The sequence below is a fragment of the Paenibacillus vandeheii genome (assembly GCF_030433635.1).
Lineage (GTDB): Bacteria > Bacillota > Bacilli > Paenibacillales > Paenibacillaceae > Paenibacillus > Paenibacillus vandeheii.
Map to the genome: position 1 here is coordinate 1 of NZ_JAROCD010000022.1, position 57,671 is coordinate 57,671.

Annotated in this window: 58 protein-coding genes, 1 rRNA gene and 1 riboswitch (1 of these 60 running past the window's edge); of the genes, 56 read left to right on the forward strand and 3 right to left on the reverse strand. The window is 47.7% G+C overall.

Annotated elements, in window-relative coordinates:
• The 3 genes from rrf to P5G61_RS29575 all read left to right on the forward strand — a co-directional run.
• A 5S ribosomal RNA gene (gene rrf / locus P5G61_RS32115) occupies positions 1-77 on the forward strand; the annotation flags it as partial.
• Between the two features lie 298 nt (positions 78-375).
• Entirely contained in the window at positions 376-813 is a 438-nt protein-coding gene (locus tag P5G61_RS29570) for a hypothetical protein (protein ID WP_301249759.1), read from the forward strand.
• 329 nt (positions 814-1,142) lie between these two features.
• The gene (locus tag P5G61_RS29575) at positions 1,143-1,286 is read left to right on the forward strand and encodes a hypothetical protein (RefSeq protein ID WP_301249760.1); all 144 of its coding nucleotides are present in this window, start codon (positions 1,143-1,145) and stop codon (positions 1,284-1,286) included.
• Between the two features lie 274 nt (positions 1,287-1,560).
• On the opposite strand, the gene P5G61_RS29580 is transcribed toward P5G61_RS29575, so the two are convergent.
• The gene (locus P5G61_RS29580; RefSeq protein ID WP_024633687.1) at positions 1,561-2,085 is read right to left on the reverse strand and encodes a hypothetical protein; all 525 of its coding nucleotides are present in this window, start codon (positions 2,083-2,085) and stop codon (positions 1,561-1,563) included.
• Between the two features lie 594 nt (positions 2,086-2,679).
• Between P5G61_RS29580 and P5G61_RS29585 the strand changes: the two genes are divergently transcribed.
• From P5G61_RS29585 to rsmI, 12 genes are all read left to right on the forward strand, one after another.
• Positions 2,680-2,865, forward strand: coding sequence for a sigma factor G inhibitor Gin (locus P5G61_RS29585; protein WP_024633689.1), 186 nt, complete (start codon positions 2,680-2,682; stop codon positions 2,863-2,865).
• A 353-nt stretch (positions 2,866-3,218) separates the two neighbouring features.
• Positions 3,219-5,048, forward strand: a complete 1,830-nt coding sequence (locus P5G61_RS29590; protein ID WP_301249761.1) for an aminotransferase class I/II-fold pyridoxal phosphate-dependent enzyme — start codon at positions 3,219-3,221, stop codon at positions 5,046-5,048.
• A gap of 244 nt (positions 5,049-5,292) precedes the next feature.
• A complete protein-coding gene (locus P5G61_RS29595; protein WP_301249762.1) occupies positions 5,293-5,697 on the forward strand; it encodes a CidA/LrgA family protein in 405 nt (134 codons plus the stop codon).
• Entirely contained in the window at positions 5,667-6,359 is a 693-nt protein-coding gene (locus P5G61_RS29600) for an LrgB family protein (RefSeq protein ID WP_301249763.1), read from the forward strand. Before P5G61_RS29595 ends, P5G61_RS29600 begins: the two co-directional genes overlap by 31 nt.
• 226 nt (positions 6,360-6,585) lie before the next feature.
• Complete coding sequence (tmk, locus tag P5G61_RS29605; protein WP_301249764.1) at positions 6,586-7,233, forward strand: dTMP kinase; 648 nt, start codon at positions 6,586-6,588, stop codon at positions 7,231-7,233.
• Between the two features lie 61 nt (positions 7,234-7,294).
• Entirely contained in the window at positions 7,295-7,624 is a 330-nt protein-coding gene (locus P5G61_RS29610; protein WP_017691391.1) for a cyclic-di-AMP receptor, read from the forward strand.
• A gap of 264 nt (positions 7,625-7,888) precedes the next feature.
• Positions 7,889-8,332 (forward strand): YaaR family protein, encoded by a 444-nt coding sequence (locus P5G61_RS29615; protein WP_024633694.1) that lies wholly within the window; start codon positions 7,889-7,891, stop codon positions 8,330-8,332.
• Between the two features lie 9 nt (positions 8,333-8,341).
• Entirely contained in the window at positions 8,342-9,313 is a 972-nt protein-coding gene (holB, locus tag P5G61_RS29620; RefSeq protein ID WP_301249768.1) for a DNA polymerase III subunit delta', read from the forward strand.
• A 117-nt stretch (positions 9,314-9,430) separates the two neighbouring features.
• Positions 9,431-10,231: a PSP1 domain-containing protein gene (locus tag P5G61_RS29625; protein WP_053778939.1), complete on the forward strand. Its 801-nt coding sequence runs from the start codon at positions 9,431-9,433 to the stop codon at positions 10,229-10,231.
• 28 nt (positions 10,232-10,259) lie between these two features.
• Positions 10,260-10,628 carry a DNA replication initiation control protein YabA gene (gene yabA, locus P5G61_RS29630; protein WP_024633697.1) on the forward strand — a complete coding sequence of 123 codons (369 nt, stop codon included), beginning with the start codon at positions 10,260-10,262 and terminating at the stop codon, positions 10,626-10,628.
• Between the two features lie 85 nt (positions 10,629-10,713).
• Entirely contained in the window at positions 10,714-11,493 is a 780-nt protein-coding gene (locus P5G61_RS29635; protein WP_024633698.1) for a tRNA1(Val) (adenine(37)-N6)-methyltransferase, read from the forward strand.
• Positions 11,494-12,375, forward strand: coding sequence for a 16S rRNA (cytidine(1402)-2'-O)-methyltransferase (gene rsmI / locus P5G61_RS29640; protein WP_301249771.1), 882 nt, complete (start codon positions 11,494-11,496; stop codon positions 12,373-12,375).
• A gap of 288 nt (positions 12,376-12,663) precedes the next feature.
• Here rsmI and P5G61_RS29645 read toward each other — a convergent pair whose 3' ends face one another.
• Entirely contained in the window at positions 12,664-12,918 is a 255-nt protein-coding gene (locus P5G61_RS29645; protein ID WP_024633700.1) for an AbrB/MazE/SpoVT family DNA-binding domain-containing protein, read from the reverse strand.
• Positions 12,919-13,236: 318 nt separating this feature from the next.
• On the opposite strand from P5G61_RS29645, the gene P5G61_RS29650 reads away from it, so the two are divergent.
• The 13 genes from P5G61_RS29650 (at position 13,237) to P5G61_RS29710 (ending at position 26,224) form a co-directional block, all read left to right on the forward strand.
• Positions 13,237-14,517, forward strand: a complete 1,281-nt coding sequence (locus P5G61_RS29650; protein WP_301249772.1) for an HD domain-containing protein — start codon at positions 13,237-13,239, stop codon at positions 14,515-14,517.
• 329 nt (positions 14,518-14,846) lie between these two features.
• Positions 14,847-15,617 carry a TatD family hydrolase gene (locus P5G61_RS29655; protein ID WP_301249773.1) on the forward strand — a complete coding sequence of 257 codons (771 nt, stop codon included), beginning with the start codon at positions 14,847-14,849 and terminating at the stop codon, positions 15,615-15,617.
• A gap of 241 nt (positions 15,618-15,858) precedes the next feature.
• Positions 15,859-16,112, forward strand: a riboswitch (cyclic di-AMP (ydaO/yuaA leader).
• A gap of 274 nt (positions 16,113-16,386) precedes the next feature.
• The gene (locus P5G61_RS29660) at positions 16,387-17,571 is read left to right on the forward strand and encodes a resuscitation-promoting factor (protein WP_301249774.1); all 1,185 of its coding nucleotides are present in this window, start codon (positions 16,387-16,389) and stop codon (positions 17,569-17,571) included.
• 154 nt (positions 17,572-17,725) lie between these two features.
• Entirely contained in the window at positions 17,726-18,271 is a 546-nt protein-coding gene (gene rnmV / locus P5G61_RS29665; protein ID WP_024633704.1) for a ribonuclease M5, read from the forward strand.
• Between the two features lie 4 nt (positions 18,272-18,275).
• Positions 18,276-19,178 (forward strand): 16S rRNA (adenine(1518)-N(6)/adenine(1519)-N(6))-dimethyltransferase RsmA, encoded by a 903-nt coding sequence (gene rsmA, locus P5G61_RS29670; protein ID WP_285080618.1) that lies wholly within the window; start codon positions 18,276-18,278, stop codon positions 19,176-19,178.
• 60 nt (positions 19,179-19,238) lie between these two features.
• On the forward strand, positions 19,239-20,135 hold the full coding sequence (gene yabG / locus P5G61_RS29675) for a sporulation peptidase YabG (RefSeq protein WP_301249775.1): 897 nt from the start codon (positions 19,239-19,241) through the stop codon (positions 20,133-20,135).
• Positions 20,136-20,288: 153 nt separating this feature from the next.
• Positions 20,289-20,564, forward strand: a complete 276-nt coding sequence (gene veg / locus P5G61_RS29680) for a biofilm formation stimulator Veg (protein WP_024633707.1) — start codon at positions 20,289-20,291, stop codon at positions 20,562-20,564.
• Between the two features lie 246 nt (positions 20,565-20,810).
• Positions 20,811-20,984, forward strand: a complete 174-nt coding sequence (locus P5G61_RS29685; protein ID WP_301249776.1) for a small, acid-soluble spore protein, alpha/beta type — start codon at positions 20,811-20,813, stop codon at positions 20,982-20,984.
• Between the two features lie 149 nt (positions 20,985-21,133).
• Positions 21,134-21,988, forward strand: coding sequence for a 4-(cytidine 5'-diphospho)-2-C-methyl-D-erythritol kinase (ispE, locus tag P5G61_RS29690; protein ID WP_090905253.1), 855 nt, complete (start codon positions 21,134-21,136; stop codon positions 21,986-21,988).
• A gap of 98 nt (positions 21,989-22,086) precedes the next feature.
• Complete coding sequence (gene purR, locus P5G61_RS29695; RefSeq protein ID WP_024633710.1) at positions 22,087-22,914, forward strand: pur operon repressor; 828 nt, start codon at positions 22,087-22,089, stop codon at positions 22,912-22,914.
• 188 nt (positions 22,915-23,102) lie between these two features.
• Positions 23,103-23,387, forward strand: coding sequence for a septation regulator SpoVG (gene spoVG, locus P5G61_RS29700; RefSeq protein WP_017691372.1), 285 nt, complete (start codon positions 23,103-23,105; stop codon positions 23,385-23,387).
• A 390-nt stretch (positions 23,388-23,777) separates the two neighbouring features.
• A complete protein-coding gene (gene glmU, locus P5G61_RS29705) occupies positions 23,778-25,169 on the forward strand; it encodes a bifunctional UDP-N-acetylglucosamine diphosphorylase/glucosamine-1-phosphate N-acetyltransferase GlmU (RefSeq protein ID WP_435874306.1) in 1,392 nt (463 codons plus the stop codon).
• Positions 25,170-25,270: 101 nt separating this feature from the next.
• Positions 25,271-26,224, forward strand: coding sequence for a ribose-phosphate diphosphokinase (locus P5G61_RS29710; RefSeq protein WP_017691370.1), 954 nt, complete (start codon positions 25,271-25,273; stop codon positions 26,222-26,224).
• A gap of 109 nt (positions 26,225-26,333) precedes the next feature.
• On the opposite strand, the gene P5G61_RS29715 is transcribed toward P5G61_RS29710, so the two are convergent.
• Complete coding sequence (locus P5G61_RS29715; RefSeq protein ID WP_024633712.1) at positions 26,334-26,534, reverse strand: hypothetical protein; 201 nt, start codon at positions 26,532-26,534, stop codon at positions 26,334-26,336.
• 365 nt (positions 26,535-26,899) lie between these two features.
• Between P5G61_RS29715 and pth the strand changes: the two genes are divergently transcribed.
• The 28 genes from pth to P5G61_RS29855 form a co-directional block, all read left to right on the forward strand.
• Positions 26,900-27,460 (forward strand): aminoacyl-tRNA hydrolase, encoded by a 561-nt coding sequence (gene pth, locus P5G61_RS29720; RefSeq protein ID WP_301249778.1) that lies wholly within the window; start codon positions 26,900-26,902, stop codon positions 27,458-27,460.
• 99 nt (positions 27,461-27,559) lie between these two features.
• Positions 27,560-27,790 carry an anti-sigma-F factor Fin gene (gene fin / locus P5G61_RS29725; protein WP_024633714.1) on the forward strand — a complete coding sequence of 77 codons (231 nt, stop codon included), beginning with the start codon at positions 27,560-27,562 and terminating at the stop codon, positions 27,788-27,790.
• 277 nt (positions 27,791-28,067) lie between these two features.
• Positions 28,068-31,595, forward strand: a complete 3,528-nt coding sequence (mfd, locus tag P5G61_RS29730; RefSeq protein WP_301249779.1) for a transcription-repair coupling factor — start codon at positions 28,068-28,070, stop codon at positions 31,593-31,595.
• Positions 31,579-32,733 (forward strand): peptidylprolyl isomerase, encoded by a 1,155-nt coding sequence (locus P5G61_RS29735; protein ID WP_301249780.1) that lies wholly within the window; start codon positions 31,579-31,581, stop codon positions 32,731-32,733. The genes mfd and P5G61_RS29735 overlap by 17 nt, the downstream gene beginning before the upstream one ends.
• 319 nt (positions 32,734-33,052) lie before the next feature.
• Positions 33,053-33,595 carry a stage V sporulation protein T gene (gene spoVT, locus P5G61_RS29740; protein ID WP_024633717.1) on the forward strand — a complete coding sequence of 181 codons (543 nt, stop codon included), beginning with the start codon at positions 33,053-33,055 and terminating at the stop codon, positions 33,593-33,595.
• A 189-nt stretch (positions 33,596-33,784) separates the two neighbouring features.
• Positions 33,785-35,479: a putative polysaccharide biosynthesis protein gene (locus P5G61_RS29745; RefSeq protein ID WP_301249781.1), complete on the forward strand. Its 1,695-nt coding sequence runs from the start codon at positions 33,785-33,787 to the stop codon at positions 35,477-35,479.
• Between the two features lie 254 nt (positions 35,480-35,733).
• The gene (yabN, locus tag P5G61_RS29750; RefSeq protein WP_301249782.1) at positions 35,734-37,227 is read left to right on the forward strand and encodes a bifunctional methyltransferase/pyrophosphohydrolase YabN; all 1,494 of its coding nucleotides are present in this window, start codon (positions 35,734-35,736) and stop codon (positions 37,225-37,227) included.
• 320 nt (positions 37,228-37,547) lie between these two features.
• A complete protein-coding gene (locus P5G61_RS29755; protein ID WP_017691362.1) occupies positions 37,548-37,820 on the forward strand; it encodes an HU family DNA-binding protein in 273 nt (90 codons plus the stop codon).
• Entirely contained in the window at positions 37,820-38,098 is a 279-nt protein-coding gene (locus P5G61_RS29760) for an RNA-binding S4 domain-containing protein (RefSeq protein ID WP_024633720.1), read from the forward strand. The genes P5G61_RS29755 and P5G61_RS29760 overlap by 1 nt, the downstream gene beginning before the upstream one ends.
• Positions 38,099-38,277: 179 nt before the next feature.
• Positions 38,278-38,562 carry a sporulation protein YabP gene (yabP, locus tag P5G61_RS29765; protein WP_024633721.1) on the forward strand — a complete coding sequence of 95 codons (285 nt, stop codon included), beginning with the start codon at positions 38,278-38,280 and terminating at the stop codon, positions 38,560-38,562.
• Positions 38,559-39,128: a spore cortex biosynthesis protein YabQ gene (gene yabQ, locus P5G61_RS29770; protein WP_053778919.1), complete on the forward strand. Its 570-nt coding sequence runs from the start codon at positions 38,559-38,561 to the stop codon at positions 39,126-39,128. Before yabP ends, yabQ begins: the two co-directional genes overlap by 4 nt.
• 12 nt (positions 39,129-39,140) lie before the next feature.
• Complete coding sequence (locus tag P5G61_RS29775; protein ID WP_063567554.1) at positions 39,141-39,476, forward strand: FtsB family cell division protein; 336 nt, start codon at positions 39,141-39,143, stop codon at positions 39,474-39,476.
• 198 nt (positions 39,477-39,674) lie between these two features.
• The gene (locus tag P5G61_RS29780) at positions 39,675-40,205 is read left to right on the forward strand and encodes a S1 domain-containing RNA-binding protein (RefSeq protein WP_053778917.1); all 531 of its coding nucleotides are present in this window, start codon (positions 39,675-39,677) and stop codon (positions 40,203-40,205) included.
• Between the two features lie 502 nt (positions 40,206-40,707).
• A complete protein-coding gene (gene spoIIE, locus P5G61_RS29785) occupies positions 40,708-43,215 on the forward strand; it encodes a stage II sporulation protein E (RefSeq protein ID WP_301249809.1) in 2,508 nt (835 codons plus the stop codon).
• Between the two features lie 85 nt (positions 43,216-43,300).
• Entirely contained in the window at positions 43,301-44,053 is a 753-nt protein-coding gene (locus tag P5G61_RS29790) for a vWA domain-containing protein (RefSeq protein WP_301249783.1), read from the forward strand.
• Positions 44,037-44,984, forward strand: a complete 948-nt coding sequence (locus tag P5G61_RS29795) for a serine/threonine protein kinase (RefSeq protein WP_301249810.1) — start codon at positions 44,037-44,039, stop codon at positions 44,982-44,984. The genes P5G61_RS29790 and P5G61_RS29795 overlap by 17 nt, the downstream gene beginning before the upstream one ends.
• Positions 44,985-45,028: 44 nt before the next feature.
• Positions 45,029-46,468, forward strand: coding sequence for a tRNA lysidine(34) synthetase TilS (tilS, locus tag P5G61_RS29800; protein ID WP_301249784.1), 1,440 nt, complete (start codon positions 45,029-45,031; stop codon positions 46,466-46,468).
• 53 nt (positions 46,469-46,521) lie between these two features.
• Complete coding sequence (gene hpt / locus P5G61_RS29805) at positions 46,522-47,061, forward strand: hypoxanthine phosphoribosyltransferase (protein WP_024633729.1); 540 nt, start codon at positions 46,522-46,524, stop codon at positions 47,059-47,061.
• Positions 47,062-47,162: 101 nt separating this feature from the next.
• Positions 47,163-49,208: an ATP-dependent zinc metalloprotease FtsH gene (ftsH, locus tag P5G61_RS29810; RefSeq protein ID WP_301249785.1), complete on the forward strand. Its 2,046-nt coding sequence runs from the start codon at positions 47,163-47,165 to the stop codon at positions 49,206-49,208.
• Between the two features lie 296 nt (positions 49,209-49,504).
• A complete protein-coding gene (gene nadA / locus P5G61_RS29815; protein WP_024633731.1) occupies positions 49,505-50,443 on the forward strand; it encodes a quinolinate synthase NadA in 939 nt (312 codons plus the stop codon).
• A 36-nt stretch (positions 50,444-50,479) separates the two neighbouring features.
• A complete protein-coding gene (nadB, locus tag P5G61_RS29820; RefSeq protein ID WP_301249786.1) occupies positions 50,480-52,099 on the forward strand; it encodes an L-aspartate oxidase in 1,620 nt (539 codons plus the stop codon).
• Positions 52,096-52,962 carry a carboxylating nicotinate-nucleotide diphosphorylase gene (gene nadC, locus P5G61_RS29825; protein ID WP_301249787.1) on the forward strand — a complete coding sequence of 289 codons (867 nt, stop codon included), beginning with the start codon at positions 52,096-52,098 and terminating at the stop codon, positions 52,960-52,962. The genes nadB and nadC overlap by 4 nt, the downstream gene beginning before the upstream one ends.
• A 6-nt stretch (positions 52,963-52,968) precedes the next feature.
• Entirely contained in the window at positions 52,969-53,739 is a 771-nt protein-coding gene (locus P5G61_RS29830) for a type III pantothenate kinase (protein ID WP_024633734.1), read from the forward strand.
• Between the two features lie 95 nt (positions 53,740-53,834).
• On the forward strand, positions 53,835-54,725 hold the full coding sequence (gene hslO / locus P5G61_RS29835; RefSeq protein WP_301249788.1) for an Hsp33 family molecular chaperone HslO: 891 nt from the start codon (positions 53,835-53,837) through the stop codon (positions 54,723-54,725).
• A 24-nt stretch (positions 54,726-54,749) separates the two neighbouring features.
• On the forward strand, positions 54,750-55,700 hold the full coding sequence (locus P5G61_RS29840) for a peptidyl-prolyl cis-trans isomerase (protein ID WP_301249789.1): 951 nt from the start codon (positions 54,750-54,752) through the stop codon (positions 55,698-55,700).
• A 339-nt stretch (positions 55,701-56,039) separates the two neighbouring features.
• Complete coding sequence (gene cysK, locus P5G61_RS29845) at positions 56,040-56,978, forward strand: cysteine synthase A (RefSeq protein ID WP_301249791.1); 939 nt, start codon at positions 56,040-56,042, stop codon at positions 56,976-56,978.
• A 12-nt stretch (positions 56,979-56,990) separates the two neighbouring features.
• A complete protein-coding gene (locus P5G61_RS29850) occupies positions 56,991-57,122 on the forward strand; it encodes a hypothetical protein (protein ID WP_256984815.1) in 132 nt (43 codons plus the stop codon).
• Positions 57,119-57,671, forward strand: the 5' portion of a protein-coding gene (locus P5G61_RS29855; protein WP_301249792.1) for an anthranilate synthase component I family protein. 1,019 nt of this gene lie beyond the right edge of the window; 553 of the gene's 1,572 nt are visible here — the first part of the coding sequence; the start codon lies at positions 57,119-57,121; the stop codon falls past the right edge of the window. Before P5G61_RS29850 ends, P5G61_RS29855 begins: the two co-directional genes overlap by 4 nt.

The following is a 57,671-nucleotide window of genomic DNA, read 5'->3' on the forward strand; positions in this document are numbered from 1 at the left end:
CGAACACGACCGTTAAGCCCTCTAGCGCCGATGGTACTTGGACCGCAGGGTCCTGGGAGAGTAGGACGCCGCCAAGCAAAGAACCACTGCCGATGTTATTCGGTGGTGGTTTTTATTTGTTTATAAGGAAGATTGAATAATTAGCTAAGATAAAGATGCATTGATATCTGGTTTTGGTAACTGACCCAAATGGCTGAATGCAGACGATTTAACTCTCAAATGAGGGTAAGTGAGACCATATAAAAGTCTTGAAATGAAGGTAACATTTTTGTTACGGAAAACGCATTCGAAACCAGTATAATAGGACTATGTTAAATATGCTAAAAGTACCTGACCACAGAGCTGGAATGTGCAGCTGTGAAAAGGAGGGTGTGTGTGATAAGTTGGCGAAGACTAGTTCTTCATTCGTTTCTCTTGCTCGGCCTGATGGGCGTGCTTGTAGGATGCGGTGAAGCAGGATCTGCATGGACTTCTTATGAAGGAGCGGTAAACGAGAAGGGTTTCCCGGTTCCTAAAGTGGCGAATAAATCTGACCAGTCTGAAAACAATTCGGATATGGATTATGTTCGATATACGCTGTCTGGTATTAGTGAGAGCACTAGTTTACCTGAGGTGTATCTAGACGAGATTAAAAGCTGGGGCTGGACAGAAAAGCAAGCCAAGAGTACATCCAATGACTCAAGTTCCCTACGTGTATTTGCTAAAGAAGGGCATACTGTACAATTAGCTGTACATGATGGGTTCTTCACGGTGATGGTTCCGAAAAGTGAAGCTGCCCAGACGACAGTAAAATCACTTGATGATGATGATTGAATGCGTTGTGTTTTGATGTAATGGTTTAACAATTAACGGTGTAATGGTCCGTATTATAGTAAGGCTCCCGATTAGTGATCGGGAGCTTTTTTTGTATGTAGTTGAGCATGTCATGAACCATATTGGATGAGACTTGGAGCGTGTGACGTTGTCTTTTGGTGGTGACTTGACCAGGAGCGTTAGATCAACAGGGATATATCACTCACGTAGAAAGACATGAGGCATCAATAATATGTCCTTGTAAGAGGCCGTTTAGGCCGGTTTCAGTCGTCTGTAGAGTAACTCAGTAAGAGAGGGGAGTAAGCACCGGAAAGAAAGCAAAGCATGTTATGAGCCTCATATATGTATTCAAGGCCATCAATCGGTTTGCAATAGGTAAGCTGATTCCTGATGTCACACTCTATCTGGATATTGAACCGGAAGCAGGTCTCGCCCGTATTGATGAGAGGTGTTCAATGCGTCAGAGCGTGTAACGGAGCGGAGATAAATATACTGCATTGGGGATAACCATTTTAACTATACCCATGCTGTGGATAAGGGAAAAAAGGAGGGAACGTAAAAAAGGTTATCCACTGTGGATAACCTTTAAGGATAGGAAGTACAACGCAGTAAGTATGGAAGAGTGTCAAAGGTGAGGTTGCGTCGATTTGGGTAGAACATATGGACGAGCTTTAGCAATTATGTATTACCGGGTTCAATATACATTGCATGTGGCAAGGTTATAGTTGAAGGATAGAACGAGAACGATTATTGCAGGTAGTAGGAAACATCTTGTTCATTTAGTTTGATAAGTCCGTCCTTGCGTTCGCGTGAGAGCACAAGAACAACATATAGACGCGGTACAAGCAGCCACAGATGCCAGAAAATTAGCGATAGGGTAAAGGACAAGGGTGACCATATTAAGCAGACGGTAATGATACATAGCCCAATCCAGCTCATATTGAGGTGGACCCGGACGAACATGCGGTAGCTAAAATGCTGGTCTGGGATATAGCCGAACCAAGGCATTTTGAGGTTCCATCGCCAGCGCCGGGCATAAGAGGTACGGACCAACAGTAATATGGTTCTGGCAATGACATAATGAATCCAAAGCGTAATCGGGCCTGCCAGGATAAAGAAGAAGAGGCCGGTCCAGGAGAATGCCAATAGGTTAAACAGGAGCATAATCACAGGCAGACACAAATAGCTGAAGATCACGCTGCGGGCAATGGCCTTTTTTTTGAGAAGCCGGTATTGATAAAAAGTGACTTTATTCTCCGGTTCGGCGATCATACGATTACAAATCCTCCTTCTGGGATCACGTTCATTTGCAAAAGGTATTCGTTTTCATGAATAAGGAGACAGGTGATGCAGAGATGCGTATATGAACCTTGTGTGTGCTCCAGATTGATGTACAAGATATGAAAGTAGATTGTTCTTATACAAGTATACCGTCGAACGATCTGGCTGTCAGGTTCCGAATGGTGATGTATTATATATCGGCTGAAAATCCAAGTTTTTTTAAGATTATAGAATATAAGTTTTTGGAGCAGCAGGAGGAGTGGTAAATCACAGAGGAAAATGCAATGAAGTGCGGGTACGTTTCTTGTAATGGCCGTCCAGAAATGGTTTTCATATAATAGAAGAAGTTGCAGATCTGCGAGGCTGTTGCTGAATAATCGGGCGAGGAAAAGGGCTTCCAAATGCAGGCTGTCTCACGGAAGTATAGAACGAAAGGCATTTTCTTATGTTTGTTTTCGGTACAGACACCCATAGAGGGGTGGGCGAATATATATATTTTATAGAAAGAAAGCACTATGAAAAGGTTTAAAATAATAGAAACTGTGCAATACTGATAGTAATACGTAAAACAAGGTGGGATGGTTGATGGAAGGACACGCCGAACACACATGCATTATCTGCGAACAGACCAAAAGAGAAGGCATTTTTATTGTATCTGAATTTATATGTGACGCTTGTGAAGCAGAAATGGTTCATACGGATGCACAAGATGCCAAGTACAATTATTTTATTCATCAAATGAAGCAGATTTGGGTGCAAAAGAACGCGTAAAGCGCGTTAAATCATATTCGTGAAACATCACATTGATTTGTATCGATGTGCATAGAGGCCCTACCTAGGGGCCTTTTTCTGTTTTTATCGGGGGAAAGAAGAAGGGGAAGATGGACATGATAAGGCCCTGTGTGTGACAGGATATGAGGATGCTCCATTGGTGAAAACGCTGATTTGCACGGGTGCTGGACAATTCCTGATATAATGAGATGAGAAGTTCTTCACCTCCAAGATTTGAATGCAGCAGATGGTGGGAGAGGAACAAGAGTGAGAAGGTCGAAGGTCGCTTTTGTTATGGAAAGAGCATTGGTACGGCAGTATCAAAATTTATGAATGTACAGGATGATTATTCAATGGAGCATAAATCAAATACCGCACCTTTATATGAAGCGTTGCTTGCGTATCGTGATTCGGGGCAGCGTTCTTTTCATGTACCTGGACACAAGAATGGACAAGTCTATCGCAGGTTACTGGAGCAAGCGGAACAGCAGCAGTCAGATAGAGGAGTCGTTGACGATTACCGGAATGAGGGTGAGGCAAAGGGAAAACGAGGTATGGGACATTCAGTACATGATGAGGAAGAGTGCTTCAGACAAGCTGAGGAACAAAGGGAGGGCAATGAAATTGGCGGGCTGACGGCTCCCGACAGGTATGGAAGTGACGGATCTGCAGCAGCTGTGGTACCTGTGAGTGCGTTTCTGGAGATGATGCGGCTGGATGTAACGGAAATCTCGGGTACGGACGACTTGCATCATCCAGAAGGGGTTATATTGGAGGCGCAGCAGCTGGCCGCAGATTGTTTTGGGGCAGAGGAGAGCTTCTTCCTTGTCGGAGGCAGTACGGCTGGTAATTTGTCTTTGCTGCTGACCGTATGTAATGAACCGAACAGCCTTGTACTGGTGCAGCGTAATGTGCACAAGTCCGTCATTCACGGGTTGATGCTTGCAGGTGCAAGGGCTGTATTTTTGGAGCCATGGGTTGATCCAGCGAGTGGACTTGCGGTGATGCCGTCGCTTGAGACGGTGCGGGCTGCTGTCCAGTCATATCCTGAGGCAAAGGGAGTACTTGTGACGTTGCCCAATTATTACGGGATGGGTGCTGATTTGACGCCCATCGCTGAGGTTTGCCACGCGGCCGGCATGCCGCTGCTCGTGGATGAAGCGCATGGCGCGCATTATGGGCAGCATCCGGAGCTGCCAGCCTCTGCACTGTCCTGCGGAGCAGACGGTGTGGTGCAGTCGACCCACAAGATGCTGTCTGCTTTCACCATGGGAGCCATGCTGCACATTAAGGGACCACGGTTAAACCGGTCCCTGCTGCGTCAGCGTCTGGCCATGGTGCAAAGCTCGAGCCCATCGTACCCGGTGATGGCTTCGCTTGATCTGGCGCGCCGCTTACTGCATACGCAGGGCGCGAATGCCTTCACGGCGGGGCTTGCCGCCGTGGACGCCTTTAAGCGCGGCCTTGCGGAGCTGCCGCGCTTTCGGTTGCTGCAGCCGGCACAGCTGCTGCAGCAAGATCCGCCAGCCGGGGCGAAGCCGGCAGCTGGCGGGAAGTCCGAGGCCGCCGCTGCACTGGGGCGGCCTGAAGCAGTGCCCGCGGCGGCTTTGCCATCCGCAGCGGGGTATACCGCTCAGGACCCGTTCAAGGCCGTCATTTATGACGGCACAGGGGTGCTGAGCGGTTATGGGCTGCAGCAGCAGCTGGAAGCGCGCGGCTGCGTGCCCGAAATGAGCGACGAACGATACGTCGTCCTGCTCTTCAGTCTTGGCTCGTCGCTGCGCGATGCCGAGCATCTACTGCAGGCTTTACGGCAAATAAGCCTTGAGCAGGAGCAGAGCCAATTTCTTGATGAGCAATCTCAGCGTTATACAAAAGAGGCTGAAAATTATATTTCCACGTGGAACAATTTTCAAGAAGGTACTCCTTTTTCGGAGCCCATTCCGTTCACGTTGCAGCCCATTATGGAGGAGGATACGAAAGAAATCTCCATCGAAAATTGTGTAGGTCTTCGCTCTGCGGAGATGGTCATTCCGTATCCGCCCGGCATACCTCTTGTGTACGCTGGTGAGCGAATAAGCGCGTCCATGGCAGCACGTATTAAGCTGCTGAGAGATGAAGGAGCAAGGTTCCACGGCTTAACGGATACTTCGCTGCAAACATTGAAAATCATTAGAGAATAAGTGAGTTCAGCATAGGCAAAGAAATTGAGGAATCAACCGGCATTAAAACCGGCACTTTGCTTAATTCGATTCAATTCACTCATGGGTACCACGTATAGACGAATAGGAGCATTCGGATCTATAACTGGTTGATTGAAATACATTCTTTAATTTATGCAAAATGCTCAAACAAGTTAGGACATCATTGTTGTCTGGACATCAAGAAAGAAGGGAACAAACTTTGGATATTCCGCTAAAAAAATATATGGGAATCGTCCTGCAAGTCCTATTGATGTATGGATTTTATTGGATAGGAAACCTGCTTCAGGCCATACTGCATCTGCCTTTAACAGGTAGTATTGTGGGCATGGTGCTTTTATTCATCGTCATTCAACTGGGATGGATCAGAGTAAGCTGGGGAGAAGAGGGCTCATCCTGGCTTCAATCAAATTTGCAATTATTATTTATCCCTCCCACGGTGGGCATTATCAATCATTTTGATTTTTTTAGAGCCAATACCGTACTGCTTGTTCTAGGGTTGATCGTTAGTACATTAGTTACCTGTCTGTTGTCTGCAAAAATCAGTGAATGGCTTATGACGTGGAGATCGTCGCATCAAGGCAAGAAGGAGGCGATCCCATGCTCACATTCATCCTCGGAATCGGAATGATTGCCCTCACCGTGGCTATATATATTCCAGCGACTCGTCTATACAGAAGAATGAAATGGCCGATTCTTATGCCCGTATTAACGGCAACGGCCGTAATTGTACTGATCCTGCTGTTTTCCGGTATATCGCTAGATATGTATATGCTCGGCGGTAAATGGATACAGGAGCTATTGGGACCGGCTGTAGTTTCCCTGGCGTTTCCTTTGGCGAAGCACCTTGATGTTCTGAAACGGAATATCATTCCGATTTTGGGTGGAACCTTGGGTGGGAGCATCGTTGGCATGTCCACAGGGGCCGCCATATCGCTGCTGCTGGGTTTTCCGCAAGAAATTGTTATTGCCTTATTACCCAAATCCATTACCACACCCGTTGCTATACAACTTGCTGATCAGGTGGGAGGAAATTCATCCTTCACTTCGTTATTTGTGATGATAGCCGGATTTTCGGGGATATTATTGGGACCCCTAATTTTGAAATGGGCCAGAGTAAACAGCAGAAATGCCTATGGGATCGGACTTGGTTCGGCTTCCCATGCACTGGGGATGGCAAGATCCTTTGAGTATGGGGAGAATGCAGTCGCATTGAGCTCTGTATCCATGATCGTCAGCGCCATTGCAGGCTCTATCATGCTCCCGTTATGGGTATGGATTATTTACGGTTGATCAGGTCGACTTCTCGAAAATATTGGAGAATAGCTGACCGCTAACGCAGGATCATGTATGGTATTATAGAAAGAAGCTTGTACTATACTCAAACCAACCTAATCCGGAAGTCGTGAATATACACCTCTAGGCTGGCTATTTCATAGTCTGGAGTAGGAGAGGATCGAGGCTGTATTTATCGCAGCACAATAAGAAGCAATTATCGATATAGAAAGCAGGGAAGCATATGCAGGGCAGAGGTAAATTCATTACGTTGGAAGGGGGAGAGGGGTCCGGCAAAACAACGATGATTAGCCAATTAGGTTCTTACTTTGAAGAACAGGGTATACCTTACGTAGTTACTCGGGAACCTGGAGGGATCGAGATTGCTGAGAAAATACGTGCCATCATCCTGAATCCTCTCCATACGGAAATGGATGCACGAACCGAAGCGCTACTTTATGCAGCTGCACGCAGCCAGCATCTGGCGGAAAAGGTCGAGCCTGCATTGAAGGCAGGCAAGACAGTCATCTGTGACCGCTTTGTCGACAGCAGTCTGACCTATCAAGGATATGCTCGTGGACTTGGCATGGAGAACGTGTGGGCCATCAATCGGTTTGCGATAGGTGAGCTGATGCCAGACGTCACACTTTATCTGGATATTGAGCCGGAAGCAGGTCTTGCCCGAATTGATGCTCATGATGGACGTGAGGTTAATCGTCTCGATCTCGAAAGCCTGGAGTTCCACCGCAAAGTACGTGAGGGCTATATTCTACTGAAGGAACAGTTTCCGGAACGGATCAAGGTCATCGACGCTTCCCAAACGCCAGAAGAGGTTTTGGCAGCAATGATTTTGTCGCTGGAGACAGAGATTTTGAAGGATTTTGACGAGTAATTGTCTAATATATAGACAGGGGCATTTCACAAGATGCTTATTCTAAAGGAGGTTATGCAGGATGAAACTGATTGTTGCGATTATACAGGATAAAGACAGCAACCGATTATCCAGCGCATTGGTCAAAGCAAATTTTCGGGCTACGAAATTGGCCAGTACCGGTGGATTTTTGAAGGCAGGCAACACGACGTTTATGATCGGTGTCGATGATGGTCAAGTCGAGTCCGTGATGAACGTCATTCGCAGCAGCTGTAAGGTTCGTGAACAGCTCGTGACTCCGGTCACTCCGATGAGCGGAACAACCGACTCTTACCTGCCGCTGCCTGTCGAAGTTCAAGTAGGCGGAGCTACCGTGTTTGTTCTTCCAGTAGATCGATTCGAACACTTTTAATGATGCATTACGCATAAATCGAATGTAGCGTCCTTCTTGTTATTAAGAATCGCGTTCTCTGTCTGGAAGAAGGTTTTTCTATCAGGGAAAAATCTTATTTCGGACAGAGGCTGACTAACCAACGAACAGATCCATGTGGTGATATTTAACTACTATTATATATAGAGTATGATGTAGCACATATAAGGTCTCCTCCACGCACAGGCGCAGCGCGCACTGTGCTGATGGGCGATTGGCCTACTAAGATAGAAAGCAGGCGTTTCCATGAAAATCAACCCTGGATTCCGACCGATGCAGAGTGGACTCAGTTCTTCCGATTCCGGCTCCAAACCGGTTCAATCCAAAAATTTCTCTGATATGATGAATCACCAGGGTGAACGGGCATCACAGGCTGAACTTACCCGCCGATTAAGTGAGATCCAGATGCAGGGTGACCGTCTATCTCGTTCCATGACCATTCGTGAATTGAAAGCATACAAGCAGCTTGTAAAAAGATTTCTGGAGGAAACGGTCCGCCGTGGTGTGTCCATGAAAGAGACGCGAGGATGGGATCGTCGGGGAAGAGGGAAGCGTTACAAGCTAATTGATGAGATTGACTCTGCCTTATTATCTATGGCGGACGAGCTTTTGGAAACAGAAGAAGGCAAGATTACGTTATTACAGCAAGTGGGAGAAATTCGGGGAATGCTTATTAATTTAAGCTTCTGAGGAGGAAGTATGTCCTTTCAACAAATTATGGGTCAGCAGACAGCCAAGCAAATGTTACAGAGCAGCTTGAGACGTCATGCCATAAGTCACGCCTATTTGTTTAGCGGACCATCCGGCAGCGGACAATTGCAGGCGGCGATTACATTTGCCAAAGCAATATTCTGTACAGAGCTTGAAGATGATGCCTGCGGACAGTGTCTTGAATGTCGCAAGGTCGAACATGGCAATCATCCAGATCTAACGATGCTTGCACCAGATGGGAATAACATTAAAATTGATCAAATTCGGGATCTCCAACGCATCTTTTCGTACCGTTCAGAGGCTGGGCATCCCAAAGTATATATTATCGAACAGGCAGAGAAAATGACTGTCCAAGCGGCCAACAGCCTGCTGAAGTTTCTGGAAGAACCACAGGTGCCCGCGGTAGGCATTTTGATTACAGATAATGGACAGGCGATGCTGCCCACCATTCGTTCACGCTCTCAATTGGTTCCTTTCAGTGCACTGAATCCGGAAGAGATGCTGCAATCGCTGATTGCGGAGGGGCACCCTGCCAATTTGGCTCGCTCTGCCGTCCATTTAGCGTCAGGACTGGAAGCATGTAGAGAAATTCTCCAGCAGAATTGGTTTGCAGAAATTAGAAACGTAATGTTACAATTAGGGAAGGAGTCCCTGGGTAGAGGAAGTACATCATTGATCTCTGCACAGCAGAAGCTTTTTAAAACCGGACTCTCAGAACACCTGGATACGATGCTTAGCCTGTTCCATTTATGGTTCAGGGATATGCTGTATGTCCAGTATGGTAGGCATGAACATATCGTTTTTATAGATCAGTTGGACATGCTGTCTCAGTTGGCCCACACCCGCAGCACCGAGCAGTGGGTTTCCTACATGGATATGGCCGCAGCATGCAGAAAAAAATTGCGTTTCAATGTCAATGGCCAGCTTTGTCTGGAGCAATTTTTGATCGGTTTGGCATAAGACTGGGAGAGGACAGATTTTGTTCCATTCATATGCAAACGGTTATAACTTCGGCGGGTTCCCTAAGAAGACAGGGCTTCAGACGAAGTGGGATTGGCTTACGAGGGGGTTAATTTTTTGTACAGTGTAGTGGGTGTCCGTTTCAAAAAAGCGGGCAAAATTTATTACTTCGATCCCCTGGACCTTCCCATTGAAAAAGAAAACTGCGTTATCGTGGAGACAGCGCGGGGGGTAGAGTACGGTAAGGTTGTCGTTGGCAAGAAAGAAGTAGGCGAGTCTGATGTGGTGTTGCCGCTCAAAAAGGTCATCCGGGTGGCGGGCGAGACAGATGCCCGTGTCGTAGATGAGAACAAGCGTGCAGCAAAAGAAGCATTCGGTACTTGTTTAAATAAAATCAAAGACCATGGCCTCAAAATGAAGCTGGTCGATGTGGAATTTACGTTTGATCGCAATAAAATTATTTTTTATTTTACAGCTGAAGGAAGAGTGGATTTCCGGGAGTTGGTCAAGGATCTGGCAAGCATTTTCCGGACACGGATCGAACTGAGACAGATCGGTGTACGTGATGAAGCAAAGATGCTTGGAGGGATTGGACCTTGCGGCCGTGTATTATGTTGTTCTTCCTGGCTGGGAGACTTTGAGCCGGTATCAATCAAGATGGCTAAAGATCAGAGCCTGTCACTGAATCCGACGAAAATTTCCGGGTTGTGCGGAAGACTCATGTGTTGTCTGAAATTTGAGCATGATAACTATGAAAGTGTGAGAGAAGAACTACCGGCTGTAGGCAAGTTGGTCGTCACCTCATTGGGTGAAGGGAAAGTTGTCGGTATCAATGCGGGTAGTCGCACAGTCCATGTTCAACTGTTCGACATCAGTAAAGTCAAAGAACTTCCGCTGGATGACGTCGTTATCAAGTAAACCATAAAGGTTGCTTCGGGGTGGAAACTTGGAAAAGAAAAATCTGTTTACGCACATTCATGAAATGGAAACCCAATTGGGTCAGTTGCACAGTGATTTAGGAGAGTTAAAAATGATTGTTAAAGAGCTGCTTGAGGATAATCAGCGGCTTACCATCGAGAATGAGCAGTTACGCAAACTGCTGAAGCGTGAGGCCCCGGCAGATTTGCCCATCGCATCGGCGCTCGCTCCGGTAGCAAGGCCTGCTGGTCCGGCTACTGGTGAAGATGTTGTAGGTGAAGGGTATGATAATCTGGCTCGGTTGTATCACGAAGGATTCCATATCTGCAATGTCTATTATGGACATTTGCGGACGGAAGGCGATTGTCTGTTCTGCCTGTCTTTTTTGAATAAATGAAGTGACCGTAGGGATCCCCTACGGTTTTTTTTCAAGGTTAAGAACCTTGTCTGAGATATAGAGTACCGGAGGATGAGTGTATCATATGACAGAAAAATCAGTAAAATTGCAAGATTCGGAGCGGATCGACGATCTGCTCTCTCATGATTTGAAGATTATTCAAAGTGATGAAGTGTTTAGTTTTTCAATGGATGCTGTATTATTGGCCCGATTTGCTTCAGTACCCAAGCGTGGTCGTGTACTTGATTTGTGTACAGGTAATGGGGTTGTTCCCATCCTGTTGACCACAAGAACACAGGCGAGTCTGGAGGGCATCGAAATTCAGCCACGATTAGCGGATATGGCACGCCGCAGCGTACAGCTGAATGCATTGGAGGAATCAATTACGATTCATGAAGGTGATTTGCGTGAACTCGTGAAAGAAACGGGCCATGCGGTATATGATGCCATAACAGTTAATCCTCCGTATATGCCGCTGAATGGAAGTGATCTCAAGATGAACAACCATCAGGCAATGGCACGCCATGAAATCGGGTGTACGCTGGAGGAAGTCATTCAGGCCTGTAATCGGCTAGTTCGTAATGGCGGTAAAGTATCCATGGTTCATCGCCCGCAGCGTTTAGGCGAGATCATCTCTCTGATGCGTGAGTACAAACTTGAACCGAAGCGAATTCGGATGGTACATCCCCGTGCTCATTTGGAAGCCAATATGGTGTTGATTGAAGCACTCAAGGATGGAAAACCGGAGGTACGCATGCTTCCACCGCTGATTGTCTACAATGAAGAGGGGAAGTACTGCGAAGAAATTATGGACATATATTACGGGGCGCAGCATGTACAACATACAACGGAAGGAGGGTTATAGATGACATTGCATATTCAGAAGAGCTACGCGGAGCAGTCGGGTGACGCCGGGAAATTATATCTGGTAGGAACACCGATCGGTAATCTGGACGATATGACATTTCGTGCAATCAAGACATTGCAGAGCTGTGACATCATTGCAGCAGAAGACACACGCCAGACCCGAAAGCTGCTCACCCATTTTGAAATTACACCATCGATGTTGTTCAGTTACCATGAGCATAATAAGGGAGCCAGTGGGCCTGAACTAATACGCTATATAATAGAAGGAAAAAATTTGGCGCTCGTCAGCGATGCCGGTCTGCCGGCCATTTCGGACCCTGGATCCGATCTTGTAAAACTTGCACTTGAAGCCGGAATTACGGTCATTCCCATTCCTGGAGCCAATGCAGCGTTATCAGCTCTAATCGTATCCGGTTTACCGACGGAGCGTTTCACATTCGGCGGTTTTTTGCCGCGGGAGAAAAAAGACATGCGAAAAGTGATGGAAGCTTTTAATGAGTCCAACGGTACTTTGCTATTTTATGAATCCCCTCACCGTATTCGCAAAACTTTGGCCTATCTCGAAGAGATTCTGGGTGATCGGTCGATTGTACTGGCACGTGAGCTGACGAAACGTCATGAGGAGTTCGCAAGAGGAAGTATCCAAGAGTGCATTAACTGGCTTGAGGAACATCCACCACTTGGGGAATATTGTTTGCTTGTAGAAGGCATCAGGGAAGAGGAGCGAAAGGCCGAGCGGGAAGCCTGGTGGCAACTGTTGTCTTTGGAGGATCATGTAAGTCATTATGAGAATGAAGGACTTAGTCGGAAAGATGCGATGAAGAAAACGGCAACGGATCGTGGTTTGACAAAACGAGATGTGTATAATGCTTTAATCTAATAACGGATCAACAAATATATACTGGAATAGGGAACATAAACTTAAAGGAAGCTTAGACCCAACCTTAACGGATTATGAAAATAAGCAGAGCGGAGAAAATTTTATTTCAAACGTCACCGCTCTTCTTTTTGAAGCTAAACAGACTCGTAGCTTAATCTATTGGGTAATGAGAACCATAATAAAGCAAAAAAATACCTTCCAGCGGTGGGGTTCACACCGGGAAGGCGATCAAGGAATATAAAAAGGTTAGAAATAACAATTTAATAAGACCATTATACCTGATATTTCTTATTTTGTCACAGGTGCAGGGATTTCGGAAATACACTCGTTACAAACAATTTTACCTTTGAAATAAGTAACGTTCTCTGCATTGCCACAGAAGATACAAGCTGGCTCGTATTTTTTCAACATGATACGCTCGCCGTCAACATAGATCTCAAGAGCATCTTTTTCACCAATACCGAGCGTACGGCGCAATTCGATTGGAATAACTACCCGTCCCAGTTCATCCACTTTTCTTACAATACCTGTTGATTTCATCATTATAATCAGTGCTCCTCTCAGCTAACGATCATTGTCATTATTCGACATTATTTTATGTTTTATGATACTCATCATACCAACGATTCCCAAAACAGTCAACCTTAAAATTAGCTTAAAATAAAGGCTGTTTTTGATAAGATTACGAGTGGTAAGGGATTGGAAGCTATTTTTCGTATTTAAACATCCATGACAGCTTTGTCGATTTGGAAAACGACAAAACTACCTTATTCGACAAGATTCGTCAAAGCATGTCGAATCCTTGGTGGTATTATACTTAAAAGCGACAACTACAAACGATATTTAAAGGAGTGAATAGACATGGAACAGCGTTTAACGGAAGAAAAGGTGTTTAAAGATCCGGTACATAATTATATCCATGTGCAAGATCCGATTATATGGCAGTTGATCAACACGCCCGAGTTTCAACGTTTACGCCGAATCCGTCAATTAGGAACATCATTTCTTACTTTCCACGGTGCAGAGCACAGTCGCTTCTCACATTCCCTGGGTGTCTACGAAATTACGCGTAAGATTATTTCCCAGTTCGAAAGAAGTCACTATTCAGATTGGCCAAAGGAGGAAAAAACGGTAGCCCTTTGCGCAGCATTGCTCCATGATCTTGGACATGGGCCATTCTCTCACTCTATAGAAGAAGCTTTCGATATGAATCATGAGAATTGGACTTGTCGGATCATTACAGGTGACACCGAAGTAGGGGCGATCTTAAGACGGTATGCTCCCGATTTTCCCGAGAAAGTGGCTTCAGTTATTCAAAAAACGTATGAAAAGCCCATTGTTGTTAATTTGGTCACCAGTCCACTGGATGCGGACCGCATGGATTATTTGCTGCGGGATGCCTACTTCACAGGTGTAAATTATGGGACGATCGACCTTGACCGTATCCTGCGTATGCTGCGTCCATATCACGGACGAATCGTGGTTAAGGAGTCGGGCATGCACGCCGTGGAGGATTACTTGATGTCCAGGTACCAGATGTACTGGCAAATTTACTTTCATCCGGTTACCCGAAGTTCGGAAATTATACTGCGGCAAATATTTAAGCGGGCGAAAAGTCTCATACAGCAAGGTTTCCAATTCCGCTTCATGATCGATCCACTGCCCCAGTTATTCGAGGGAGATCTATCGGTGGACGAATATTTACAACTGGACGAAGCTTTGATTCAGACGGCATTTATGCAGTGGCGCAAAGAGGACGATGCTGTTCTAAGTGAGTTATGCGAACGTTTTATAGATCGCAAATTATATAAGTATGTAGAGATTGAACAGATCGACGTAAACATGATTGAAGAGATTCGGGAAGCCTTCACTGTAGCAGGTCTCAATCCCGAGTATGATCTGGAAATTGATTTTCCATCGGATAATCCGTATGATGTGTTTCGTCCGGATGAATCAACGGACAAGCAGATTCTGCTGCTTGATCGGCAAGACAAGTTACATGAGTTGTCAGAGGTGTCCGACATCGTCCGTTCAATCAGTGGTCTTCATCGGGGAAAACATCACTTGTATTATCCGCAAAATAAGGTGGATGCGATTGTTCATGAATTACCGTCCCATATACGCCCCTATTTCTCACATTAAATGGTGTGCAATGCTGTTGATGAGTCATGATGCAAAAGGCTTTCTAAAAGAGCTATTTTCATGATACAGTAATCTGCTTTAATGGAGAGTACATGTAGATCGACATAATTTTGTAATCAGAGCAATTAGAATACAACTCAGCCGGCTAAAATTAAGCAACATATAGATATGAAGGAACATGTTCGTTCTACATGTTGTGCTCAATGAACGAATGAAATGAAATATAGATAAAAGCACGATCTAATTTGTAATATTTATTTCTGGTTAAGATCTGCAGAGTGGATAAAGAAGAGATTGTCGTTGATTCGACACGAAGGGAGAAATACAAAATGATGTTGTTCGACACACATACCCATCTGGATGCCCCACAATTCGACGAGGACCGCGAGGAAATGATTCAGCGTGCTGTGGATGCAGGCGTTGGCCGCATGATTAACGTAGGCTTTAACCGGGAGACCATTCCAACCACGATGAAGCTGGCTGAAACCTATGATTTTATATATGCGGCAGTAGGTTGGCACCCTGTAGATGCGATCACGATGCAGGAGGGTGATCTGGAATGGATTGCATCTTTATGCAAGCATGAAAAAGTGGTAGCCATTGGTGAAATTGGTCTAGACTATTATTGGGACACTTCACCGAAAGAGGTTCAACATCGCGTATTACGACAACAGATTGGACTGGCCCGTGAGTTGAATATGCCGATTGTCATTCACAACCGGGATGCGCATGAGGATATTGTAAAGATTCTGCGTGAAGAAAAGGCTGGAGAAGTAGGCGGTGTCATGCATTCGTTCTCTGGCAGCTGGGAAACGGCAAAAATGTGCCTGGATTTGGGCTTCCATCTTTCCTTCGGAGGGCCAATCACGTTCAAAAATGCGAAGCAGCCGAAAGAGGTACTTGAGAAGGTTCCTATGGACCGATTTTTCATTGAAACCGACTCGCCTTATTTGACACCTCATCCTTATCGTGGGAAACGAAATGAGACAGCGCATGTACGTCTGGTTGCAGAAGCAGCTGCGGAAATTAAAGGCATTTCGGTAGAGGAAATTGCAGCAATAACGACCAGAAATGCCATGGAACGATTTGGGATTCGTTAAAATATCGAGCAAAACGGGTGAAAAAGTGAGTTAGGCGGAGTTAATTTGCTTTTTGATCCAAATAAATCAAGAATATTACAATATTTTAACCAAATATTTAGAAAAACGTACTTGAACAACGCTTTACAACATGCATAGAAACAGGATATCATCTTTTCAGTGAATTGTTGTGCGGAAAATTGGACAGATGTTCGGGGGATGAACAAAGGGACACTTTCCGATGAAACAACATTACTTTCATGAATCAGTCTCGCTGAGTCTCCGTTAACGGAGAGCGGGGGAACCAATAGGGCTTAAACATCGGTGATTGCAGCCGATGCGCAACATGCGCTGACCCAAAAGCAGCGTATAAATCTGCGAAGCCGTATTTGATTTCTTCTTTGGGTCTCGGGGTGAATTCAAGGGCGTCCGCCATGAGCGGGTGACCGGAGATAGGGCGGCTCTCTTTCGCCCGAACCCGACAGCTAACCTCGCAAGCGGAAAAAGAGAGGCAACCTCGTGCATGAATTTCCGATATTCAGAATCATTCGGAAGCCACGAAAGAGTTCCTCTTAAACTCTTTCTTTGGCTTTTTTGTTTTTGAATAAAAGAAATACTGTCATCATACGGTAAGTATTCAGGAGGATGACATCATGTTGCGAAGATTGGTTCATGGTGCAGAACCCGGATTATGTTGGTCCGATCTGTGTTCTGTAGAAAATTTGGTATAGTCGCGTCAAAGACATCATGCATTACTTTAGACGGCGAGGCTATGAAGGAGGACGGAGAAGTGGGCACATTCCAACCAGAAGAGACCCATGAGTCACGATCATCCAGTAAGTCTTTCGCGTTGCGGTGGAAGCATGAGAACTTGCGTCAAATGGCATTGATCGCGATTTTCTCAATTGCGCTTACAATCATGATCTTGTTAGTCGTTTACGGTCAGGCCGGGAAACAAATTTCACTGGTTATTGATGGCAAAGCTCAAGCGGTAGAGACTCGTACAGGAATGCTTCAGGAAATGCTGGAGGAGCAGTCAATCACAGTCAGCCCTCACGATCAGGTATCCATGCCCTTGAATGGGGCGATCACAGATGGAGACCGCATCGTTATTGAGCGGGCCGTTCCAGTTAAGATTACGGCAGACGGAGACACCAAGACTCTGTATACAACCGATTCATCGGTAAAAGATGCGATTAAAAAATCAGGTATTCAGATTGCAAGTGAAGATAAAGTGTATCCTGCGCTGGGAACCACTGTTGAAGCGGATATGAAAATTCGTGTAGTGCGTGTAACCAAGCGTACGGTGGAAGTGGAACAGCCGATCGCTTATAAAGTGATCAAAACAGCTGACCCTAGCTTGTACAAAGGCGACAATCGTGTCGTTGTGAGCGGTAAAGAAGGCACACTTGTACAGCATATTGAAAAAGTGTTCCAGGATGGAGAACTGGTCTCCAAAAAAATGGTGGGTAAATCGATCGCAACGAATCGCGTTGATAAAGTTATCGCCGTTGGCACCAAAGCAAAACCTGTTGTGAAAGAGCCAGTGATTCAGACGGTATCGGCGCAGACTTCCACGACAAAAACAGCAACAACCACGAACTCGAAGAAAACCGCTGCCTCGGGCAGCAAAGTGATTACCGTCTCAGGCAGTTCTTTTAAATATTCTAAAGTATTGAAAAATGTATCCATGACGGCATACTCTTCTGAAGAGCCCGGTATCGGCACAAAAACAGCCTCAGGCACTCGGGTCACCGAGGGACGTACCATTGCGGTTGATCCCAAAATCATTCCGATTGGCTGGTGGGTGTATATCGAGGGCCTTGGCTTCCGTCGTGCGGAAGACACCGGTGGTGCCATTAAAGGCAACAAAATTGATGTGTATTATGATAGTGTGAAGCATGCCCTGAACTTCGGACGGAAGAAAGGCAAGACGGTATATGTGATTGGTCCGGTGAAGCCGGAAGCAAACTAAAATCGTTTTACTTTGAAATGGGAATGCTATAAAATAGTTGCATGAATGATTCATGCGGAATATGCGGCGGAGGGGTCTGAATTCAGTCTCCCCCGCGTTTGGCAGAGAAGAGGATATTCCTCTTCTTTTTGCGTTAGAAAGGAAGAAATGGAACATGATAAAAGAAGTGATCGTGGTGGAAGGCCGTGATGACACCGTAGCCATTCGCCGTGCGGTTCAGGCAGATACAATCGAGACTGGTGGATCAGCCATCAACCAGCGCATTCTAAAGCGGATTGCACTTGCGCAAGAGAGACGTGGTGTCATCGTACTGACAGACCCGGATCACGCGGGTGAACGTATTCGTAAAATCATTGCCAATAAAGTACCTGGTTGCAAACATGCCTTCATTCCGGAGGCGGATGCTACGCGCAAAGGCGACATCGGAGTGGAGAACGCCTCACCGGAGGCGATTCGTCATGCACTGGCTCGTGTGCATACGTCATATGAAGGCGCACCAAGTCTGATCGATTGGGAGGATCTGATTGCTGCGGGACTGATTGTGCACCCACAGGCTGCTGCACGTCGCATGGAGATGGGCAATTTGTTGGGCATCGGTTATTGCAACGGCAAGCAGTTCCACAAGCGGTTGAGTGTATTCCAGATTACCCGGGAAGAGTTCTCCGAAGCATTATCGCAAATTGAACGTGAAGGATTGTGAGCGTATGAAGGGCATGGAAGAAACCGTAGAGATTGCAACACCCAAACGAACCAAAGAAATTATTCAAAGACACGGATTTTCATTCAAGAAGAGCCTGGGTCAGAACTTTCTGATCGATCAAAATATATTGAATAAAATTGTAAATGCAGCTGATTTGGACGAGTCCAAAGGCGCACTTGAGATCGGACCGGGTATTGGTGCACTCACAGAACGTCTCGCTCGGGTAGCTGGGCCTGTAACGGCTGTAGAGATTGATCAGCGACTGTTGCCAATTCTGGGGGAAGTGATGGAGCCTTATCCGAACGTTCGTGTGCATCACGGGGATGTGCTGAAGCTGGATCTGGCTGAGCTGTTCCGTACGGATTTTGGAACGGTAGATAAAGTGAGTGTTGTAGCCAATCTGCCTTATTATGTAACGACGCCAATCATGATGAAGCTGCTCGAAGAGAAGCTGCCTGTGGACAGCATTGTGGTCATGATCCAGAAGGAAGTGGCGGAACGTATGGCTGCTGCACCAGGATCAAAGGACTATGGCAGTCTGAGCATTGCGGTTCAGTACTACAGTATGCCGGAATTGGTCTGCATTGTGCCGCCTACAGTCTTTATTCCGCAGCCTAATGTGGAATCGGCGGTAATCAAGCTGAAGGTGCGTGAGCAGCCGCCGGTTGAAATTCCCGACGAGGCACATTACTTCGAAGTGGTACAGGCTTCTTTTGCTCAGCGTAGAAAAACGATCTCGAATAATCTTAAAGCTCGTTTCTTCACAAAGGAGAACAGAGAACAGGCTGATCAGCTGTTGGAGCAGGCTGGCATTCAGCCTTCGAGACGAGGAGAAACATTGAGTCTGCAGGAATACGCGACACTTAGTACCGTCATGTGGGAAGCCGGGGTACGCGCAGCTCTGTAAAAATTCGGATGAACCAATCCGGGTTTCTGCCCATACGATGGGGTAGAGGTGATTATGTTGATGAATATCGGAGACTTGGTCGTTCGAAAGTCATACGGTGGAGATGTGACTTTTCGGGTGGAAGGCCTCCAGTCGGACGGTGCCATCATTAAAGGGACCGAGTTCCGGCTGTTAGCCGATTCCCCTGTGGACGATTTGATACAGGTTCCTTATGAACCGCAGAGTGCCAAGACAAGGCAGGCCCATGTGAAGGCACATCAGACGCTTTCGCGCCTGCAGCAGAATCGGATGGAACAGGCCGAGCGCAATCTTGAAGGCTTGGTACAGGAATGGTCTGCTCAACAAGAACCTGCTTATTTCGAGATGCCTGGCAAAGTGCTGCACCTGGATGGCGATCCTAATTATCTAAAAAAAAGCATGAACCTTTATGAGCAGCTCCGTGTTCCCGCAGAGGGGCAATATGTGCATGAGGCTGCCATGGCGGACACTTTATATCGTCTGCTGCCCAAAGTACGTCCGGATATCGTCGTCATTACCGGCCATGACGGGGTACTCAAAACTCGTCAGCCCTATGACTTATATAGTCTGGGAAGCTACAAGAATTCTCAAAATTTCGTATCAGCCATTCAGGTGGCTAGGCAATATGAACGTCACCTGGATGCGCTCACGATTGTAGCTGGCGCGTGCCAGTCCCATTTTGAGGCCCTGCTGCGGGCTGGAGCGAACTTCGCCAGTTCACCGGGCAGAATTCTCATTCATGCCTTGGATCCAGTCTATGTGGCAGCCAAGGCGGCCTTCACGTCGGTGCGAGAAACGGTGAACATGAGCGATGTTCTGCATAACACGATCAGTGGTAGCCAGGGTGTGGGCGGCGTAGAGACACGGGGAAGTTATCGGGTAGGTCTGCCGGGATTGAACGATTTATCCACGTTAAAAGTGAATCCGTCAGCCGTCTAAAGATGGCAGAATAAAGTCCCTTTTTGGGGCTTTTTTTCTTTGCAAAAAAATTCATTGACAACAACTTTTTGATACTGATATAATAATTAGTTTTGATTTGACAATGACTGTAAAATCCGGTATAATGGACAAGAAAAGAGGTGGTCGTCGACAATGGCTAAAAATACGCTATTGGATATCAAACGCAATCTCGATGCACATATCGGTCAGAAAATTATGCTGCGGGCTAATGGTGGCCGCCGTAAGACCATTGAGCGTACGGGTGTATTGGAAGAAACGTACCCTTCTGTTTTTATTGTCAAGCTTGATGAGGAGCAAGAAACTTTCAAGCGAGTATCCTACAGTTATGCTGATATACTTACGGAATCGGTGGAAGTCATGGTATTTGATCCAGGCAGCCAGACGCATAGCCCCTACATGGAGACGTAAGTATCGATTTACGGCGATTCTGCCCTTCGGGCAGGTCGCTTTTTTTATTTTTTGGAAGTCGTGCTCGGTTCATCTGGAAGCCATATATGATCAGGAATGAGTCTGGGGAAGAAGCGGCATACTATTTGAACAGGTTTAAGGCATTTTCCTGGAGTAGCTCAAAGGAAAATGAGCTTGGCCTGGGGGCAAATAGTCCCGAATACGACTGGACTTATCATGAATAAACACTTTGGAGGAGGATGATCCATGAGCCGGAGAAGAAGTGTAATGTCGGATGAACTCAAGAATGAACTGGCGAAAGACCTAGGGTTCTATGATACCGTTCAGAAAGAAGGTTGGGGCGGAATCAAAGCCAAGGATGCGGGCAATATGGTGAAACGGGCCATTCAACTTGCGGAAGAAGCGGCACGCAAATCGTAATCCGGTTCAATCGGTTTGGAAAGCGGGGCAATCCGGCAGGAATGACCTCGCTTTTTCCCCATGGATGCGGAATAGAAATGACTTGACAGCCCCATTTTGATATAATATGTTAAGTTGTCTTAGGGAAAAGGTGAGGACGGGTGAACGCCTTGAAAATTTACGAAAAAGCGCCTGCTAAAATCAATTTGATGCTAGACGTTTTACATAAAAGAAGAGATGGATTTCACGAAGTTGAGATGATCATGACGATGGTGGATCTTGCCGATCGACTGGAGATGTCTGAGCTTCCTCGTGACACGATCTTTATCTCCAGTCAGGCGGGATATATCCCCCTGGATGAGAAGAACCTGGCTTTTCAGGCAGCCAGGCTTATTAAAGAGCGTTATGACGTGAGAACCGGAGTTCATATTCATCTGGACAAAAAAATCCCGGTGGCCGCTGGACTTGCTGGTGGCAGCAGTGATGCAGCAGCAACGCTCCGTGGATTAAATCGCCTCTGGCGTCTCAACATCCCGGATCAAGAGCTGCAGGAGCTTGGAGCTGAACTGGGCTCGGATGTGCCTTTCTGCATTACAGGTGGAACAGCGCTCGCCACAGGCCGTGGTGAGAAGCTCACACCGATGCCCAATCCCCCGCAATGCTGGGTGATCTTAGCCAAGCCGCCGATTAATGTATCGACTGCCGATGTCTATGGACGTTTCCGCAGCGACAAGATTGTTCGTCATCCGAGTGCTGCCAAAATGGAGCAGGCTATTCGCAATCAATCTTTTGCCGAAGTATGCGGGCAGATGGGGAATGTGCTTGAGGATGTAACCTTGAAGCTGTATCCGGAAGTTCAGCATCTGAAAGATGCCATGATTCGGCTCGGAGCAGACGGAGTATTAATGTCTGGTAGCGGCCCAACCGTGTTTGGGCTGGTCTCTAAGGAGTCCAAGGTTGCACGGATCTACAATGGACTTCGAGGCTTCTGTAAAGAAGTATATGCTGTACGTATGCTAACTTAAAATTCGCTTTTATAATGTACAAACACGTATAAAGGTGGTATATTTTTAAATAATTATTCGGATTTGGATGTTTTCCGTGATCGTGAGGATGGATCTCTGTGAAGAAATTAAAACGAAGCGCAAGGCTGGTTGAAATGACGCAGTACTTATTGTCTAGACCGCATACGGTTATTCCGTTGACTACATTTGCCGAACGCTATGGAGCTGCGAAGTCGTCGATCAGTGAAGATTTGGCGATTATCAAGGAAGTGTTCGAAGAAGGTGGTTCGGGAGAACTGCATACACTGGCTGGAGCAGCCGGGGGAGTGAAGTGGATTCCAAAGGTGTCCAGAGAACTGGCACTGGCTTTTGCGGAACGACTTTCTACCCAGCTTGCACAGCCAGATCGGATACTCCCTGGTGAATACCTGTACATGTCCGACCTGCTTGGAAAGCCCGCATTGATGAATGAAGCCGGCAAGATTTTTGCAACGGCCTTTGGCAATATGGATATTGATGTGGTGATGACGGTCGAGACTAAAGGGATTCCGCTTGCTTATGCGACCGGGGCCCAGCTCAACCTGCCTGTAGTGCTCGTGCGCAGGGACCATCAGGCTACGGAGGGATCGGCCGTAAGTATCAATTATGTATCCGGGTCCCATAAAAGCCTACATACCATGTCCCTATCTCGTAGGGCCATGCGTGAGCACTCCAGAGTACTCATTGTAGATGATTTTATGAAAGCCGGGGGAACTGTTCAAGGGATGATCGACCTATTGGCCGAGTTTAATGCAACCGTAGCCGGGGTAGGCGTATTAGTAGAATCTGGATCGGTTGATTCGGAAGAACGACTGCTGACGGATTACATATCTCTGGCAAAGCTGACGGCGGTTGATGCGAAGAGCAGACACATCTCCGTCAAGCCTGGCAACTATTTTGACCTGTAGAATTATGACGAATTACATGTCGGGAAAGGTTCTTTTCCATCGACCTGGCACTAACGTTGTCGAATTGTGTATTAAATAAAAAAATTCCTGAAATTAGGACATTTTTGTGGTTATAAAAAGAAGGAGTTCGTATAGGCTGTGTGGAATTATACACCAAGTTCTGATGGAAAAAGGTGGTGAACACACACATGCAAATTACGGATGTCAGACTCCGCCGTGTAAACTCTGAGGGGAGAATGAAGGCTATCGCATCCATTACCATCGATAACGAATTCGTCGTTCATGACATTCGCGTCATCGATGGCAATAACGGAATGTTTGTTGCTATGCCGAGCAAGCGGACTCCTGACGGAGAATTCCGTGATATCGCCCACCCGATTTCTTCCGGTACTCGCGAGAAGATTCAAGCAGCTGTTTTGACTGAGTATGATCGCGCAGCAACTGAGGAAGAAGTCATTGAAGAAGGTGCCTGAGAACATTATTGGGGTTCGAAGGAAAAGAGAGCCATGTCTTATGGCTCTCTTTTCTTTTTGATCGGAATAAGATATATTCAGTATTGAGTTTATTCACAGAAGAGCATTTTCGCAGCATGAATGCTGCAAAATGTTGAAAGAACAAAAAGCGCAGCGTGCGCTTGGTAACAGGGCGGCATCTTAGGAATCATGGGATTCGGTTAAGCTCGCAGGTACACGGCGTATACATATAGGTCACGATTTGTTGGTGTCCGCTGTTACGCGTGATTACAGAGACAGCAGGCGATGAACAAGACCGGCAAAAGCCGGCTGAACGTTACTCATCGGATATATACAGGTAAGGTCAAACGATGGGTTTTTCAGAACAGGAGGTCGTAAATTTTGAAAAGAATGGCAATCGTTCTTGCAGCAGGGCAAGGCAAACGGATGAAATCGAAATTGTACAAGGTACTGCATCCCGTATGCGGTAAACCGATGGTGGGTCACGTGCTGGATGCAGCTCTTCGCGCAGGCGTTGAACGCAGCGTCGTTGTGGTCGGCCACGGAGCCGAAGCGGTGCAGTCATTTTTGGGTTCCAAAGCAGAGTACGTGCTTCAGGCTGAACAATTGGGAACAGGGCATGCGGTGAAGCAGGTTAAATCTCTGCTCGGCAGTGAAGCAGGGTCTACCATTGTTGTCTGTGGAGATACACCACTTGTGACCAGCGAGACGCTGGAAGGACTGATGAAGCTCCATGAGAGTCGCGGAGCAGCAGCAACGGTACTTACAGCTAAACTGGACAATCCCAAAGGGTACGGCCGCGTCATTCGCGGAGAAGATGGTTCTGTACAGCGCATTGTGGAACAGAAGGATTGCACGGAGCAGGAAGATGCTGTGAACGAAATCAACACAGGTACGTACTGCTTCGATAATGCCAAATTGTTCGCTGCATTGGAGAAAGTGACGAACCAGAATGCGCAGGGAGAGTACTATCTCACTGATGTCGTTGGCATTTTCCGTAATGATGGAGAAGTGGTAGAAGCCTATATGTCAGATGACATCGCGGAGTCCATCGGGGTTAATGATCGGCTTGCTCTTTCACAAGCAGAAGCGTTCATGCGTGAACGTTTGGCGGTTAGACATATGTTGAACGGTGTTACGATCATCGATCCGGCATCGACATATATCGGGGCGGATGTTACCATTGGATCAGATACAGTATTGTATCCGGGTACCATACTCAAAGGTATGACTACTATTGGTGAAGCATGCCATATTGGTCCGCAGGCAGATATCGAAGACAGTACCATTCAGGATGGGGTAACAATTAAGCATTCTGTACTGTCTCAGGCCGAGGTTGGATCAGAAGCAACCGTAGGTCCATTTGCTTATTTGCGTCCAGGGACCAAACTGGGCCGCAACGTAAAAATTGGTGACTTTGTTGAAGTGAAAAATGCTACAATTGATGAAGGCTCCAAAGTATCTCATCTCAGTTATATTGGCGATGCTAAAGTTGGGAAAAACGTAAATGTTGGATGCGGGGCAATAACGGTGAATTATGATGGATATAATAAAGCTGTAACGACGATTGAAGATGATGCGTTCGTAGGCAGCAATGTCAATCTAATTGCACCTGTCACGGTAGGAAAAGGCGCATATGTTGTTGCGGGCTCTACCGTTACCCATTCTGTTCCCGACAACGATCTCGCGATTGCCCGCCCACGCCAGGAGAACAAACCAGGGTATGCGGAGAAAATTCGCGGTCGTGCCAAAGCCAAGAAACAAAATGCCAAACCCGAATAAGGGGTATTGATATTAAGAATTGCCTTCCGAACATCGGGGGGTGCCGACATGTCGCAGACGCTTATAGATTCCAATGAACCAGCACGGAGGGTTTTTATTTTATGACTTATTTTGATTCGAAATTAAAAATATTTACTTGCAATTCTAACCCCAAGCTTGCCCATCAAATTGCTGATTATATCGGAATTCCTATGGGTGAATCTCACACAACCAGCTTCAGTGATGGTGAGATCCAAGTGAAACTCTCTGAGAGTGTTCGGGGCTGTCACGTTTATATCGTGCAGTCAACTTGCTTGCCGGTTAATGACAACCTGATGGAAATGCTCGTTATGATTGATGCACTTAAACGGGCATCTGCCAAGACGATTAACGTCGTCATTCCGTACTATGGTTATGCCAGACAAGACCGCAAGGCACGTTCGCGTGACCCGATTACAGCCAAACTGGTTGCCAACCTGATCGAAAAAGCAGGTGCAACTCGTGTAATTGCGATGGACTTGCATGCCATGCAGATTCAAGGGTTCTTCGACATTCCGGTCGATCATCTGCTCGGCGTGCCGATCTTGGCTCAATATTTCCGCTCGAAACAGATCGAAAACCCGGTTGTTGTATCGCCTGACCACGGCGGCGTTGTACGCGCTCGGAAACTGGCGGACTTCCTGAATGCACCACTCGCAATTATCGACAAACGTCGTCCAGAGCCGAACGTCAGCGAAGTGATGAACATTATCGGTAACATCGAGGGTAAAACAGCAATTCTGATCGATGACATCATTGATACAGCGGGAACGATTGTACTGGGAGCGAACGCTCTGATGGAAGGCGGCGTGAAGGAAGTCTACGCTTGCTGTACTCACCCGGTATTGTCCGGACCTGCGATGGAACGCTTGGAGAATGCACCGCTGAAGGAAGTCATCGTAACGGATACTATTCCGATTACGCATGCTAACCCGACAAGCAAACTTAAAGTGTTGTCTGTAGCACCTTTGCTCGGAGAAGCCATTATCCGGGTTCATGAGGAATTGTCAATCAGCAAGCTGTTTGAAATTGAATAAGGATGTCTGCATAAAGTAGTAGAGGGGTTACGTTTTCCGGATCAACGGAAAATGTAACCCCTGTCGGCGTGCCGTTATATGGGAAGTGAAACAGATGCCTGCCGAATGTTTAATATCCGGGGCGGGAAATAAAACGGAACCGACGCCGATGAAAAAGAGTGTCGGCAATTTCGACAAATTGATTATCGAAGCGAGTGATTAGTCCGATCTCAATATGGGTGTCGCGGTCATATACCTGTACAGGTACGTGATATTCCAGATGATAGATAAAATCGCTATGTTGAGTCAGTTGTCCGTTGTCTTCGCGCAAAACCCGCTCACCTTCCTGGGTTGTGAAATATAAATGTAAGCACCATATAATATCAACTAAACATTTACACGAGAACGGAGCGGACAGAAATAACTTGAAGAAGCGAAGCGTTCGCCTGAAAGCTTTCAGCAAGAAAGCTACATCGGAAGCATATGCTATCCCCGGATTTTCACCTTTTCATAAAGAAATCAAAAAAATCTGGGGATAACAGCGATCGGAAAGTTGTTCTGTCATCGGAGTGCCAGTGTAAATACTCTTTAGTTCAAATTATATAACCAATTCGAATCTCACTTTGTTGATATTATATGAAATATAACAATCGAAGTCTATGCTTCACCTTAGGCTGATCCGAAGGAGGGAACAAGATGAAGTGGATTGTCGGCCTCGGGAATCCCGGCCCGAACTACGCTAAAACCCGTCATAATATCGGCTTTATGGCACTCGATCGACTTGCAGAGCGTCATCATATCTCCATAACGCAGAACAAATGCAAGGCGCTGATTGGAGAAGGTGTAATTGGTGGCGTCAAAACGGTGCTGATTAAACCAATGACGTTTATGAACCTTTCCGGTGAATCGGTAAGGGCCTATATGGATTTTTATAAAGTTAGCCTGGAAGACCTGATTGTCGTCTATGACGACATGGACACGGAAACAGGCAAAGTCAGATTGCGATACCAGGGCAGTGCGGGTGGTCACAATGGAATCAAATCTATTATTCAGCATACCGGTACACAGCAGTTTAACCGGGTACGGATGGGAATATCCCGACCAGAACCGGGACATGCCATTGTAGACTACGTACTGTCGAAGTTTATGAAGAACGAAAAGGAAGCGCTCGATCAAACCATTGAACAGACTTGTGATGCATTGGAGTATAGTTTGGATCATACGTTTGAGCAAACGATGGCGAAGTTCAACGGGTAAACCGTTGTAAGTAAAGCTGGAAAAAATGATCAAGATTCGGGTTCGATTCGGTCTTAATGGGCATACTGAACGTATAAACCATGTTCAGGAGGCATAAACATGTCAGTGAATTATGTGTGTAGGCATTGCCGTACTTTTATTGGACGAATCGATTCTGCCCGAATAACGGAAGCGCAATTAGGCTTTCATTTCTTGACCCCCGACGAGCGGAGGGATATAATAGCGTATAATTCCGGTGGTGATATTACTGTCCGGATTACATGTGATTATTGCAAAGAAGCTCTGGAATTCAATCCTGAGCTGAGCCTGCTTGCGAGCCCGCTTCAATAACGATCTCGCCTGCAGCAAGAACGTATGACAGATGATGGCGGTTGCGGAATACCGCTCCACCTTTATAGCCTTGGCAGCCTGCTGAGGCTTCTTTTCAGTTGGGACGAAACAAGACTATATTTAAATTCGCGCTCAGCCACATCAAACCGATGTGGCAAAGTAGCGATTAATCCTTTATGATGAAACAGGACAAAAAGGAATTTGTATCCAATTTTAATGTGGTGACCCTGCGCGCAGGCGTGAGATACTCAAGTAAGTTATAAGAGAGGTGCCCCTTTTGTTACAAGCACTTATACAAGCTTTTTCCAAAGATCCCGACTTCGGGTCCATTACGTCCGGGATTACATCCGGCATGAAGGAGCAATTGGTTTCGGGCTTATCCGGATCGGCGCGTCAGATTATGCTGGCTGCCCTACATCAGGAAATGAACCGACCCCTGCTCGTTGTGACACATAATATGTTTTCCGCTCAAAAAATCGCAGAAGATTTACAGGAAGCGCTTTCACCGGATCAGGTGCTGCTCTATCCTGCCAACGAACTAGTTGCCGCTGAAGCTGCTGTTTCCAGTCCGGAAACATTGGGTCAGCGTATTGATGTGTTGGTCCGCTGCGCCCAGGGATTCAGGGGCGTTGTTGTTATTCCTTTTTCCGGGGTACGGCGCTATGTTCCACTTCCAGAAGTGATGGCTAATGCTCAGATTACAATTAAACAAGGCAACACGCTTGAGCTGGATTCATTCCTGCTGGAGATGGTGAAGCTCGGATATGAACGCGTGGAGCGTGTAGAATCACGCGGTGAGATGAGCGTACGTGGAGGGATTATTGATTTCTATCCAGTTACATCGTCCATTGCGTACCGGGTGGAATTATTCGACGATGAGATCGATTCCATCCGGACATTTGATCCGGCAGACCAGCGTTCCATTGAACGAATTGACGAAGTCACGGTACTGCCGTGCAAAGAGTTAATTGCAGATCGCGAACGTATGGAAAAGGCTGCGGATGCAGCCGTTGTTTTGCTTGAGCAACAGCTGGAGAAAATGACGGACCGGCAGGCGAAGCTTCGTCTGCGAGAAGAAATCCATCGCGAGATCGAACTTCTTCGGGAGCATGTGTATTTCTCTGAAATGTATAAATATATTTCACCGCTCTATCCGGAGAATAAGACCATCTACGACTACATGCCGGAAGATACGTTGCTTGTACTCGACGAGCCAGCAAGGCTGGCGGAGACATCGAAACAGCTTGACCGGGATGAGTCGGAGTGGAATCTGCATTTGATGCAAAATGGGAAGACCCTTCCAGACCTTCATCTGTCAGCCGATGGAGATGATCTGATATACGAGCGTCCTTTCCAAACGCTGTTTATGTCCATCTTTTTGCGTCAGGTTCCTCATACCCAACCGCAGAACATCCTCAACTTTATCAGTCGCGGTATGCAGGACTTCCATGGTCAGATGAACGTGCTCAAAGCAGAGATGGAGCGCTGGCAGAAAGCCGGAGTGAAGGTGCTCATGCTGGCCAACGGTGAGGAAAGACTTGATCGCATGCGCCGGGTACTAATGGACTATGATATACCTGAGCCGGAAATGCTGATTGGCAATCTGCAAACTGGATTTGAAATGCCTTCTATTCATCTGGCTGTTGTTACTGAAGGCGAGATGTTCTCGCAGAAGCAGCGCAAAGTGCGCAAACCGGTTCGCAATGTGGACAATGCTGAACGAATTAAATCCTATAGTGAGCTGAAAGTGGGCGATTATGTCGTTCACCAAAACCACGGGATTGGTAAGTATCTCGGGATCGGCACACTTGAGGTTGGCGGTATTCACAAGGATTACATGCATATTCTCTATGCGGGTGGAGACAAACTGTCTGTACCGATTGAGCAGATTGATCTGATTCAGAAATATGTCGGTTCAGAAGAGAAAGAGCCGAAAATATATAAGCTGGGCGGTAATGAGTGGACACGCGTTAAAAATAAAGTCCGCACATCTGTACAGGATATTGCTGATGATCTAATCAAGCTTTATGCGGAACGCCAGACGTCCAAAGGTTTTGGCTTCGACAAAGATTCTGCGGAACAGCAGGAGTTCGAGGACATGTTCCCTTATGATGAGACACGTGATCAGGTGCGTGCAATTGAAGAAATCAAGAAGGATATGGAACAAAATCGTCCGATGGACCGTTTATTGTGTGGAGATGTCGGTTACGGTAAAACCGAGGTCGCTATTCGTGCTGCATTTAAGGCGGCCATTGAAGGGAAACAGGTTGCTGTGTTAGTTCCTACAACGATTTTGGCACAGCAGCATTATGAAACGTTCCGTGAGCGATTCTCCGGTTATCCATTCAACATCCATGTACTTAGCCGATTCCGTTCACGTAAAGAACAGAATGAGACGGCCAAAGGCATTAAGGCGGGTACTGTCGATATCGTCATCGGTACCCATCGGTTATTGTCACAGGATCTGGTCTTCAAGGATCTTGGACTCTTAATAGTAGATGAAGAACAGCGCTTCGGTGTAACGCACAAGGAAAAACTGAAAAAGCTGAAAACAAACGTGGACGTGCTGACACTGACAGCGACGCCGATTCCGCGTACCCTTCACATGTCCATGTTGGGTGTTCGGGATCTATCGGTTATCGAGACACCACCAGAAAATCGTTTTCCGGTCCAGACTTATGTTGTTGAACACAGTCAGGCGCTTGTTCGCGAAGCCATTGAACGTGAACTGGCTCGTGGCGGTCAGGTTTACTACCTGTATAACCGTGTACAGGGAATTCAGGAGATGGCCGCGGAGATATCCGAGTTGGTTCCTGAAGCCAGGGTTGGTGTGGGACATGGGCAGATGTCGGAAACGGAGCTGGAGAAGACTATTCTGGACTTCCTGGATGGCGAATATGATGTGCTCGTCAGCACAAGCATCATTGAGACCGGGGTGGATATTCCAAACGTAAATACCCTGATCGTGCATGACGCGGACAAAATGGGGCTCTCCCAGCTGTATCAGCTGCGTGGACGGGTGGGTCGTTCCAACCGGATTGCATATGCCTATTTCACGTACCAACGGGACAAAGTGCTGACCGAAGTCGCTGAGAAACGACTGCAATCGATCAAGGAATTCACCGAACTAGGTTCCGGATTCAAGATCGCGATGCGCGATTTGTCGATCCGCGGCGCGGGCAATCTGCTCGGAGCTGAACAGCATGGCTTCATTGCGTCCGTCGGGTTCGATCTGTATTCTCAGATGCTTGCAGAGGAAATCAACAAACGCAAAGTGACGATGCTCGGCGAAGAGCCGGTGCCATCCGATCAGTGGAATACAACGCTGGATCTCAGTATCGATGCGTACTTGCCGTCTGATTATATTTATGACAGTATTCAGAAGATTGAGATTTACAAAAAGGTGGCGGTTATTGCCTCCTTCGATGATGCGATGGAACTGGAAGACGAATTGGTTGACCGATTCGGCGATCTTCCGGAAGCCGTGATTAACCTGCTGGCGGTAGCCAGAATGAAAGTCTATGGCAAGATCTACGGTATTGAGTCGATTTCCCAACGCGGTGACGATCTTACAGTGAAGTTCTACGAAGGCCGTGAACATGCCTTTGAGCTCTCTAAAATCGCACACATTGGAAATCAGTTCGAAAGACGTGTACAATTTGAACAAGGACCCCATATGCTTATTCATGTCAAAGGCAAAGGGCTTGGGGACAAGCAACTGATGGAGCTGGTAGAGAAATTTCTGGAGTCCATGAAAAGTGCTTTTAAATCAAAGGGGGAACTAAAGGATGTTAGCAAAGTATAAAAAAGTAGGGAAGGTACTGTCTGTGAGTATGGTAGCAGTACTGTCCTTATCACTTCTTGCCGCTTGCGGCAAGAAGGAAGAAGCAACAACGGAAACAAAGGATACAAGTGCTGTAGTCGCTACGTATGAAGGCGGTACAATTACAGCCAATGAATTTGACATGGAGCAACGGGTCATGAAATTCCTCTATCCGGAATATGCACAAATGATGGATATGGATGATTTCAAGGAATACCTGGTGAAACAGGAAGTTGCTTATGAATATTTGAGTGGAAAAGCAAGTGATGCAGCCAAAACCGAAGGTGCCAAAACAGCGACAGAGCAATTCGACAAAATGAAAGCTTCTGTTCAAGCGGACCAATGGACTGAGATGCTGAAAGCTCAGAATCTGACAGACCAGAACATCAAGGATTACATGACTCGCATCATGACAGTAATTAAGGACAAAGAAACAGGCGTTACTGAAGATGCGATTAAAGCTGAATTCGAGAAAAATAAAGATCAGTTCACGACGGCTTCCGTTCGTCACGTACTGATCAACTTTACTGATCCAAAAACGCAAAAAGAGCGTAAAAAAGAAGATGCATTGAAACTTGCGAAAGAAGTGAAAGCAAAATTGGACGGCGGAGCAGACTTTGCTGAAATTGCGAAGAAATACTCCGAAGATACAGGTTCTGCAGAAAACGGCGGCTTGTATGAAGATACACCTGTAGCCAGCTGGGTAGAGGCGTTCAAGGAAGCGGCCAAAACGCTGCCATTGAACAAAATCAGTGATCCTGTAGAGACTGAATATGGTTATCATGTCATGAAGGTAGAGAAACGCACAGAAGCGGACTACGCGAAATTGACTGCTGAACAAAAAGAAACACTGAAAAGTCAATTGGCTGCTGCTGAGATCGACACATTCATGACCAGCGAACTGGACAAAATCGTTAAAGAAGTAAACCTGCCAAAAACAGACAAGGCTGAAGAAGGCACGACTGAGGGCACAACTGAAGGCACAACCGGTACAGGAACGGAAAAGGGTACTGAGGGTGAAAAAACCGATGCGGGTACAGATACCAAAACGGATCAAGGAACAACCGGAACCGAGAAGGATACAACAACAGGTGAAGGGTCAGATACAAGCGGCAAGTAAGATAGCGGGTGCATGCACTCAGCAAATACGTTTGTTGGAGTGATACACTGGACGGTTCAAATATGGACAACCATACAGAAAAGCAAGAAGGGGACTAAAGGCCTCCCTCTTGCTTTTCCTTGTATCTATGGAGAGAAGTGGGTACATGGTCGCCTTCTGTGGAAGTTTACACAACTATATTCTCCAAAGTATGTATAAGGAAATGGGAACAGATAAATACTATTGTCAAGATATCACACTAAACGTTCTGGGACTTTCCTCTACCCATTAAGGAACAGTAGTTGAAAAATCTTCTCGAGAAAGTGGGGCAACATGTGAAATGAAAGCTACTGGTATTGTCCGCCGTATTGATGACCTCGGTCGAGTGGTCATTCCGAAAGAAATCCGCCGTACGTTACGTATCCGTGAAGGCGATCCACTTGAGATTTTTGTGGACCGCGATGGAGAGGTTATTCTTAAAAAATACTCGCCAATTGGCGAACTTGGTGATTTTGCCAAAGAATATGCAGAGTCGCTGTATGAAAGCACAGGCCATGTAACAATGATCTCTGACCGTGATACGATTATTACGGTAGCAGGTGGCTCCAAGAAAGAGTATCTGGACAAGCAGGTAGGGCCACTGCTGGAGAGTTGCATGGAAAATCGCAAGACAATCTTGGAGACCAACAATGGTTCTTATGAGCTTAGCAAAGATCATGACGAGACGTTATCATCGTTTGTTATTGCCCCGATTATTTCGGGTGGTGACCCCATCGGAACAGTTATTCTTTTCAACAAGGATGAATCGGTGAAGATGTCTCAGATGGAAATTAAAATGTCCGAGACGGCTGCCGGGTTCCTTGGCAAACAGATGGAACAATAAACAGCAGATTAACTCCTGATGCCCTGAGGGTATACAGGAGTTTTTGCATTTTAGGAAAGCAGTAGACAGTCTGAGTGATATCCTGAAGGGCAGGATGCCTTGAAGGGTTAGTCTGTGCGCCTTTGGACAGGTATAATAGCTAGGTATACGTTGAAGGGAAGAATGCACGGACAAACGCAGGAGGGACATATGAATCAGTCGTCTACAGGCTCAAGATTGCTTCAGGGTGCATTTGTGCTTGGGCTTGCCGCCATTATATCCAAAATCATTGGTGCTTTTCAGAAGATACCGCTACAGAACCTGGGGGGAGACGGTGTTTTTGGCATCTACAATACGGTATACCCGTTCTACATGCTCATCATTACTGTTGCTGCCGCCGGATTGCCTGTGGCTGTATCCAAATTCGTAGCCGAGCAGAATGCTCTTGGCAGACCGGAGGAGGGCAGACGAATTATCCGTTTATCCTCGATGCTGCTCGGTGGGATCGGACTGGTATTGGCCTTATTGATGTATACAGGCGCACCGCTTATCGGCAATTGGATTGGCAACGGAAGTGTCGTGACGTCCATTCGGGCAGCTTCTATGGCTTTGTTGTTTGTACCCGTGATGACAGGGCTGCGTGGATATTTTCAGGGTTTGCAGCAAATGGTGCCTACAGCCGTTTCCCAGGTGGTGGAACAGACTGTTCGGGTCACCGTGATGATTGTTCTGTTGTTGTGGCTCATGCGGCGGGACGCCTCATTGGAGACCATAGCGGCTGGAGCCATGCTTGGATCAGTGGCAGGCGGGTTTGCCGGGTTAGTCACCATGCTTGGGTATGTATACCATCATCGACGGAAAAATGGCGTACGGCCCGCTGTTATGCAAGGTGCTGAATCGGTAACGGGACAACCGTTTGATGCGACAGCTGTTCCAGGCGGACCTCTTACTGAACAGCGCCGATCCAACCGGGATTGGATCAAAACACTGCTAATGTATGCCATTCCGGTCTGTCTCGGATCACTGGCTGTGCCATTGATGAATCTGGTGGATACCTTTACGGTGCCCCGATTGTTAAGACGAGAAGGGTTGGATGAGCTTCAATCCATGGTGTCCTTCGGAATTTATAACCGTGGTCTGCCGCTGGTTCAGTTGGTGACGATGCTTGCCACGTCACTGTCTGTGCTCTTTATTCCGGCGATGGCCGAAGCCCGGCTGAAGGGCGGGCCGGGAGCCGTGAGGCAGCAAGCAGGCCTCGCGCTGCGCTGGTTCTGGTTGATCGGTCTGGCGGCATCCGCCGGTTTGGCGGTGCTGGCAGAACCGATTAACCGCATGCTGTACGGGGATGCCGCAGGCACCGAAGCTCTGCGGTACATGGCGCTGACGGCAGCGGGCAGCACCGTCAGCATTATCGCGGCGGCGCTGCTGCAAGGCCTCGGCGCCGTGCGCGCACCCGCGTTCAGCATGCTGGCCGCCGCAGGCGTCAAGGTGCTGCTGAACGTCATGCTTGTGCCGGCGCTGGGCATCAGCGGCGCGGCCCTGGCAGGCGCAGTCGCCTACATGCTGGCGGCTGGCCTGAATGTGGCGCTGCTGGCGCGGCTTGTCGCCCTGCGCCCGGCCCCTGGCGCCGTCCTGGCGAAGCCGGCGCTGGTAATCGCCGCCATGAGCCTGGCGGCGGCAGGCACGGCCTGGGCCGCCGAAGCGCTGCTCGGCGGCATCGGCATCGCGGCCGATCGCCGGCTGGCCGCGATGGGCGTGAGCCTGCTTGGCATAGCCGCAGGCTCAGCCGTGTTCTTGCTGGTAGCGGCCCGGACGGGGCTGCTGACCGCCACAGAGCTGGCGGCTGTGCCGAAGCTGGGGCCGCTGCTAACCAAGCTGCTGCGCAGACTGCGTGTGCTGCGCTAAACCCTGCGTTGCGCTGTTCCACTTAGCGCTACGCCGTTCATTCATCCCGGCTCTTACCTTCTAAAGCGGAGCAGCAGAGACTGAATGAGTCAGACCGTATCATATGCAAATGCCATTATAGGATAACGTCTAATTCTGGTATAATACGTGTAATTATAGAGCCCTGTTCTGCTTTATGTATGGCCCATCCACGATTGGTTTGACGAAGGATGGAGAGAGTCGGAACAGGAAAGTTCGGATGGAGGCTTATAAACATGAGTGCAGCTTTGACAGTAGTCGGTCTTGGATCTGGAGATGCCGATCAGCTGACGGTAGGAATCATCAAAAAAATGAAACATGCAGCGATGCTGTATGTGCGCACACTGGATCATCCCGTATTGAATGATCTGAAGCAGGAAGGACTGGAGATGACATCCTTTGATGCCATCTATGAGGCGAAAGATTCTTTTCCGGAAGTGTACGACGAAATTGCAGACCGACTGATTGAGGCCGCACGCAAGGGCGAGCCGGGTACCGAGATCGTTTATGCCGTGCCAGGGCATCCCATGGTCGCTGAAGCGAGTGTACGCCTGTTGAAGGAGCGCTGCCCGCAAATGGGCATTTCGCTGCGTGTCATGGGCGGAGAGAGTTTTCTGGATGAAGCGTTTATTCGTCTTGGATTCGATCCTATTGAAGGTTTTCAGCTTCTCGATGCCAGCAGTCTGAATACGGAACTGGTGCAGCCACAGCTCCATACCTTGATTGGACAAGTCTATGATGTGTTTACCGCTTCCGACGTAAAACTGTGCCTGATGGACGTTTACCCTGACGATTATCCGGTATTTGTCGGACATGCCTTGGGTGTACAGGGCCAGGAGATCATTCACAAGGTACCGCTGCATGATCTGGACCGCATTGAGGGATACGGTAATTTATCATTGATATATGTGCCAAAAAATACGGATGAAACGCTTCGTCGACGCTCCTTCGCACGACTGCATGAAATCGTGAATATCCTTCGCAGTCCAGGTGGCTGCCCTTGGGATCAGGAGCAGACCCATCAGTCGATTCGCAAAAACCTGATCGAGGAAACCTATGAAGTCATTGAAACGATTGATGAAGATGACCCTGATCACATGAAGGAAGAGCTGGGTGATCTCCTGTTGCAGATTTTGCTGCACTCCCAGATGGAAGAAGAGGTTGGCACGTTTAACGTGTACGACGTTATTGAAGGATTGAACGACAAGTTGATATTCCGTCACCCGCATGTATTTGGTGAACAGCAGGCAGAGAATGCGAATGAAGCGTTGCAAAACTGGGAACAGATGAAGGCAGAGGAGAAAAAGCGCAAGGGACAGGATCTGCAGCAGATATCTGTGTTGGACGGTATTCCCCGTGACTTGCCTGCCTTGATGAAAGGGTACAAATTACAGAAAAAAGCGGCCAAAGTCGGCTTCGATTGGGATGATGTGAATGGTGTCTTTGCCAAGATTGAGGAAGAACTGGCCGAGCTGAAAGAAGCGGTACAGCATAATCAGTCTGCGGAAGAGCGGAAGCTTGAACTGGGTGATTTATTGTTTGCGACCGCCAATGTAGCGAGATTTATTGATACAGATCCGGAGGAGGCACTTGCCGCCACCAATCGGAAATTCATTCAGCGTTTCCAGTTTATCGAGGAGCGTCTGCGTGAACAGGGAAGAACCCCGTCAGACAGTAATGTCGATGAAATGGAGCAATTCTGGCAGGCCGCGAAGAAGGCTGGACTGTAAAGGGCTCTGGCATTTTGGGCGCTGATCCGATATCATTCACATAGGTGAGCATTTTGCATAGTGCATCATGCGTATCCTGTTGTCGAAGCACCTTATCCAAATACGCACGGAAGCGTGTGATTAACGGAGAGGCGTTTCGGGTACTGGGACTTAGACTGTTCTTGGGCAGGAACGACAAAAAGTGAAAAAAGTCGAAGACCGAGGCAGGATTTCAGATGCCAAGCCAGAATACATGTGTAGTAACCTTGCGCGGAGCCAGCAGCAGATCTGTTGCCACGGATTCGCAGATACTTTTTTTTCAATTTGGGAGGCTTTTAAAAATGAACAAAACAGATCTGATTAACAACATTTCCACCAAAAGCGGTTTGACTAAAAAAGACGTTGAGTCCGTATTGAACGGCTTTTTGGGAGAAATTACAGATGCACTTGCCAGCGGAGACAAAGTACAACTGATCGGCTTTGGCACTTTTGAGACCCGCAAACGTTCCGGTCGTACCGGACGTAACCCGCAAACAGGGAATGAAATTGTGATTCCTGAGTCCACCGTTCCTGCGTTCAAAGCAGGCAACAAACTTAAAGAAGCCGTAAAATAATGCGTCTTGATAAATTCCTGAAGGTCTCCAGGCTGATTAAACGCCGCACTGTAGCCAAGGACGTCTCTGAACAGGGACGTGTGCTGGTGAACGGACGTGAAGCGAAGCCCAGCGCCGCTGTCAAAGTGGGCGATGAGCTGACGGTTCAGTTCGGTCAAAAGCTGGTCACTGTGAAGGTGGAACGTCTTGCCGAGAGTACCAAGAAGGATGAGGCGAGCAGCCTCTACACCTTGGTTAAGGAAGAGCCGATCGCCAAGGATAACGGGCTGAACTGGTAACAGGGATGCCAAATATACGTTTGTACCCATTCATTGCAAAATGAAGAGAAGCGCCTTTCCCGTACAGGGAAGGGCGTTTTTGTGTTGATCTGTTATACAGACATTCGGTTTCATCCAACCGTGGTTCTATTCTGTACTTTTGATCCATAAGCTAGGGGTAAGAAGGAGGGGTACATGCCATGGTTGAGCAAAGTAAGATGAAACAGCATCATCTGAGCATGCAGAATCGGAAACTGCTGGATCTGACGGGTGTCTCCAATGTGGAGAGCTTCGACAGTGAGGAATTTTTGCTGCAAACTGAACTTGGGCATCTGACCATCCGGGGGCACAATTTACATATCAAAAACTTAAGCCTGGAGGACGGTTTATTATCCATCGAGGGCACTGTCAGCTCTCTTCAATACCTGGACCCCGGTTCCCAGTCGAAGAACAGTAAAGGCCTGTTCGGCAAGATGTTCCGATGAGTCCGGATACTCAATGGATCACTTTGATGTGGATGCTGATGTCGGGAGCCGTGATGGGGATGGCCTACGACAGTTACCGGGTACTGTCCGGTCAGCTGCGGTTCCCGAGATGGAGCGTCCACACGTTAGATCTGTTGTATTGGGTCGCCTCCGCGCTGTTCGTCTTCCGGATGCTGTATGCCGGGAACCACGGACAGCTGCGGTTTTATGTCTTTTTGGGGCTGATTATAGGGGTTTGCTTCTATTTTTGGCTTTTAAGTGTTACAACCCAGCGTTTTGTGGTAATGTTAATTAAACTCGCAAGAACGCTGATTCATTGGTGTGGACATATCCTTAACATCCTGATCGTTATGCCCGCTAAAGGACTTTACAAGCTAGTGCGCGTATTAATTGGTTTTGTACTCGCCATACTGTTATTCCTGGGTAAGCTGGTGCTGCAATGTTTGGTACCTTTCGGCAAGTTGTTCCGCTGGATGTTTAGGCCAATCCTGAAACATTGGGTTACGCCGCGTTGGATGATCCGTGCGGGTTCAAGTATCGCAGCGATGTGGAAACGCTGGTTTTAAGGAGGTCCGATAATGGGTAAAACACCTATGAACAAATCTAAAGCTCCAGCAGGGCAAGGAAAATCTGCAGGTGCCAAAAGGCGCCTCATGCTCTGGATGACTTTTATGGTCGTGTTTATTATTTGGGCAGGATATACGTTCCTTGTGCAGACTGCGCAAATTTCGGACAAGAGTTCTCATCTGGCTGCCCAGCAATCTTCAAAGGAAGAGACATTGAAGAAGCTGGATCAATTGAAGTATGAAGTCAGTCGGTTGAAGGATCCCGAATACATAGGACAGCTGGCTCGGAAAAAAGGATACTATCTGCCTGAGGAAACACCAATTCAGGTTGAAGAGTCAGGGAACTGATGTAATTTGGCTCATTATCGAGCAAGGATTGTTATCTACATGTCTGAAGCCGTTATACCGGAAAAAATAGGCTGCCTTAAGGGGTAGTGCTCAGTTGACCTTGGTTTGCGGCATAAGGTATAATTACATTAGCACAGCATTGATTTTGGCATTCAAAAAATCGGGTTGTATATTTTTAAGGGAGGATCATTTTATTCTATGGCAATTGAAGTGGGCACCAAGTTAGAGGGCAAGGTGACAGGCATCACGCATTTTGGAGCATTTGTGGATCTGTCAGGAGGTGTCACGGGTCTCGTTCACATCTCGGAAATCGCCGACAATTATGTCAAAGATGTCAACGACCACCTGAAGCTTAATGACCTCGTTACCGTTAAGGTCATCAACGTTGACAAGGATGGCAAGATTGGGCTTTCCATTAAGCAAGCTGTTGACAAACCGGTTGAGCAACAAACACAGTCCAGACCCCCAAGAGCTCCTAGACCGGAACGCAGTGGAGGAGATCGCGAACGATTCAGCGGCGGAGGCCCAAGTGGTGGCCAAGGTCGTGGCGGCGGTGGCGGTGGTGGATTTAACCGTGACCGCGGAGGCCGTTCTTTCAAGCCCGCAGCAGGCAAACCTTCATTTGAGGATAAAATGTCACGCTTCCTGAAAGATAGCGAAGAACGGATTTCTTCGTTGAAGAAGAACACAGAGGGCAAACGTGGTGGCCGTGGAGCCAAGCGCGTGTAATCTGGTTCAACCTGATTTAAAATATAAGAAAAACCGTTAGCCTTAGGGCTGGCGGTTTTTTTGCGTTTGTATTTTGATTTTGGAGTTTAACGGGTCAGTTTTACACAATAGACTGGATTTATAGCCGTTTTTGTAAAGTGAAGCTCCATATCCCCAGCTTTTCTGCACAGGAAAAAAAGTACATAAGAACATTTGTCGTCTACCATTTTTTACCGACAGGTTTCCGTGGCATTCCACAGGTATCCTGCTCATATCGTGGCGAAGCCGAAGGGCTTCTAGTTCAAAATCAGACAAGCGCCTTGTCGGCGGGGGATTGCCAAAGGGATGAAACCACAATAAGGCCGGGGGTTCCGCACCACCGCGCCGCATCTGTTTCTTTTGTCGTAAAGTTTTTGAAGCCTGCCCACCAATTCTGACAAACTACGTCTTCTATTCTATCTATAATCAGAACCATCGAGAACGAAACATGAAAATTAAATTAATCGAATGGGGTGCCTTGAGGATGATGGAAAAGTGGAATGTCATTCAATTTCCGGGAATGAAAGCTGGTAAAGGAGGTACGGAAGCTCGGGAGGAGCTGTCAGTACGTCTTAAGCAGTGGATTAGCTCCCGCAAGGCCATCCAGATCGTTGCTGCACGTAAATGGGTGTTGCTTCTTACTTTTATGGGATTTTTGCTGGGCAAGGCCATGATTCTGAATGAATTATCGCCCTTTGCGATTGCTTACTTTGCGGTAATAGCCTTCATGCGCAGGGATTACATTATTCCGGTAGGTGCCGCGTTGCTGGCAGGCAGTCTCTTTGCCCCGTTTCCAGTACCGCTGATTGTTTCTTCGGAGATCGCCATCTTCTATCTGTTGTTCAGAGGACTGGAGTCTTATGACCGCGCTGAATTATCTTATGCGCCAACGATGGTGTTTACGACTACTTTTATGGTCAAGTTATTCGCCGTCGTGATAGGGCCGTCTTTCAGCTGGTACGCGATGCTGATGCTGACCATGGATTCCGTACTCAGCTTCGTGCTCACCCTGGTTTTCATACAAGCCATACCGATCTTCACGTATCGCAAAAAAAAATTCAACCTAAAGAACGAGGAGATCCTCTGTCTAATCATCTTGCTGGCCTCCGTGATGACGGGAGCCGTGGGCTGGACGATTCAGTCCCTGTCCGTCGAGCATATGCTCTCCCGGTATCTCATTCTGATCTTTGCCCTGGTGGGCGGAGCCCCCCTGGGAGCCTCGGTTGGGGTCATTACTGGCCTCATTCTGAGTTTGGCCGACATGTCGGCGGTATATCAGATGAGTCTGCTTGCTTTTGCAGGCATGCTTGCGGGTATGCTCCGGGAGGGGAAACGTGCTGCGGTCGCGTTAGGTATGCTGCTGGGCTCCTCCATTCTATCCATCTATCTGGGTGGTCCGGGAGACGTCATGAACTCCTTATGGGAAACGTGTGCAGCCATCGTTCTGTTTATGCTGACGCCAAAAAGCATGCTGACGGCCATATCCAAATATGTTCCTGGCACGCAGGATCACACAAAATCGCAGCATGAATATGCGAAGAGAATACGGGATGTCACCGCAGAACGGGTTACCCGCTTCTCGCAGGTATTCCGCCAGTTGTCACGCAGCTTCGATCAGATGTCCGGCGCGGGGGAGCCGGTACAGAACGAAGGCGGGATGGAGCATTTCATGAATGCCGTAGCCGAAGGGACTTGTTCGGGTTGCTTTAAGAAGGCCCAATGCTGGGATGCGAAGTTTATTCAAACCTATAAATATATGACGGATGTGATGAGCTCTATTGAAGCCAACCCGGAGATGTCAGGCAAGCAGATTCCGGTGGAATGGAACAGGGTATGTGCGAAACCGGAGGAGGTACTTGAAGTGATGCGCGCCCAGTATGGTCTGCATCAACATAACATGCAATGGAAACGTCAGATTATAGATAGTCGACAGCTGGTTGCAGAGCAATTATCAGGGGTATCCCAGGTGATGGAGGACCTGGCGAAAGAAATTCAACGGGAAAGTGATGAGATGGTGCAGCAGGAGGAACAGATTCGGGATGCGCTTGAATCGTTGGGTCTGTCCATACATTCTATTGAAATCATTAATCTGGAAGCGGGGAATGTGGAGATTGAGATTGTTCATGCGTATACACGCGGATTTGACGAATGCCGGAAAATGATCGCTCCGCTGATCTCGGATGTACTGGACGAGCATATTGCCGTCTTGAATGAGACGATGCTCGATCCTCGCCAGGGGCTGGCGACAGTCACCTTTGGCTCTGCCAAAACGTTTGAAATAACAACGGGTGTTGCTGCTGCTGCCAAAGGGGGAGATGTGATGTCCGGGGACAGCTTCAGTACGGTTGAACTCGGCAATGGTACATTTGCGGTTGCGCTTAGCGATGGCATGGGCAATGGGGAACGGGCACGTATGGAGAGCAGTGCTGCGCTAAATATACTGGAGCAGTTGTTACAGTCGGGCATGGATGAGAAGCTGGCGATCAAGTCGGTGAATTCCGTTCTGATGCTGCGTTCTCCTGAAGAAATGTATGCAACGGTCGATATGGCTCTGATCGATGAATATACGGCAGAGACCACGTTTATGAAAATCGGATCGACTCCAAGTTTTATTAAACGAGGGCAGGAGGTTATCCAGGTTTCGGCAAGCAATCTGCCGATTGGAATTATTAAAGATATTGAGGTGGATCTGGTAACCGTACAGCTTCAGCCAGGCGATGTTTTAATTATGATGACAGATGGCATCTATGATGCACCGGGATATGCCGTCAATAAAGAGTTATGGATGAAGCGTCTCATTCAGGAAATTGATAGTGATGATCCTCAGGAGGTAGCAGACTGCCTGCTTGAAAGTGTTATTCGTTATCAGCAGCATGAGATCTATGATGATATGACTGTAATTGTAGGCAAAATAGAACATTATCGCCCGGAGTGGGCCACGTTGAGAGTACCTGGAATAAGCCGGATGGAACGTCCGCGCACCGTCAGTTAATTGCATATTCCTCTGTTTGAAGTCTCTTCATTCTGGCAATGCTAGTCATAGAGTTGGAGAGTAACCCAAAACGGAGGGATATCGGATGAAACAAATCTTGTTGATCACCGACGGTTGTTCCAATGTAGGCACAAGTCCAGTGCTGGCTGCTGCGGAAGCGCGGGAAGAGGGAATTACGGTCAACGTGGTCGGTGTTATTGATTATGGAACCATTGGTGAGTTGGGCAGTCGGGAGATCGAGGATATTGCCAAAGCCGGAGGTGGAATCAGTCAGATCGTAGGCACAAGACAGCTTGCTCATACGATGCAGATGATGACAAGAAAAACGGTGGTTCAGACCATTCAACAGGCGGTTAATAGAGAGTTAACACAAATTTTGGGAGAACACGAGCCGAAAACAGTAACAGACCTTGAACCGGCAAAACGTGCGCAGGTCGTTGAAGTGATGGATGATATGGCCGAGACAACGCCACTTCAGGTCGTGCTTCTCATTGACGTGAGTGCCAGTATGAAGCCGAAGCTGGCGGCTGTGGAGGAAGGGATTCGGGATTTAATGCTTAGCTTGCAGGCACGCATGGGTCAGAGCCATCTTTCCGTCTTTCATTTTCCTGGACGACATAGCGGAGAAGAAGCTGTTATGGACATTGACTGGACAGCTGATCTGAGCCGTGTTCGTTCGCTATTTGGACGTTTGCAAATGAAGGGAGCGACGCCGACAGGTCCTGCGATTCAAAGGGTGATTGATTTTTACCGTTATGGTACACTGGAGGGACAGCAGGAAATAGAAGGGAACTATCGCATTGAAAGAGAAGGGATGCTCGGTGACAACGTTGTCTGACGCCTCTTTCCCGCCAGGTACAGTCATAACAGGGAAATGGAATCGCAGCCGCTATACGATTCGGAAGCTGCTGGGCAAAGGAGCCAACGGCATCGTTTTTCTTGTCCAGCGGGGTGAGAATGGCAAACATTATGCGCTGAAAATGGGATTTGACCCTGTAGATTTGCAATCGGAAATTAATGTGCTCAAATCTTTTCAATTACAGCGTAATCATGAGGCCCTTCGGCAGAGCGGTATTCCTTCCTATCTGAAAGATGTGGATGACTACGCCATTCGTGATCGTGACATTCCCTTTTATGTGATGCGTTACGTTCGGGGGGAGTCTCTGCACCACTTTATTCGGCGACAGGGAACGGACTGGACACTTCTGGTTGGGCTTAGACTCTTGCAGAAGCTGGCTCAATTGCATCAGGCTGGATGGGTATTTGGCGATCTTAAACCCCAAAATGTACTGGTATCGGATTATGGGCAGGTAGAACTTATTGATTATGGCGGAGTGACTTCTATCGGTCGGAGCGTCAAACAGTTCACGGAATGGTATGATCGTGGATTCTGGAATGCCGGCAGCCGAACAGCAGATGGAACCTATGATGTGTTTGCTTTTGCGCTATTACTGATTCATGTACTTGAAGCCGATGCACTCAAAGCGCTGGCTGCAGAAGGATTGCCACAACTGCGAAGTGTGAATCAGCTGACCGTTCTTGTGGAGCGCAGCGAACGCCTCCGCCCATTTCGAAACTGGACCATTCAGGCATTAAGAGGTCAGTTTCAGGATGCCGGACACGCGGCTAAAGCTTGGAAAGAGATGATGGCACGCCCTTCTCCTCTTCGTCGCCGTTCCAAAAGTACAACACCGCGTTGGCTCAAAAATGCATTTGCTGTATCCGTTATATTACTTATTGGAGTACTCATCTATGCACTGCGATTCTGACCTGTGAGCGTGCATATACATAACGTAAGGAATGAGGAACAGGTATGGAGGCTTTACGCTGGAACAAGCTGGTGAATAACGTGCTGGATGCAGCGGAAGAGCATCAGTTATGGGTTCCCGGGGATCGGATTGTCGTCGCAGTATCGGGCGGACCGGACTCGGTAGCTTTTTTGCATATCATGCATGAGATCAGTACCAGGCATGTCCCGCTGGAATTGATTTGTGCCCATGTACATCATGGGTTTCGGAGTGAATCCGATCATGAAGCCGAGATGATGAAGGAACTTGCACACCGGCTTGGCATTGCCTTTGAATGGGTGAAGGCCGATGTACCTTCTTATATGAAGCTTACCGGTCAAGGTCCTCAGGAGGCTGCGCGCAACAAGCGATATGCGTTTTTGCATGAAGTGGCAGCCAAATATGATGCGGCGAGCATTGCACTGGCCCATCATGCCGATGATCAGGCAGAGACGGTAATGCTCCATTTGCTGCGTGGTAGTGGTCTTTCCGGTCTCGTGGGAATGAAGTTTAAAAGGCGAGAAAAAAATGTGGAACTTATTCGTCCATGCCTTCGTATAAACAAGACAGACCTTGTAGAAGCTTGTAATAACCAGGGTTTTCTGTATTTTAATGATGAAAGCAATTCCCAGCGTAAATATCGGCGTAATGCCATTCGCTTGGATGTGCTTCCTTTTTTGGGGCAATATAATGGACAGTTGACGCCGTCTTTGAATCGACTTGCCGAAATTGTGGGTGATGAAGACGATTTCATGGAACAAGGTGCATATGACGCATACAGGTGTCTAGTGCAGGCGAACGGCGGAAGGCAAACCTTTGAGGTGCCTTCCTTTTTGAAGTTACATGTCGCTTTACAACGAAGGTTGATTAAACTAATATTGAATTATCTGCCTTTGGACAGTGATTTTGTCGACTTTACCCGTATTGAAACCATTCGCCGCAAGGTTATTCAGCCTGAAGCGACGACCTGGAGCCTGGATATAGGACAGACACTCGCCTGCACCCGGGAGTATGATCTGATTTCTTTCGGCATACGGACTGACGTACAGGATCAATCTTACGAATATCGTCTTGCTCAATGGAGCGGAACTTATGAGCTTTCTCTCGCGGAAATCGACCGGCATGTTCGGCTCGTTCCGATGAGTCCCGAGGACTATCATGTACCGGAATCGGCGGATCATGCCGCATTTGATGCGGATCAACTGCTTATGCCGCTGGTTGTGCGTTCACGGTTACCTGGAGATACCATGAAAGTGATGGGATTAAACGGAAGCAAAAAGGTGAAAAATATTTTCATCGATGAGAAAATTCCCCCTTCTGTCCGTTCACGGGTTCCCGTGGTATGTGATGGAGCAGGCAATATTATCTGGTTACCGGGTGTTCGCCGGTCTAGTGTAGCTCCTGTCAGGGAGGATACTTCCGCAATCCTGTACATGACTGTAGGCGATTCAGCGATTCAGGGGTAGTGGTTATGGTTCAGGTAAGGCTTTCATATGTATAACTTAGGAGGTTCGCACAGTTGCAGAACGACATTCAGGAAGTATTGATCAGTGAAGAAGAAATTCAGAGTAAAATCAAGGAATTAGGCGCAACAATAAGTGCCGAATATGCAAATCGCAATCCTTTGGTCATTTGTGTGCTCAAGGGTGCGTTTATATTTATGGCTGATTTGGTTAAAAACATTACGGTACCTGTTGAGATGGATTTCATGGCAGTATCGAGTTATGGCGCTTCCACCAAATCATCTGGCGTGGTTAAAATCATTAAGGATCTGGATGAATCCGTTGAGGGACGCGAGGTTCTAATTGTAGAGGACATTATTGATAGTGGACTCACGCTCAGTTATCTGATCGAACTCTTGCAGAACCGCGGCGCTGAATCCGTCCGTGTGGTTACGCTATTTGACAAGCCTTCAGGTCGCAAGGTTGAACTTGAAGCCCATTACACCGGCTTTGACATTCCGGATGCATTCATCGTTGGCTACGGCCTAGATTATGCCGAGAAGTACCGGAACCTCCCTTACATCGGGATTCTGAAACCGGAAGTTTACAGTAACTAATGCTAAAGCTAGTTCCAAGCCCACATCTGTTGGTGGCTTCTGTTGAGAAGCCATGTCGGGCTATGTTAAAATAATTAAAGTGTCTCGAGAGGAGGTAGGGGATGAATCGGTTCATCCGGAATTCTGGTTTTTATTTGATTCTTTTTTTAGTTGTGGTGGGGATAGTCCAGTTCGTCAGCAATGGCGGCGAAGCCACCGATAATCCTAGATATGATCAGTTGCGCACGGCGATCAAGGCCAATAACGTCTCTGAATTGACGGTTCAATTCAACGGTCAGACGTACCTCGTGACCGGTCAATACAGGGAGAAGCCTGACGGAGCCAAATCAGAAAATTTCTCAACGTATATTCCTCCTACGGATGAGGCAATTAGTGAGCTTGTAGCTGCAAGCGAAACAAACAAATTCCAATATCATCAGGAACCTATGAAAGGTGACAGCATCTGGTTGACGTTGCTGACCTCCTTTATTCCTTTGATCATTATGTTCCTGCTGTTCTTCTTCCTGTTTAATCAGGCTCAAGGCGGCGGCGGTAAAGTAATGAACTTTGGTAAAAGCCGTGCCCGTCTTTATAACGAAGAGAAGAAACGGGTTACGTTTGAAGATGTTGCGGGTGCTGACGAAGAGAAACAGGAGCTTGTTGAAGTCGTGGACTTCCTCAAGGACCCTCGTAAATTCGCAGCAGTAGGTGCACGGATTCCTAAGGGCGTATTGCTTGTAGGTCCTCCGGGTACAGGTAAAACCTTGCTCGCTCGTGCTGTTGCCGGTGAAGCAGGTGTACCATTCTTCAGTATTTCCGGTTCTGACTTCGTTGAAATGTTTGTCGGTGTCGGTGCATCTCGTGTACGTGACTTGTTTGAAAATGCAAAGAAAAACGCCCCTTGTATCATCTTTATCGATGAGATTGATGCTGTAGGTCGTCAGCGTGGTGCTGGTCTTGGTGGTGGTCACGACGAACGTGAACAAACACTCAACCAGTTGCTCGTTGAAATGGATGGTTTCGGAGCCAATGAAGGTATTATCATCGTTGCTGCAACGAACCGTGCAGATATTCTGGACCCTGCCTTGCTACGTCCAGGACGTTTTGACCGTCAAATTACGGTTGATCGCCCTGACGTGAGAGGTCGTGAAGCGGTTCTGAAAGTACACTCACGCAACAAGCCACTCACCAAAGATGTGAAGCTGGACATCATTGCGAAGCGTACTACCGGATTCTCCGGTGCAGATCTGGAAAATCTCTTGAACGAATCGGCATTGCTTGCAGCACGTCGTAACCGTAAAGATATTTCCATGAAAGAAGTTGACGAGGCAATTGATCGTGTCATCGTAGGTACGGAGAAGAAAAGCCGTGTCATCAGTGACCGCGAGAAACGAATCGTTGCTTATCATGAAGCAGGCCATACCATTGTAGGTTACTTCCTGGAACATGCCGATATGGTACATAAAGTTACCATTATTCCGCGCGGACGTGCGGGTGGATATGTAATCATGTTGCCAAAAGAAGATCGTATGCTTGTTACTAAGCAAGAATTACTGGACAAAATTACTGGACTCCTTGGCGGCCGTGTTTCCGAAGAACTGTTTATCGGTGAAATCGGTACGGGTGCATACAGTGACTTCCAACAAGCGACGGGTATCGTCCGTAGCATGGTTATGGAGTATGGTATGAGTGAGAAGCTGGGACCTATGCAGTTCGGTAGTTCGCAGGGACAGGTATTCCTGGGTCGTGATATCGGTCACGAACAGAATTACTCGGATTCCATTGCTTACGAGATCGATCAGGAAATGCAACGCTTCATTAACGAATGTTATGAGAAGTGTAAAGACTTGCTTGTTAAACATTCAAAAGAAGTGCATCTGATCGCTCAAACGTTGCTGGAAGTGGAGACATTGGAAATGGATCAGATCAAGCAATTGATCGAGACAGGTGCCCTGACTCCAAAAGATGAGAACAGCAACGATGGAGAAGGTACGCCTAGCGAAGGCGGAGAAGCGATCATCGACAACATCGGTGATGTACGCGTCCGTATCCAAGGCAAAGATGAAACGCCTGAGCCGCCAGCCGGAGATATTCCTAACGAAGCTCCGAATCTGGACAAAGGAAGCAGCAATGACCCGGATGATGGTGGGACGAAGCCGACATCTTAATTTATAACAACCATCTGTCTATAGGACAGATGACAAAGAGAGCCCGCGGGCTCTCTTTTTTTATGGATTAATTCAAATTGTAGAGATAATGATAACCGGGAGCTTTAGGGCGTACTACGTAGGAAATGGGCGGTTATGCCCTTGTTCTGGGGCGTTTTCATTTATTGACAGAGTCGTGAACGTTGTGTACATTAGGTGTTAAACCGCTTGTGATTCGTTTCTCAAGCGAAAATAACGACTTGGATTTGCCATATGAAACAGCGTATGAGGCTGTCCCGATAAGGAGAGGATCACAGGTGGAAGCTCTGGCTTTAGAGCGCAAGGCTGAGATGAACCGGGAGCTGCGCGAGCGGCTGATGGAGTTGAAGAAGGAACGGAATGCCATTATTCTAGCCCATTATTATCAACGTGACGAGGTGCAGGAGGTCGCTGACTTCCGAGGGGATTCGTTCCTGCTCGCTCAGAAGGCAGCACAAACCGATGCGGATGTTATCGTTTTCTGTGGAGTTCATTTTATGGGTGAAAGCGCTAAAATTCTTGCTCCTAACAAAACGGTGATTATCCCTGACGAGCGTGCAGGCTGCCCAATGGCAGACATGGTGAACGTTGAAGGCTTACGTAAATTGAAAGCACAGCACCCGAATGCCAAAGTTGTAACGTATATCAATTCATCAGCTGAGATCAAGGCGGAGACCGACATCTGTTGTACATCGGCCAATGCTGTCAGAGTCATTCAATCTGTTGATTCCGATGAAATCATCTGGGTGCCAGATAAAAATCTGGGACATTATGTGCAACAACATACAGACAAGAAAATGATTATTTGGGAAGGTTACTGCAATACCCACGATATGCTGACGGTCAAAGACGTGGTTGAGATGAGAGCGAAGCATCCTAATGCCGAGTTCGTTGTTCACCCCGAATGTCGTCCTGAAGTTGTCGAGATGGGTGATTTCGTAGGTAGCACAACCGCCATTCTGGAATATTGTAAAAATTCGTCCGCTAAAGAATTTATCGTAGGCACCGAGGATGGTACAGGATACCAGCTGCGTCTGGATAGCCCGGATAAACAATTCCACTTTGCTACCAAGTTCCTCGTATGTCCGAACATGAAGGTTAATAACTTGAAAAAGCTGGTTAAATGTCTGGAAACGATGAAGCCGCAAATTTACGTGCCACCAGCCGTTGCAGACAAAGCCAGAGAATCACTAGAGCGCATGTTACTGGTGAAGTAGCATGCGCTACTCTTGCTCCAAGACAGGTGAAATAACATGATACCGCAATATTTAGTGGATTTTGATCTGTCCGCGCTGCCGATGGTGGAGACGGATGTGCTGGTTATTGGTTCAGGCATTGCTGGTTTGTTTACTGCGATCAAGGCGAGCGAACAACGCAGTGTATTGATGATCACGAAGAAGTCGTTACTGGAAAGTAACACCCGGTATGCGCAGGGGGGCATTGCTGCGGTTATTGCTGAGGATGATTCACCTGCCTACCATTTGCAGGATACACTTGTTGCAGGAGCGGGATTATGCCGCTCCGAAGCAGTAGAAGCATTGGTGAACGAGGGCCCGGACGGAGTGAAGGAACTGATTCGTCTGGGTACTTTGTTTGATCTGGAGAACGGCGAGTTGGCGTTGACGCAGGAGGGTGCGCACAGCCACCGCCGTATTTTGCATGCCAATGGGGATGCAACGGGATATGAGATTGTACGTGCGCTGGCTGCACAGGCGAATGAACATCCTGGGGTTGAAGTGTGGGATGAGCATTTTGTCATTGACCTGATTACAGAACAGGGAGAATGTATAGGTGCGTTGGTTCAGAAGGCTGATGGTTCGCAAGTATTTGTGAAGGCAGAAGCAACTGTACTATGCTCTGGCGGGGCGGGGCAGTTGTATCGTTACACAACTAATCCGGAAGTGGCTACAGCAGATGGTGTGGCAATGGCCTATCGTGCCGGAGCGGTTATCCGGGACATGGAGTTTATTCAGTTCCACCCCACCTCCCTTTGTTATCCAGGCGCACCACGCTTCCTGGTGTCCGAGGCTGTACGTGGCGAAGGAGCCTATTTGCGTAATGTGAAAGGTGAGCGCTTCATGGAACGGTATCATGCACAGCTTGAACTGGCACCACGTGATATCGTAGCCCGGGCTATCGTCAGTGAAATGGAATCGACGAACAGTACATTTGTATATCTGGATATCACTCATGAGCCGGCAGAGATGATTAAACATCGGTTTCCTACCATCTATGAGACTTGCATGCGTTACGGGCTGGATATGACAACAGACTGGATTCCAGTCGCTCCTGCAGCACATTACATGATGGGCGGAGTGAAGACGGATCTTAGCGGAGAGAGCAGCATCGGCAGGTTATTTGCCTGCGGGGAAGTATCTTCTACAGGAGTACATGGAGCTAATCGCCTGGCGAGTAACTCTCTGTCTGAAGCAATCGTATTTGGACGGAGAATCGTTGATCGTATTCAATCCCTGCCTTCGCTTGCTCCTGTACAGACAACGATTCCCGCATCAACAAGCTTTCGCAGGGGAAGACAGGAAGAGCAGAAACCGGTTTCCGAAAGACGCTTGCGTTTACAAAAAATGATGGTGCGGCAGGTGGGGCTGCGCCGGAATGGTGCAAACCTGCAAGGGGCGATGGAGAAACTGCAACAGGAATTGCAATTTTTTGATCAGATATTTACGCACAAAGAAGAGATGGAATATGCCAACCTGTTGACCTGTGCCTGGTTGGTTACAACGGGAGCCTTACACCGTGAGGAAAGTCGGGGAGCCCACTACCGTGAGGATTTCCCGCAGCGTGACGATGCCGTGTGGCAGAAGCATAGTCTGCAGCAGCGAGAACAAGCGATTGTGGAGGAATTGATGTCATGATACTGAACGGATATAATGAAGGACTCATCGAATCAATCAAAAACTGGCTTCGTGAGGATGTCGGTGCAGGGGATGTTACCACAAGCGTGACGATACCCGCTGGTAGTCAATCCAAAGCCGTTATACATGCCAAAGACAATGGGATCATTGCAGGAATTACGGTAGCAGAACTTGTGTTTCAGGTAGTGGATCCCAGCCTTGTGTTCACACCGATGGTAAAAGACGGTGATACCGTTACGCATGGTACGATTTTGGCAGAGGTAGAAGGCAGCACACATAGCTTGCTTACAGGAGAGCGCTTGGCTCTTAACCTGCTGCAGCGCATGTCGGGTGTCGCTACCCGCACACGTACTTATGTGGATGCGTTGGAAGGCCTTTCTACACGACTGGTCGACACTCGTAAAACAACACCGGGACACCGCTTCCTTGAAAAATATGCAGTGCGGGTTGGTGGCGGAGCAAATCATCGATTCGGCCTCTATGATGCGGTCATGATTAAAGATAACCACATTAAGGGTGCAGGCGGGATTACCGAAGCGGTACAGCGTGCGCGAGCCGTCATTCCACATACGATGACCATTGAAGTGGAGACCGAAAACCTGGAACAGGTCAGAGAAGCCTTGCAGGCTGGAGCAGATATCATTATGCTGGATAACATGCACCCGGATCGGATGCGTGAGGCTGTTGCTCTTATTCGTGAGCAGGCTCCGCATGTGAAGGTTGAGGCATCGGGCAACGTCTCGCTAAATACCATTCGTGGTATTGCTGGGAGCGGAGTGGATGTAATTTCAGTTGGCAGGTTAACCTACTCTTTTGAGAGCCTGGATATTAGCCTGGATTTAAACGAAAAGAAAGAGGGGTGAACCTCTTTGATTCTTGTGGTAGACGTGGGCAACAGCAACATCGTCCTCGGCGTGTATCAGGGCCGGGAGTTGCTCCACCATTTTCGCCTGAGCACATCCCGTCAGTCGACAGTGGATGAATACGGCGTATTGATTTATAATTTATTTCATATGTCGGGTATTTCAACACGCGACATTGAAGGTGTGATCATCTCATCCGTGGTTCCGCCACTGGTGAATGTGATTGAAGCCATGTGTGAAAAATACGTAGGCAAAAAACCGTTACTCGTTGGGCCTGGTATAAGAACCGGCCTGAACCTGCGGTATGAGAATCCGCGTGAAGTTGGCGCGGATCGCATTGTTAATGCAGTAGCAGCCGTTGAGAAGTATGGCGGCCCTCTCGTTGTGGTCGATTTCGGTACAGCGACTACATTTGACTGTATTGACGAGAAAGGAAATTATCTGGGCGGGGCTATTGTACCCGGCATCCATATCGCAACCGAAGCGCTCTATGAACGAGCATCCAAACTGCCTCGCATTGAACTGGAGAAGCCCAAGAAAGTTATTGGTCGCAACACTATTCATGCCATGCAGGCCGGCATTATTTATGGTTATGCAGGTCAGGTGGACGGCATTGTGGAGCGTATTCGCGAGGAAATGGGAGCCAAACCCAGAGTCATTGCAACCGGAGGCCTTGCCAAGCTGATTGCAGAAGAAACACGCAGCATCGATGAAGTGGATCCGCTGCTTACGCTTGAAGGGCTGCGTATCGTTTATGAGCGGAACCGGGAAAGGTAAGAACAGAGACGGCAAACAGCGGGCTGGGGTTACAGTCGTATATGTTATGCCGTTTTTTCTATAACTGGCAATTACGCCAAAGGAGGCTGAATGACTTGGAAAACAACAACAAGCAAGACCGGTTAATTCGCGGTACAGCAATGAATGGAAGAGTTAGAGCCTTTGCTGTGCAGACGACGGAACTGGTTGAGGAACTGCGCAGAAGACATGATACGTTTCCCACGGCTACAGCTGCTATGGGGCGTACGGTTACAGCAGCAGCCATTATGGGTGCTATGCTTAAGGGAGAAGAGAAGCTGACTATTCAGGTCAAAGGCGATGGTCCCATTGGACAGGTTGTTGCCGATGCTAATGCGAAGGGTGAAGTACGTGGCTATGTAAGCAATCCGCATGTCCATCTGCCGAGCAATAGTATGGGCAAACTGGACGTTGCTGGCGCGGTCGGAACCGAAGGATTCGTGAACGTAACCAAGGATCTGGGGCTGAAAGAGCCTTATCGCGGCAGTGTACCGATTATTTCGGGAGAACTTGGCGAAGACTTTACGTACTATTTTGCCAAATCGGAGCAGACGCCTTCTGCCGTAGGTGTTGGCGTACTGGTGGATACCGACAATTCGGTGATTGTAGCCGGTGGATTCATTGTTCAGTTGCTGCCAGGTTTGACGGATGATGAGATTACCGTGATTGAAAAGGCCATCGGTACGATGCCGCAGGTAACATCGCTGCTGGATGAGGGTCATGGACTGGAAGAGTTACTTCGCCGCGTACTGCCGGATGTACAGATCATGGAAGAAATGGATATTCATTTCCACTGTGAGTGTTCACGTGAGCGGGTAGAGAAAACGTTGATCAGTCTAGGTCAATCGGAAATGGAACAATTGATTGAGGAAGAAGGCCAGGCTGAAGTGGTCTGCCAATTCTGTAACGAAGCTTACGATTTCAACAAGGAACAACTTGAGACCATTCTAGAGCAAGCCAAGAACTGATTCTATGCGGGGACGGGACGCGGAATGACAAGACAGGAAAAAGGGTTATGGACGGCTGTAATTGTCTTGACGCTTGGAATGCTGGTGATGGGTTCGGTTATGATTGTGCAAGGATTACGGACTGGACGTGATGGGGCAGAATCGCCTCAGGATGCCAATCAGGAAGATGGAAGTGCGGTAGCAACAATTAATGGCGAGGTCATCACGGACAAGGAATGGACTGAGGCCTTGAAACGGCGTTATGGCAGTGAATTGCTGCTCCAGATGCTCAACCGCAAAGCTGTCTATGCAGAAGCGGTGGATCGTAATTTGACGGTAAGTCCCAAGGAAATTGCGAAAGAAATTGCTGCGGCTATGGATGGATATGACTCGGAGAAGGCTTATTTTGACGAAATGCAGTCCCAGCTCGGTTTATCCAGGCAGGATCTTGAGTTGGAAGCGGGATACCGACTTCTGCTTGAGAAAATTGCCACAAGCGGTATCCAGATCAAGGATGCAGATATCGAACGTTACTGGAACGAACACCATGAAGACTATGTTTCACCGGAGAAATACGATCTGTCTATCATTGTGTTGAAGGAAGAGGAACAAGCAGAATCGGTGCTGGATGAGCTCGACAAGGGAGCAAACTTTGAAGAAACTGCACGCAGTGAATCGACGGATAGCTACTCTCGCGATGCGGGCGGGCGGCTGGGCTGGATTGAGCAGAACGATCCGTTCCAGTCCAAAGAAATTCTCAAACTTGCAGCTCAACTGGACGTTGGCGATATTGCAGGGCCAGTGAAGGTAGAAGAGGGCTACGCCATCATTAGAGTGAACGACAAACAAGAGCGTCAGGTGCAACCCGCAGAAGAGGTCCGCGAAGAGATTCGGATGCAGCTGGCTCTCAGCCAGGCTGATCCGCTGCCCCAGGTGGAGGAAAGGCTGCGCAACAAGTATGAAGCTGTCGTCATCGCTGAGATTCCGGCATCCTGAATCCTACAAGCGCACGTATTGCTGCATCGTGATAAAAATACTCTGTCTACGGCCTTAGGGCCCAGGGCAGAGTATTTTTTTGAGTACTCATATTGACAATAGGGTATAACGTTGATAAGATAAAAATAATCAAATACCTACTCGTTTACTCGGAATAAAACGATTTATATGAACAAAGAAATCTTCGGAAACCTCAGGCCCTGTCCGGTTTGTTGTAGACGGAATGGACCCAATAACGGATTTCCGTAGTTCTTTTATAACATCTAGAGGCTGCTCGGCCGCACATGTATATGGCAACAGGACTTAAGTAGTATTCATCCCACTAAGGAGGGCATTCATATGGCTAAAGTAGTTAATAACGTAACAGAACTTATCGGAGGTACTCCGCTTGTTCGTCTGAACCGTATTGTACCTGAAGGCAGTGCTGAAGTGTTCGTGAAATTGGAATACCAGAATCCCGGTTCAAGCGTTAAAGACCGGATCGCGATTAGCATCGTCGAAGAAGCGGAAAAAGAAGGCAAGCTGAAACCAGGTGATACCATCATCGAAGCAACAAGTGGTAACACCGGAATTGGACTGGCTATGGTGGCTGCAGCCAAAGGCTACAAGTCTGTTATTGTTATGCCGGAAACGATGAGCATGGAGCGTCGTAACTTGCTTCGCGCCTACGGAGCTGAGCTTGTGCTCACACCGGGAGCTGAAGGTATGAATGGTGCAGTTAAAAAAGCAGAGGAATTGCTTAAGGAAAATCCATCCTATTTCATGGCTGAGCAATTTAAAAATAAAGCCAACGTGAAGATCCACCGTGAAACGACTGGCCCTGAGATTGTTGAAGCGATTCAATCTGTAGGCGGTACGTTGGATGCTTTCGTTGCAGGAATCGGTACAGGCGGAACAATTACAGGTACAGGTGAAGTGTTGAAAGAAGCCTTCCCTGGGATTAAAATCGTTGCCGTTGAGCCAGCAGCTTCGCCAATCTTGGCAGGCGGTAAACCAGGTCCTCACAAAATTCAGGGGATCGGTGCCAACTTTATCCCTGAGATTCTGGATCAGGAAATCTATGAGGAAATCATTCACATTGAAAATGATGATGCATTCGAGACTGCTCGTCAGGTAGCGAAGGAAGAGGGCATCCTGTCCGGTATTTCTTCCGGTGCAGCCATTCGTGCAGGTCTGCAAGTGGCTAAACAGCTGGGCGCAGGCAAACGTGTTGTGGTTATCGTACCAAGTAATGGCGAACGTTACCTGAGCACACCACTTTACAACTTCGAATCTTAAGATTAACAAGAGATGAAACAAATCCTCCTTGCCCGCATGCCGGGTGTGGAGGATTTTTTGCTGAATGCTTTTAAAAGCAGCGGTGCTTTAGTATACTATCAGACAATAGAACTAGCGACAGATGGAGGCGGCAAACCGCAATGACACACCTGATGACAACATACGCCGACTGGACCGAATGGGCAGGACAAGGCTGGACCATGATGCCTTACATGATCAAGTCGGATAAGGGGCCGTATCATGGCGGTTTACCGTTAACGTGGGAAGGGGCCTGGCAGCAGGCATCCCCTTATGCAATGGTGCTGGAGAACGGCAAGGGGGGCAGGTACACCTTCCTTGGATTACACCCTGTATCCGTTATTTCCGGCAAAGGAAATGAAACTGTTATTCACGATCTGAAAGATGGATCCACGTCGACAGACAACGGTAAGCCTCTTGAAGTATTAAAGAGATGGGCTGCGCCATACAGCGCACCAAAGGTGAGCGGGGCTCCGGATTTTGGCGGCGGATGCGCGGGTTATCTCAGCTATGACGTAGCCAGATCGCTGGAGAAACTGCCGACACTGGCTGAAGATAACCCGGCTCTGCCGGATTATTGGTGGATGCGTTTTGAAGAAGTATGGGCGTATGATCATGAGCAACAGGCCTTGTTCTGTATGGTGCACATGCCTGTGCAGCCAAATCAGGTGGAGG

Bases quoted from the DNA above. Each gene is read 5' to 3' on its own strand.
- P5G61_RS29575 (WP_301249760.1), top strand. From the start codon at position 1,143: ATGAGCCTCATATATGTATTCAAGGCCATCAATCGGTTTGCAATAGGT.
- P5G61_RS29580 (WP_024633687.1), bottom strand. From the start codon at position 2,085: ATGATCGCCGAACCGGAGAATAAAGTCACTTTTTATCAATACCGGCTT.
- P5G61_RS29585 (WP_024633689.1), top strand. From the start codon at position 2,680: ATGGAAGGACACGCCGAACACACATGCATTATCTGCGAACAGACCAAA.
- P5G61_RS29590 (WP_301249761.1), top strand. From the start codon at position 3,219: ATGGAGCATAAATCAAATACCGCACCTTTATATGAAGCGTTGCTTGCG.
- P5G61_RS29595 (WP_301249762.1), top strand. From the start codon at position 5,293: ATGGGAATCGTCCTGCAAGTCCTATTGATGTATGGATTTTATTGGATA.
- P5G61_RS29600 (WP_301249763.1), top strand. From the start codon at position 5,667: ATGCTCACATTCATCCTCGGAATCGGAATGATTGCCCTCACCGTGGCT.
- tmk (WP_301249764.1), top strand. From the start codon at position 6,586: ATGCAGGGCAGAGGTAAATTCATTACGTTGGAAGGGGGAGAGGGGTCC.
- P5G61_RS29610 (WP_017691391.1), top strand. From the start codon at position 7,295: ATGAAACTGATTGTTGCGATTATACAGGATAAAGACAGCAACCGATTA.
- P5G61_RS29615 (WP_024633694.1), top strand. From the start codon at position 7,889: ATGAAAATCAACCCTGGATTCCGACCGATGCAGAGTGGACTCAGTTCT.
- holB (WP_301249768.1), top strand. From the start codon at position 8,342: ATGTCCTTTCAACAAATTATGGGTCAGCAGACAGCCAAGCAAATGTTA.
- P5G61_RS29635 (WP_024633698.1), top strand. From the start codon at position 10,714: ATGACAGAAAAATCAGTAAAATTGCAAGATTCGGAGCGGATCGACGAT.
- rsmI (WP_301249771.1), top strand. From the start codon at position 11,494: ATGACATTGCATATTCAGAAGAGCTACGCGGAGCAGTCGGGTGACGCC.
- P5G61_RS29645 (WP_024633700.1), bottom strand. From the start codon at position 12,918: ATGATGAAATCAACAGGTATTGTAAGAAAAGTGGATGAACTGGGACGG.
- P5G61_RS29650 (WP_301249772.1), top strand. From the start codon at position 13,237: ATGGAACAGCGTTTAACGGAAGAAAAGGTGTTTAAAGATCCGGTACAT.
- P5G61_RS29655 (WP_301249773.1), top strand. From the start codon at position 14,847: ATGATGTTGTTCGACACACATACCCATCTGGATGCCCCACAATTCGAC.
- rnmV (WP_024633704.1), top strand. From the start codon at position 17,726: ATGATAAAAGAAGTGATCGTGGTGGAAGGCCGTGATGACACCGTAGCC.
- rsmA (WP_285080618.1), top strand. From the start codon at position 18,276: ATGAAGGGCATGGAAGAAACCGTAGAGATTGCAACACCCAAACGAACC.
- yabG (WP_301249775.1), top strand. From the start codon at position 19,239: ATGAATATCGGAGACTTGGTCGTTCGAAAGTCATACGGTGGAGATGTG.
- veg (WP_024633707.1), top strand. From the start codon at position 20,289: ATGGCTAAAAATACGCTATTGGATATCAAACGCAATCTCGATGCACAT.
- P5G61_RS29685 (WP_301249776.1), top strand. From the start codon at position 20,811: ATGAGCCGGAGAAGAAGTGTAATGTCGGATGAACTCAAGAATGAACTG.
- spoVG (WP_017691372.1), top strand. From the start codon at position 23,103: ATGCAAATTACGGATGTCAGACTCCGCCGTGTAAACTCTGAGGGGAGA.
- glmU (WP_435874306.1), top strand. From the start codon at position 23,778: ATGGCAATCGTTCTTGCAGCAGGGCAAGGCAAACGGATGAAATCGAAA.
- P5G61_RS29710 (WP_017691370.1), top strand. From the start codon at position 25,271: ATGACTTATTTTGATTCGAAATTAAAAATATTTACTTGCAATTCTAAC.
- pth (WP_301249778.1), top strand. From the start codon at position 26,900: ATGAAGTGGATTGTCGGCCTCGGGAATCCCGGCCCGAACTACGCTAAA.
- fin (WP_024633714.1), top strand. From the start codon at position 27,560: ATGTCAGTGAATTATGTGTGTAGGCATTGCCGTACTTTTATTGGACGA.
- P5G61_RS29735 (WP_301249780.1), top strand. From the start codon at position 31,579: ATGTTAGCAAAGTATAAAAAAGTAGGGAAGGTACTGTCTGTGAGTATG.
- spoVT (WP_024633717.1), top strand. From the start codon at position 33,053: ATGAAAGCTACTGGTATTGTCCGCCGTATTGATGACCTCGGTCGAGTG.
- P5G61_RS29745 (WP_301249781.1), top strand. From the start codon at position 33,785: ATGAATCAGTCGTCTACAGGCTCAAGATTGCTTCAGGGTGCATTTGTG.
- yabN (WP_301249782.1), top strand. From the start codon at position 35,734: ATGAGTGCAGCTTTGACAGTAGTCGGTCTTGGATCTGGAGATGCCGAT.
- P5G61_RS29755 (WP_017691362.1), top strand. From the start codon at position 37,548: ATGAACAAAACAGATCTGATTAACAACATTTCCACCAAAAGCGGTTTG.
- P5G61_RS29760 (WP_024633720.1), top strand. From the start codon at position 37,820: ATGCGTCTTGATAAATTCCTGAAGGTCTCCAGGCTGATTAAACGCCGC.
- yabP (WP_024633721.1), top strand. From the start codon at position 38,278: ATGGTTGAGCAAAGTAAGATGAAACAGCATCATCTGAGCATGCAGAAT.
- yabQ (WP_053778919.1), top strand. From the start codon at position 38,559: ATGAGTCCGGATACTCAATGGATCACTTTGATGTGGATGCTGATGTCG.
- P5G61_RS29775 (WP_063567554.1), top strand. From the start codon at position 39,141: ATGGGTAAAACACCTATGAACAAATCTAAAGCTCCAGCAGGGCAAGGA.
- P5G61_RS29780 (WP_053778917.1), top strand. From the start codon at position 39,675: ATGGCAATTGAAGTGGGCACCAAGTTAGAGGGCAAGGTGACAGGCATC.
- spoIIE (WP_301249809.1), top strand. From the start codon at position 40,708: ATGATGGAAAAGTGGAATGTCATTCAATTTCCGGGAATGAAAGCTGGT.
- P5G61_RS29790 (WP_301249783.1), top strand. From the start codon at position 43,301: ATGAAACAAATCTTGTTGATCACCGACGGTTGTTCCAATGTAGGCACA.
- tilS (WP_301249784.1), top strand. From the start codon at position 45,029: ATGGAGGCTTTACGCTGGAACAAGCTGGTGAATAACGTGCTGGATGCA.
- ftsH (WP_301249785.1), top strand. From the start codon at position 47,163: ATGAATCGGTTCATCCGGAATTCTGGTTTTTATTTGATTCTTTTTTTA.
- nadB (WP_301249786.1), top strand. From the start codon at position 50,480: ATGATACCGCAATATTTAGTGGATTTTGATCTGTCCGCGCTGCCGATG.
- nadC (WP_301249787.1), top strand. From the start codon at position 52,096: ATGATACTGAACGGATATAATGAAGGACTCATCGAATCAATCAAAAAC.
- P5G61_RS29840 (WP_301249789.1), top strand. From the start codon at position 54,750: ATGACAAGACAGGAAAAAGGGTTATGGACGGCTGTAATTGTCTTGACG.
- cysK (WP_301249791.1), top strand. From the start codon at position 56,040: ATGGCTAAAGTAGTTAATAACGTAACAGAACTTATCGGAGGTACTCCG.
- P5G61_RS29850 (WP_256984815.1), top strand. From the start codon at position 56,991: ATGAAACAAATCCTCCTTGCCCGCATGCCGGGTGTGGAGGATTTTTTG.